Origin of the sequence: Streptomyces fuscichromogenes, assembly GCF_014645815.1 — a bacterium.
GTDB lineage: Bacteria > Actinomycetota > Actinomycetes > Streptomycetales > Streptomycetaceae > Streptomyces > Streptomyces fuscichromogenes.
The window spans coordinates 55,603-113,273 of the sequence record NZ_BMML01000020.1 but is presented as its reverse complement, the minus strand read 5'-3'; the positions used below and the strand labels follow the sequence as shown (position 1 = coordinate 113,273).

46 protein-coding genes and 3 pseudogenes (2 of these 49 only partly in view) are annotated in these 57,671 nt (G+C 71.6%); 25 read left to right on the top strand and 24 right to left on the bottom strand.

Annotation, left to right across the window (positions count from 1 at the left end):
* The 3 genes in view from IEZ11_RS34905 to IEZ11_RS34895 are tightly spaced (each overlapping or abutting the next) and all read left to right on the top strand, a layout consistent with a single transcriptional unit that may run on beyond the window.
* Positions 1-91, top strand: the 3' end of a protein-coding gene (locus tag IEZ11_RS34905) for a DnaJ domain-containing protein (RefSeq protein ID WP_189266970.1). Its footprint begins 653 nt before the window's first position; the window shows 91 of its 744 coding nt (coding positions 654-744); its start codon lies off the left edge, out of view; it ends in the stop codon at positions 89-91.
* Complete coding sequence (locus IEZ11_RS34900; protein WP_189266969.1) at positions 88-759, top strand: DUF6338 family protein; 672 nt, start codon at positions 88-90, stop codon at positions 757-759. The genes IEZ11_RS34905 and IEZ11_RS34900 overlap by 4 nt, the downstream gene beginning before the upstream one ends.
* Positions 746-964 carry a hypothetical protein gene (locus IEZ11_RS34895; protein ID WP_189266968.1) on the top strand — a complete coding sequence of 73 codons (219 nt, stop codon included), beginning with the start codon at positions 746-748 and terminating at the stop codon, positions 962-964. The genes IEZ11_RS34900 and IEZ11_RS34895 overlap by 14 nt, the downstream gene beginning before the upstream one ends.
* A 7-nt stretch (positions 965-971) precedes the next feature.
* Here IEZ11_RS34895 and IEZ11_RS34890 read toward each other — a convergent pair whose 3' ends face one another.
* The 3 genes from IEZ11_RS34890 to IEZ11_RS34880 all read right to left on the bottom strand — a co-directional run bounded on the left by IEZ11_RS34890 (position 972) and on the right by IEZ11_RS34880 (position 5,628).
* Complete coding sequence (locus tag IEZ11_RS34890) at positions 972-3,542, bottom strand: CHAT domain-containing protein (RefSeq protein ID WP_189266967.1); 2,571 nt, start codon at positions 3,540-3,542, stop codon at positions 972-974.
* A 31-nt stretch (positions 3,543-3,573) separates the two neighbouring features.
* The gene (locus tag IEZ11_RS34885; protein ID WP_189266966.1) at positions 3,574-4,155 is read right to left on the bottom strand and encodes a hypothetical protein; all 582 of its coding nucleotides are present in this window, start codon (positions 4,153-4,155) and stop codon (positions 3,574-3,576) included.
* A 129-nt stretch (positions 4,156-4,284) separates the two neighbouring features.
* On the bottom strand, positions 4,285-5,628 hold the full coding sequence (locus IEZ11_RS34880) for a hypothetical protein (protein WP_189266965.1): 1,344 nt from the start codon (positions 5,626-5,628) through the stop codon (positions 4,285-4,287).
* Positions 5,629-5,741: 113 nt separating this feature from the next.
* On the opposite strand from IEZ11_RS34880, the gene IEZ11_RS34875 reads away from it, so the two are divergent.
* Positions 5,742-6,980 (top strand): molybdopterin-dependent oxidoreductase, encoded by a 1,239-nt coding sequence (locus IEZ11_RS34875; RefSeq protein WP_229713540.1) that lies wholly within the window; start codon positions 5,742-5,744, stop codon positions 6,978-6,980.
* 313 nt (positions 6,981-7,293) lie between these two features.
* Here the strand turns inward: IEZ11_RS34875 and IEZ11_RS34870 are convergent, their stop codons facing one another.
* From IEZ11_RS34870 to IEZ11_RS34860, 3 genes are all read right to left on the bottom strand, one after another.
* Positions 7,294-8,037, bottom strand: a complete 744-nt coding sequence (locus IEZ11_RS34870; protein ID WP_189266963.1) for a class I SAM-dependent methyltransferase — start codon at positions 8,035-8,037, stop codon at positions 7,294-7,296.
* Positions 8,034-8,660: a TIGR04282 family arsenosugar biosynthesis glycosyltransferase gene (locus IEZ11_RS34865; RefSeq protein ID WP_189266962.1), complete on the bottom strand. Its 627-nt coding sequence runs from the start codon at positions 8,658-8,660 to the stop codon at positions 8,034-8,036. The genes IEZ11_RS34870 and IEZ11_RS34865 overlap by 4 nt, the downstream gene beginning before the upstream one ends.
* A 71-nt stretch (positions 8,661-8,731) precedes the next feature.
* Positions 8,732-9,445 carry a glycosyltransferase family 2 protein gene (locus IEZ11_RS34860; RefSeq protein WP_189266961.1) on the bottom strand — a complete coding sequence of 238 codons (714 nt, stop codon included), beginning with the start codon at positions 9,443-9,445 and terminating at the stop codon, positions 8,732-8,734.
* 161 nt (positions 9,446-9,606) lie between these two features.
* Between IEZ11_RS34860 and IEZ11_RS34855 the strand changes: the two genes are divergently transcribed.
* Both IEZ11_RS34855 and IEZ11_RS34850 read left to right on the top strand, forming a co-directional pair.
* On the top strand, positions 9,607-10,431 hold the full coding sequence (locus tag IEZ11_RS34855) for a response regulator transcription factor (RefSeq protein ID WP_229713539.1): 825 nt from the start codon (positions 9,607-9,609) through the stop codon (positions 10,429-10,431).
* Position 10,432: 1 nt separating this feature from the next.
* Positions 10,433-11,545, top strand: a complete 1,113-nt coding sequence (locus IEZ11_RS34850; protein WP_189266960.1) for a sensor histidine kinase — start codon at positions 10,433-10,435, stop codon at positions 11,543-11,545.
* A gap of 75 nt (positions 11,546-11,620) precedes the next feature.
* Here the strand turns inward: IEZ11_RS34850 and IEZ11_RS34845 are convergent, their stop codons facing one another.
* Together IEZ11_RS34845 and IEZ11_RS34840 are read right to left on the bottom strand one after the other, a co-directional pair.
* Positions 11,621-12,610 (bottom strand): NAD-dependent epimerase/dehydratase family protein, encoded by a 990-nt coding sequence (locus tag IEZ11_RS34845; protein WP_189266959.1) that lies wholly within the window; start codon positions 12,608-12,610, stop codon positions 11,621-11,623.
* A gap of 93 nt (positions 12,611-12,703) precedes the next feature.
* Positions 12,704-13,279 (bottom strand): hypothetical protein, encoded by a 576-nt coding sequence (locus IEZ11_RS34840; RefSeq protein WP_189266958.1) that lies wholly within the window; start codon positions 13,277-13,279, stop codon positions 12,704-12,706.
* A gap of 218 nt (positions 13,280-13,497) precedes the next feature.
* Between IEZ11_RS34840 and IEZ11_RS34835 the strand changes: the two genes are divergently transcribed.
* Positions 13,498-14,724, top strand: a complete 1,227-nt coding sequence (locus IEZ11_RS34835) for an acyltransferase family protein (RefSeq protein WP_229713538.1) — start codon at positions 13,498-13,500, stop codon at positions 14,722-14,724.
* On the opposite strand, the gene IEZ11_RS34830 is transcribed toward IEZ11_RS34835, so the two are convergent.
* Positions 14,687-15,268: a hypothetical protein gene (locus IEZ11_RS34830; protein WP_189266957.1), complete on the bottom strand. Its 582-nt coding sequence runs from the start codon at positions 15,266-15,268 to the stop codon at positions 14,687-14,689. The genes IEZ11_RS34835 and IEZ11_RS34830 overlap by 38 nt on opposite strands.
* A 382-nt stretch (positions 15,269-15,650) precedes the next feature.
* On the opposite strand from IEZ11_RS34830, the gene IEZ11_RS34825 reads away from it, so the two are divergent.
* Positions 15,651-17,144, top strand: coding sequence for a subtype B tannase (locus IEZ11_RS34825; RefSeq protein ID WP_229713537.1), 1,494 nt, complete (start codon positions 15,651-15,653; stop codon positions 17,142-17,144).
* A gap of 188 nt (positions 17,145-17,332) precedes the next feature.
* Here the strand turns inward: IEZ11_RS34825 and IEZ11_RS34820 are convergent, their stop codons facing one another.
* Complete coding sequence (locus IEZ11_RS34820) at positions 17,333-17,938, bottom strand: phosphatase PAP2 family protein (protein WP_189266956.1); 606 nt, start codon at positions 17,936-17,938, stop codon at positions 17,333-17,335.
* Between the two features lie 400 nt (positions 17,939-18,338).
* Between IEZ11_RS34820 and IEZ11_RS34815 the strand changes: the two genes are divergently transcribed.
* From IEZ11_RS34815 to IEZ11_RS34795, 5 genes are all read left to right on the top strand, one after another.
* On the top strand, positions 18,339-19,277 hold the full coding sequence (locus tag IEZ11_RS34815) for an ABC transporter ATP-binding protein (protein ID WP_189266955.1): 939 nt from the start codon (positions 18,339-18,341) through the stop codon (positions 19,275-19,277).
* A complete protein-coding gene (locus IEZ11_RS34810; RefSeq protein WP_189266954.1) occupies positions 19,274-20,122 on the top strand; it encodes an ABC transporter permease in 849 nt (282 codons plus the stop codon). Before IEZ11_RS34815 ends, IEZ11_RS34810 begins: the two co-directional genes overlap by 4 nt.
* 18 nt (positions 20,123-20,140) lie before the next feature.
* Entirely contained in the window at positions 20,141-21,442 is a 1,302-nt protein-coding gene (locus tag IEZ11_RS34805; RefSeq protein WP_229713536.1) for a sensor histidine kinase, read from the top strand.
* Positions 21,439-22,110, top strand: coding sequence for a response regulator (locus IEZ11_RS34800; protein WP_189266953.1), 672 nt, complete (start codon positions 21,439-21,441; stop codon positions 22,108-22,110). Before IEZ11_RS34805 ends, IEZ11_RS34800 begins: the two co-directional genes overlap by 4 nt.
* Positions 22,111-22,357: 247 nt before the next feature.
* Entirely contained in the window at positions 22,358-24,109 is a 1,752-nt protein-coding gene (locus tag IEZ11_RS34795; protein ID WP_373295014.1) for a hypothetical protein, read from the top strand.
* Positions 24,110-24,154: 45 nt separating this feature from the next.
* Here IEZ11_RS34795 and IEZ11_RS34790 read toward each other — a convergent pair whose 3' ends face one another.
* Positions 24,155-26,809 (bottom strand): beta propeller repeat protein, encoded by a 2,655-nt coding sequence (locus IEZ11_RS34790; RefSeq protein ID WP_189266952.1) that lies wholly within the window; start codon positions 26,807-26,809, stop codon positions 24,155-24,157.
* A gap of 851 nt (positions 26,810-27,660) precedes the next feature.
* On the opposite strand from IEZ11_RS34790, the gene IEZ11_RS52855 reads away from it, so the two are divergent.
* Together IEZ11_RS52855 and IEZ11_RS52850 are read left to right on the top strand one after the other, a co-directional pair.
* Positions 27,661-28,734, top strand: coding sequence for a TnsA-like heteromeric transposase endonuclease subunit (locus IEZ11_RS52855; protein ID WP_505996737.1), 1,074 nt, complete (start codon positions 27,661-27,663; stop codon positions 28,732-28,734).
* Positions 28,659-31,172 (top strand): LysR family transcriptional regulator, encoded by a 2,514-nt coding sequence (locus tag IEZ11_RS52850; RefSeq protein ID WP_505996735.1) that lies wholly within the window; start codon positions 28,659-28,661, stop codon positions 31,170-31,172. Before IEZ11_RS52855 ends, IEZ11_RS52850 begins: the two co-directional genes overlap by 76 nt.
* Positions 31,173-31,539: 367 nt before the next feature.
* On the opposite strand, the gene IEZ11_RS34775 is transcribed toward IEZ11_RS52850, so the two are convergent.
* The 4 genes and pseudogenes from IEZ11_RS34775 to IEZ11_RS34760 all read right to left on the bottom strand — a co-directional run bounded on the left by IEZ11_RS34775 (position 31,540) and on the right by IEZ11_RS34760 (position 39,937).
* Positions 31,540-31,977: a hypothetical protein gene (locus tag IEZ11_RS34775; RefSeq protein WP_189266951.1), complete on the bottom strand. Its 438-nt coding sequence runs from the start codon at positions 31,975-31,977 to the stop codon at positions 31,540-31,542.
* Positions 31,952-37,129 carry a DUF6531 domain-containing protein gene (locus IEZ11_RS34770; RefSeq protein ID WP_189267059.1) on the bottom strand — a complete coding sequence of 1,726 codons (5,178 nt, stop codon included), beginning with the start codon at positions 37,127-37,129 and terminating at the stop codon, positions 31,952-31,954. Before IEZ11_RS34770 ends, IEZ11_RS34775 begins: the two co-directional genes overlap by 26 nt.
* A 559-nt stretch (positions 37,130-37,688) precedes the next feature.
* Positions 37,689-38,331: pseudogene (locus tag IEZ11_RS34765) on the bottom strand (helix-turn-helix domain-containing protein).
* A gap of 589 nt (positions 38,332-38,920) precedes the next feature.
* Entirely contained in the window at positions 38,921-39,937 is a 1,017-nt protein-coding gene (locus IEZ11_RS34760; protein ID WP_189266950.1) for a zinc-dependent alcohol dehydrogenase family protein, read from the bottom strand.
* A 171-nt stretch (positions 39,938-40,108) separates the two neighbouring features.
* Here IEZ11_RS34760 and IEZ11_RS34755 point away from each other — a divergent pair, with 171 nt between their 5' ends.
* The 3 genes from IEZ11_RS34755 to IEZ11_RS34745 all read left to right on the top strand — a co-directional run bounded on the left by IEZ11_RS34755 (position 40,109) and on the right by IEZ11_RS34745 (position 42,432).
* Positions 40,109-40,990, top strand: coding sequence for a helix-turn-helix domain-containing protein (locus IEZ11_RS34755; protein ID WP_189267058.1), 882 nt, complete (start codon positions 40,109-40,111; stop codon positions 40,988-40,990).
* A gap of 64 nt (positions 40,991-41,054) precedes the next feature.
* Positions 41,055-41,468 carry a (R)-mandelonitrile lyase gene (locus IEZ11_RS34750; protein WP_189266949.1) on the top strand — a complete coding sequence of 138 codons (414 nt, stop codon included), beginning with the start codon at positions 41,055-41,057 and terminating at the stop codon, positions 41,466-41,468.
* Positions 41,469-41,820: 352 nt separating this feature from the next.
* Positions 41,821-42,432 (top strand): RICIN domain-containing protein, encoded by a 612-nt coding sequence (locus IEZ11_RS34745; protein WP_189266948.1) that lies wholly within the window; start codon positions 41,821-41,823, stop codon positions 42,430-42,432.
* Positions 42,433-42,603: 171 nt separating this feature from the next.
* Here IEZ11_RS34745 and IEZ11_RS34740 read toward each other — a convergent pair whose 3' ends face one another.
* The 5 genes from IEZ11_RS34740 to IEZ11_RS52285 all read right to left on the bottom strand — a co-directional run bounded on the left by IEZ11_RS34740 (position 42,604) and on the right by IEZ11_RS52285 (position 47,274).
* The gene (locus IEZ11_RS34740) at positions 42,604-44,373 is read right to left on the bottom strand and encodes an ABC transporter permease subunit (protein WP_229713547.1); all 1,770 of its coding nucleotides are present in this window, start codon (positions 44,371-44,373) and stop codon (positions 42,604-42,606) included.
* A 14-nt stretch (positions 44,374-44,387) separates the two neighbouring features.
* Positions 44,388-45,893, bottom strand: coding sequence for an ABC transporter substrate-binding protein (locus IEZ11_RS34735; RefSeq protein WP_189266947.1), 1,506 nt, complete (start codon positions 45,891-45,893; stop codon positions 44,388-44,390).
* An 81-nt stretch (positions 45,894-45,974) separates the two neighbouring features.
* The gene (locus IEZ11_RS34730; protein WP_189266946.1) at positions 45,975-46,523 is read right to left on the bottom strand and encodes a GNAT family N-acetyltransferase; all 549 of its coding nucleotides are present in this window, start codon (positions 46,521-46,523) and stop codon (positions 45,975-45,977) included.
* Between the two features lie 92 nt (positions 46,524-46,615).
* On the bottom strand, positions 46,616-46,789 hold the full coding sequence (locus IEZ11_RS34725) for a hypothetical protein (protein WP_189266945.1): 174 nt from the start codon (positions 46,787-46,789) through the stop codon (positions 46,616-46,618).
* Positions 46,790-46,917: 128 nt separating this feature from the next.
* A complete protein-coding gene (locus IEZ11_RS52285; protein WP_308426553.1) occupies positions 46,918-47,274 on the bottom strand; it encodes a CAP domain-containing protein in 357 nt (118 codons plus the stop codon).
* Here IEZ11_RS52285 and IEZ11_RS52280 point away from each other — a divergent pair.
* Both IEZ11_RS52280 and IEZ11_RS52275 read left to right on the top strand, forming a co-directional pair.
* On the top strand, positions 47,261-47,479 hold the full coding sequence (locus IEZ11_RS52280; protein ID WP_308426552.1) for a hypothetical protein: 219 nt from the start codon (positions 47,261-47,263) through the stop codon (positions 47,477-47,479). The genes IEZ11_RS52285 and IEZ11_RS52280 overlap by 14 nt on opposite strands.
* A gap of 9 nt (positions 47,480-47,488) precedes the next feature.
* Positions 47,489-48,022 carry a hypothetical protein gene (locus IEZ11_RS52275; RefSeq protein ID WP_308426551.1) on the top strand — a complete coding sequence of 178 codons (534 nt, stop codon included), beginning with the start codon at positions 47,489-47,491 and terminating at the stop codon, positions 48,020-48,022.
* Positions 48,023-48,308: 286 nt separating this feature from the next.
* On the opposite strand, the pseudogene IEZ11_RS34715 reads toward IEZ11_RS52275, so the two are convergent.
* Positions 48,309-49,283, bottom strand: a pseudogene (locus tag IEZ11_RS34715) (cytochrome P450); the annotation flags it as partial.
* A gap of 351 nt (positions 49,284-49,634) precedes the next feature.
* A pseudogene (locus IEZ11_RS34710) lies at positions 49,635-51,008 on the bottom strand (NAD(P)/FAD-dependent oxidoreductase); the annotation flags it as partial.
* A gap of 287 nt (positions 51,009-51,295) precedes the next feature.
* On the opposite strand from IEZ11_RS34710, the gene IEZ11_RS34705 reads away from it, so the two are divergent.
* On the top strand, positions 51,296-51,853 hold the full coding sequence (locus tag IEZ11_RS34705; protein ID WP_189266943.1) for a GNAT family N-acetyltransferase: 558 nt from the start codon (positions 51,296-51,298) through the stop codon (positions 51,851-51,853).
* A 23-nt stretch (positions 51,854-51,876) separates the two neighbouring features.
* Here the strand turns inward: IEZ11_RS34705 and IEZ11_RS34700 are convergent, their stop codons facing one another.
* Entirely contained in the window at positions 51,877-53,178 is a 1,302-nt protein-coding gene (locus IEZ11_RS34700; protein ID WP_229713535.1) for a cytochrome P450, read from the bottom strand.
* Positions 53,179-53,530: 352 nt separating this feature from the next.
* On the opposite strand from IEZ11_RS34700, the gene IEZ11_RS34695 reads away from it, so the two are divergent.
* Both IEZ11_RS34695 and IEZ11_RS34690 read left to right on the top strand, forming a co-directional pair.
* Positions 53,531-53,845: an RraA family protein gene (locus IEZ11_RS34695; RefSeq protein ID WP_189266942.1), complete on the top strand. Its 315-nt coding sequence runs from the start codon at positions 53,531-53,533 to the stop codon at positions 53,843-53,845.
* A complete protein-coding gene (locus IEZ11_RS34690; protein WP_189266941.1) occupies positions 53,842-54,366 on the top strand; it encodes an RraA family protein in 525 nt (174 codons plus the stop codon). The genes IEZ11_RS34695 and IEZ11_RS34690 overlap by 4 nt, the downstream gene beginning before the upstream one ends.
* A gap of 40 nt (positions 54,367-54,406) precedes the next feature.
* Here the strand turns inward: IEZ11_RS34690 and eno are convergent, their stop codons facing one another.
* Positions 54,407-55,690, bottom strand: a complete 1,284-nt coding sequence (eno, locus tag IEZ11_RS34685) for a phosphopyruvate hydratase (RefSeq protein ID WP_189266940.1) — start codon at positions 55,688-55,690, stop codon at positions 54,407-54,409.
* 101 nt (positions 55,691-55,791) lie between these two features.
* Between eno and IEZ11_RS34680 the strand changes: the two genes are divergently transcribed.
* Positions 55,792-56,673 (top strand): winged helix-turn-helix transcriptional regulator, encoded by an 882-nt coding sequence (locus IEZ11_RS34680; protein ID WP_189266939.1) that lies wholly within the window; start codon positions 55,792-55,794, stop codon positions 56,671-56,673.
* Between the two features lie 30 nt (positions 56,674-56,703).
* Positions 56,704-57,671: the 5' portion of a pyridoxal 5'-phosphate synthase gene (locus tag IEZ11_RS52070; RefSeq protein WP_189266938.1), read on the top strand. It continues 73 nt past the right edge of the window; only the first 968 of its 1,041 coding nucleotides appear in the window; its start codon is at positions 56,704-56,706; its stop codon lies off the right edge, out of view.

Genomic DNA, 57,671 nt, shown 5'->3' with positions numbered 1-57,671 from the left:
GCAGGCGTTGCGCCGGTGTCTGTACGCCTACGCGGTGCTCCTGGTGTACGTCGTGGTCCTGCTGGCGGCCACGCGGAGCGGTACGCCGTGAGCACCTTCGAGATGCTGGCCGTGACCGTCGTGGCGCTGCTGCCGGGGGCCCTCTACGTCTTCGCGACGGAGCGTCAGACGGGCATCGTGCGGGCCGGCCTCGCCGACCGCACCCTGCGTCTGACGGCGGTGTCCGCCCTGTGCCACTGGGCACTCGCGCCGCTGACCTGCTGGATCGTCACGGATCTCTGGCGCACCGGACGGCTGACCCGGCAACCGGTGCCCTGGACCCTGTGGTGGCTGCCCGCTCCGTACCTGCTGCTGCCGCTGCTGCTGGGCACGGCGGTCGGCGTCGGTTTCCGGCGCAGGCGCCGCTGGGCCCTCGTGCTGTACGGGCGCACCCCCGAGCCGAGGGCGTGGGACGCGTTCTTCAGCCACGCGCCGAGCGCCTGGCTGCGGATCAGACTCAAGGACACCTCCGCGGGCAACCACGGCTGGATCCTCGGCGTGTACGGCCGGGACCGGCACGGGCGGCTGGACTCCCGGGCCTCGGGCTATCCCGAGGCCCAGGACCTCTATCTGGCCGACACCGTGGAGAGCGACGAACAGGGCCGGTTCGTGCTCGGGCCGGACCACCGTCCCAAGCTGCGGCACACCGGTCTGCTGGTGTCCTGGCAGGAGATCAGTCATATCGAAGTCATCAGGGGGGAGCCCCATGCCGGACCATGAGAACGACCCGGACCACACCGACGAGACCGATCCCACCGAGTCGGTGGCGGTGGGCGACGGCCGAGGTTACGGCGGGTCGAAGTACACCGCCGACCAGTTGTCCATGCCGCCCGCGTGGGCGATCGCCCCGGCGCCGCCCCAGCCGCCGGCCGAGCCGGGAGACCCGGGCGGCGAACCGGCTCCCGCCACCGGCGACGACGCCTGACGCGTCCTCAGGCCCCGGTGTGGACGAAGGCCCCCCAGTCCCAGGGGTTCGCCATCACCGGGCCGCCGAGGCCTCGAAGCACCGCGCGCTGGGCCCCGGTGAGCGCCTCCGCCAGGTCCTGACCGGCGTCCCAGCGGCCGTACAGGTGCTTCAGCAGCGGGCCCGTGGTGTTGTCGAACACCGTCCACTGCGTGGAGACCACGGAGCCGAAGCCCGCCTGCAGCAGAGCGCTGGGCAGGCCGACCGCCTCGTCCGGCAGTTCCGTGCCGACCCGGGCGGTGGAACAGGCGCACAGCAGCGCGGTCCTGGCCCGGCCGGGCCCGCGGGCCAGCAGGTCCCGGACCGACAGCCGGCCGCCCGCACAGCGCAGACCGCTCTCCAGAGGCGCGTCCGGCACCGACTCCGCGTGCCCCGCGAAGTGCAGGACGTCGCACTCGTCGAGGCCGCGCAGCAGCCGTTCGGGGGTGGCCTCCCGCCCGGCGAGCACCCGCGGGCGGACGCGGGTCAGGCTCCGTACCGCCGCGAGTTCGGCGCGGGCGTCGGGCGTGCCGCCCGGACCGTCCGACGGCGGTGGTTCGGTGGCCAGCAGGAGGGAGGGAGCGGTTGCCGCCGCCCGCCGGGCGGCCGTCAGCACGCCCACGCCGGGTGCGTAGGACAGCACGGTCTCCTCCATGAGGAACCACCAGTCGTCGACACGCGGCGCGGCGCACAGGCCCGCGGCGTGCAGCGGGAGCATGCCCAGCAGTCCGCCGGGCAGCAGGACCGCCCGCCCGCAGCCGCGCAGTTCGGCGGCGACCGGCCGCATCACGCGGTGCCACAGCTCTTCGACCAGGCGACGGGCCAGCCTGCTGTTGGTCTCGCCCGTCCGCGGGGACCGTTCCCCCGGCCGCAGGGCGTCCGCCTCCGCCAGTACCGCCAGCAGGTTCCGGACCGTCCGCCGGTCCAGGTCCGGCAGGTCCACCCCGACCGGGGCGTCGTGGGCCGCCGCGCCGGCGGGCACGACCAGCGCCGCCCCGCCGCCTGCCGCGGCCACCAGGTAGACCAGTGCGGCCGATCCGGCCGCCGAGCACACGTCCGGCCAGACCGCGGGCAGCGACCGCGCGATGCCGTCCCGGCGGCGCAGCCGCTCGGCCAGGAAGGCGTACTCCCGGTGCGCCGCCTCCGCCCGTGCCAGGGCGTCCGGGGCCGCCGAGGTCAGCGCGGCCCGGCGCAGCGCGTCGAGCTCTGCGGCGAGCCGGGCGAGGCGTACCGCGTCCTGGTCGTCGTCCGCGGCGGCGGTGCCGCCCGGCCCGGCCAGCGCCTCCGAGAGCAGCACGGCGCGTGCGCTCTCCAGGACCAGTACGGCGTCGGCGCGGTCCTCCGGGTCGGTGGACAGGGCCAGTTCCCGTACGCAGTCGGCCGAGACGTCGGCGGCCTGCACGAGCACCTGCTCCTTGTGCCCGCGGTCCCGTTGCAACCGGCTCAGGGCGGGCAGTACCCGAAACGCCTCGCCGTATCTGCGGGCCGAGTCCAGGCGCCTGCCCCGCAGCCGCAACCAGCCCGCGTGCTGGGTCGCCGCGTCCCAGGACGCGCGCAGGTTGCCCTGGAGCCCGGCCCGGTACGCCGCTTCGTAGGCGCGGGCCGCGGCGGCCGCCGCGGCGGCGTCCGTGCGGTCGAGTTCGGCGCGCAGCATGTGCGCCGTCGCGAGGGTCTGGAGGATCCCCGCGCGGACCAACGGCTCCTGGCTCTCCGGCCGGTCCAGGATCTCGGTGACCAGCTGCTCCGCGCGCCGCAGGTCCTCGCGGCGGCCGCGGGCGATCAGCGCGTTGGCGAGCAGGCTGCGCGATCCCCACCAGGCCAGACCTGACGCGAGGTCACCGGTGGGCGTCGGCGCGCCCTCCAGCAGGCGCACCGCCTCGTCGATGTCGTCGCTCCGGCGTTCCGCGGGGGCGTCCTGCCAGCGGTAGGCGAGCAGCTGCGCGCGGACGCCGGCCCACTCGGTCGGCAGGGGGCGCGAGCCGCCGGAAGCCCGGGAGCCTTCGCCCACCTGCTCGGTGAGGGCGATCGCCTCCGCGAGATCATCCCGGATCGCGGCCCGCTCCCGCTGCCGCTGCGGCAGGAGCAGGATCTCGCGGTCCTGGTTGTAGCGCATGCCCAGCAGGGCGGCCAGCCGGCAGCGGACCTGGTCGAGATGGTCCGTCAGCCCGGCCCGCTCGGCGGCGGGCAGTTCCCCGGCGACGGCGAGACAGGACCGGAAGGCCTGCACGGCCGAGTCGAGGAGCGCACGGTCGGTCCCGGCGTAGGCCATGAACCGGACGGTGCCCAGGTAGTCCCAGACCCGCATCCGGCGACGGGGTCCCGGCCCGGTGTCCAGCACCCCTCGGGCGAACATCTCGCGGCGCAGGAAGTGGGTGACGGAAGCGGACCCGTCGGCCGGGGGCAGCCGGGGCAGGATCCACCGGCGCAGGGCCGCGGCCTCGGCGGGCGGACGGTCGCAGGGCGGGTCCTCCAGCTCGTCGTGCAGCCAGACGGCCTCCTCCAGCAGGTCCGGGCCGACCGGGCCGGCCAGGGCGAGCAGCTCCCGGGCCCTGGCGCGCACGGCGCCCCGGTCCCCGGTGGCTTGCGGCGGCTCAGCCACCCGAGCCGCCGGGCCCGATCGCGGGCGGCTGTCCGGCGTGCACGATCTGGCCGTGGGCCAGCCAGCGGTAGAGGGTGAAGTGGTACGGGGCGGGCCACACGCGCAGCGCGACCGGGGGTATGTGACCCATGGTCAGGTACACGCAGGCCGCGTCACAGCTGGACATCCGGATGTCCTCGAACCACAGGTCGATCCACTGATGCTGCCCCTGTAACGCGAACCGGTGATTCGTCAGATACATCCGTCCGCCGTCGACCGGTCGAAAGCGGGCCGCGGCTTCCTCCATCGCGCGTCGTTTACGGGACTGGTTCCCGATCACGGTGCCCACGGTCATGGCGAGGCCGACAAAACCGAATCCGATGGAGGTCTTGTGCGCGTATGTTCCGTCCCCTTCCAGGTACTGGAGCACCTGGGCGTTCTCCTGGGCGAAACAGCCCTCCCCCGACGGCAGATGCACCGGCACCTGCATGGCCTCGGGCCGCCATCCCGACGTCAGCCCCTGGGCCAGCCGGTCGGCCGCGGCCATCGCGGTGTGCGCCTGTTCCGCCGACTGCCGCCACATCCAGTCGTTCATGCTCTCCCCCCGATTCCGTGCCACGTTACACCCGGAATAGGCCATTAGAGGGGAATAAGATTAAAGTCGTAAATATGTGCGAAATGCCAGTCCTTTCGCGGCTCGTGGACCCCTCGGACGCCGGGCGGGTCACCAGCCGGTGAACAGGAGGTGGTTCAGGAGCAGGGCGAGCAGTGCCTGCGCCGTGAGCCAGGGGCGTGGCCGCGGCAGGTACCCGCAGGCCGGCAGCAGCCACATCGCGAACGGCAGCCAGATGCGCTCCGTCTCCGCCTTGCTCATCCCGGACAGATCGGCGATCAGCAGGGCCAGCAGGGCGGAGCCCATGAGGAGGGCGAGCCGGGTCTGCCCGGCGGGCGCGGTACGGCGGTGGAGCAGTACGGCACCCGCCCGCCGCAGCCCGGCCACCGTGGCGGGGCCCGTGACGATCACCGTGCAGGCCAGGTTGGCCCACACCCAGTAGCCGTACGGCCGGGTCCCGCCGATGCCCTGGTAGTAGCGGGTGACCAGCAGCCGGTACCCCTGCCACCAGTCGAACCCGGCGAACGTGAACACGAGCGGGACCACCGCCGCCCCGGCGAGCAGCAGGGCGAGCACGGCCGGCCGGGCACGCACCCGGCGCCGGCCGAGCAGCAGTACGGCCGCCCCGGTCAGCGCGAAGAGCGTCAGGCCGTAGGAGAGGTAGCAGGTCAGGCCGTACAGCAGTCCCGCACCCGCCGCCCAGCCCACGGAGCGTCCGGTCACCGCGAGCGCCAGCAGGGCCACCGACCAGGCGGCGACCGCCGCGAAGCAGCCGTCGGCCGAGGCGCCCACCCACACCGCGGCCGGGGCCATGACCAGGAACGGCGCGGACCGCCGGGCGAGCCGTTCGTCGGCCAGGGCCCGCACCGCGATCAGCACCGCGACACCGGCCGTCGACCCGACGGTGATGCACCAGGCGCCCGCCCAGCCGCCGCCGCGCAGCCCGATCCGGTCCAGCAGGACGAAGGTGAGGGTCGCCGCCGGAGGGTGCCCGGCGATGTGGGCGGGCCAGGGCGCCGGGCTGCCGCTGACGATGTGGTGGGTGAAGCCGCGCAGGGCCGCCGGGATGTCGTGGAAGCGGCCGATGACCGTGAGGTACTCGTTCGGACTGGTCAGCCGGCCCGCCACGCCCCGCCGCCAGCCGTCGACCAGCGCCAGCGACCACGTCCACGCCAGACAGGCACCCCAGGCCGCGCCCAGCAGCCCGCGCCAGGGCAGCCGTACGGCGAGGACCGGCCCGTACGCCACCACCGCGGCCGCCACCAGCACGGCGGCCGGGGTACCCGGGCCCACGTGCGGCTGCCAGTCGGCGAACAGCGGCGGCCAGTGCACGAACAGCACGTGGTAGGTGTCCTGGAGGTGCCGGCCGACCAGGACGGCGACGAGCACGAGCAGGGCGGCGCCGAGGACGGCGAGCAGATCGGCGCGGCGATCACGGAGCGGGGCGCGGGTCACACCGGAACGCTAGGTCGGCGACCCCGCGAGCGTGTGGATCAACCGGCTGACGTCAGACTTTCGTCATGGGTCGGGCACCCTTGCGCGGGGTTCCCCCGGCCTACGGTCGGACCATGCGACACGACGACCCACGGCTGCCCACCTCACCCGGCTTCTGGCGCAGCCCGCTGCGCGGCACCTGGTTCACCTCGGTGCTCGGCCTGGTCCTGCTCGTCGGCATCACCGTGCTGTTCGTGACGGGACTGCTGTCGTACGCCGCGTACAACCCGGACCTGGCGCCGGTGAACGACCAGACCCCGGACAAGGGCGCCCTCGGCTTCTACCTCTTCTCCTGGCCGACGGACCCGTACTGGCTCTACCGGGTCACCCAGGGCCTGCACGTCACCCTCGGCATCGCGCTGGTCCCGGTACTGCTCGCCAAGCTGTGGTCGGTGGTGCCGAAGCTGTTCACGCTGCCCCCGGCCCGCTCGCTCGCCCACGCCCTGGAGCGGGTCTCCCTGCTGTTGCTGGTCGGCGGCGGCCTCTTCGAGTTCACGACCGGCGTCCTCAACGTCCAGCTCGACTACCTCTTCCCCGGCTCCTTCTACCCCCTGCACTTCTACGGCGCCTGGGTGTTCTTCGCCGCGTTCCTCGCGCATGCCGCGCTGAAGACCCCGGCGGCTCTCCGGGCCGTTCGCGGGCGGCGCCCGGACGAAGAGGAGTCGGTGGCACCCCGGCCGGACCCGCCCACCGTCTCGCGGCGCGGGGCGCTGCGGTTCGTGGGCGGCGCGTCCCTGCTGCTGCTCGTCACGACGGCCGGGCAGAGCATCGGGGGCGTGTGGCGCCGCACCGCCCTGCTCGCCCCGCACGGCGGAGCCGACCCCGGCAGCGGGCCGAACGGCTTCCAGATCAACAAGACGGCCGCCTACGCCGGGATCGACACCCAGGAGACCGGGGAGGAGGCATGGCGGCTGGTCGTCACGGGCCTCGGCGGCAGAACGGTCCGGCTCAGCCGCACCCAACTCCTCCAACTGCCCCAGCACAGCGCCGCGTTGCCGATCGCCTGCGTCGAGGGCTGGTCGACCGCCGACCAGTGGTGGCGCGGCGTGCGGCTGCGCGACCTCGCCGCGCTCGTCGGCTACGACGGCGACCCGCCGGACGTGCTCGTCGAGTCCCTGCAGCGGCACGGCGCCTTCCGCCGCGCGGCACTGCGCGCCAACCAGGTCGCCGACCCGCGCTCCCTGCTCGCCCTCCAGGTGAACGGCGAGGACCTGTCCCCCGACCACGGCTACCCGGCCCGGGTGATCGTGCCCGCCGCACCCGGTGTCCTCAACACCAAGTGGGTGGCCCGGATGACCTTCGGAGACCTGTGATGCGACCCCGCCTCGTCGTCGGCAGCCCCTTCCAGATCCTCCTCCTGGCCTGCTCGTTCGCGCTCGCCGCCTATGCCGGCGTCCGGCTGCTGTCCGGTGACTGGCTCGGTGTGGCGCTGTGGGTGGTGGGTGCGGCCCTGCTGCACGACCTCGTGCTGCTGCCGCTGTACTCGCTGGCCGACCGGGCGGTGGTACGGGGGCTGGACGCCGCCGGGCGCCGGCAGTGGGCGATGTACGTCAGGGTCCCGGCCGCCCTCTCCGCGCTGCTCCTGCTCGTGTGGTTCCCGCTGATCAGCGGGACGGTGGCGGCACGCTACCGGTCGGCGACCGGCCTCTCCGCGGACGGCTTCCTCGCCCGCTGGCTGCTGATCACCGCCGTGCTCTTCGGCGGCTCGGCCCTGCTGCTGGCGCACCGGCTGCGCAGGGCGACGAAGCGGCGCCCGCCGGCCGTCCACTGAGCCTCCGGCTGCCAGCCCCGCGCGTACCGCAGCAGGGCCGGGGTGCCGAGCCGGGCCCAGAGGAAGGGCGCGCCGACGGCCCGGCGGGCGTCGGTGAGGTGCACGCGGGTCCGTTCGTCCACGTCCACCGGAGCCGTCTCGGCGACCAGCAGCCCGCCGGGGGTGAGGAGTCGGGCCACCCGGTCGAGCAGGGCGCGCGGGTCGCCGCCGATGCCGACGTTGCCGTCCATGAGCAGGGCGGTGCCCCAGCGGCCCTCGCCGGGCAGTGGCTCGAAGACGGAGCGGCACAGGGCCTGGCCGCCGAGCCGCATGGCGTGCCCGACGGCGGCCGCGCTCACGTCGATACCGAGGACGGTACGGCCCCGGGCGGCGAGTTCGGCGACCAGCCGGCCGGGGCCGCAGCCGACGTCCAGGACCGCGCCCTCGCAGCGGTCCAGGACCATCCGGTCGACCGGGTCGGCCCGTGCGCACCAGCGTTCGACGTCCAGGGGCAGCAGCCAGCCGTCGGGGCGGCGCAGGAACAGCGGGCCGTGCCCGGCGTCCAGCGCGGCGGCGTAGGGGTCGGAGCCGGTCCAGGGGACGGCCGGTGAGGTCGTCATCGGCGGCCCGTCCCGCTGTGCGCCGTGCACCGGGCCAGCAGCGCGGCGAAACGGCCGTGCGGGACGAGGGCGGCGACGGCCGCCGCGTCGGCCGCGGTGTCCACGTCCCGCAGCCGGGGCAGGTCACCCACCCGCAGCCCGGCGGCGACGAGCCGCCGTCGCTGGACTGCGCCGGTCTCCGGCGTGGACATCGGCACCCCGCGCAGCAGGGCCGGGTCCGGGGCGGCCAGCCCCAGTGCCCAGAACCCGCCGTCCTCGGCGGCCCCGAAGTACGCGTCGCACTCCGCGAAGTCCACGGTGAGCAGGGCCGGGGTGACCTGGGGGGTGTCCATGCCGATGAGGAGGGCGGGACCGGAGCAGTGCGCGAAGGCGTCGGCGAGCCGCTCGTCCAGCCCGCCCGCACACTGCGGTACGACGTCGAAGCCGGGCGGCAGCCAGGGGCCGGGGTCTCCGTCGAGGACCAGGACCCGGCGGGCGGCGGGGGCCGCGGCCACCGCGTCCAGGGTGTCGGCGAGCGACGCCTCGGCGAGGGCGGCGGCCTGCGCGGGGGAGAAGGGCGGGGTGAGCCTGGTCTTGACCCGGCCGGGCCTCGGCTCCTTGGCGATGACGAGGAGAGTGGTCATGCGGGGGTCCTTCGAAGAGTGCGGCTGAGTGGCTGGGCAGCGCCCCGAAAGGGGTGTGGGGAACTGCGCGATCAGCCCCCACCGGCCCGCACCCGCGGCGGTTCGTGCAGCACCCGGCTCATGTCCCGCACCGCCTGCCACGTGCCGCGCCAGGTGCCCGTCACCTTGGACCTGCCGGTACGCGGCCGGTACGGCACCTCGTGCTCGGCGATGCGCCACCCCGCGTCCGCCGCCCGCACCACCATCTGGAGCGGATAGCCGCTGCGCCGGTCGTCCAGGTCCAGCCCGAGCAGCGCCTCGCGGCGGGCCGCCCGCAGCGGGCCGAGGTCGTGCAGCCGCAGCCCCGTACGACGCCGCAGCATCCGCGCCAGCGCCAGGTTCCCCGCACGGGCGTGCGCGGGCCACGCGCCCCGCCCCTGCGGACGCCGGCGGCCCAGTACCAGGTCCGCCTCGCCGTCCAGGACCTCCCGTACGAACGGCACCAGGAGTGCCGGATCCAGCGAGGCGTCGCAGTCGCAGAAGCAGACGATGCCGGCGGACGCGGCGGTCAGCCCCGCGTGGCACGCCGCGCCGAAGCCGCGCCGCGCCTCGTGGACGACGGTCGCCCCGTACGCTCGGGCGAGGTCCGCCGAGCCGTCGGTGGAGCCGTTGTCCACCACGAGGGCCCGCCAGCCCGCCGGGATCCGGCCGAGCACCCAGGGCAGGGCCGCCGCCTCGTTCAGGCAGGGGAGGACGACGTCCACGTCCGTCGCCGGGGAAGAGGATGAGGTGGTCACGGCCCTCACCCTACGAACGCGGACCGGACATACCGGGCCCCGGATGCTTACGAAACGCGGACGTCGGCGCCCCGGCGCCCGCCTCCCGGTTTCTTACGAAACACGAACGCCGCACCCCGGGTCCGGCCTCGGCCGCGACACCCGCGACGGCCCGGTGCGAGGGTGGAGACATGCAGCAGCCGTACGAGCCCACCGAGGCCGGTGCCGACACCGATGCCGGTGATGCCGAGGCCAGGACCACCGCCGGTACCGCCCGGGTCCTGGTCGTGGACGACGATCCGACCGTCGCCGAGGTCGTCTCCGGATACCTGGACCGCGCCGGATACCTGGTCGACCACGCCGGCGACGGCCCCACCGCCCTGGCCCGCGCCGCCGCCCACTGGCCGGACCTGGTCGTGCTCGACCTGATGCTGCCCGGCATGGACGGCCTGGAGGTCTGCCGGCGGCTGCGCGGCCACGCCCCCGTCCCGGTCATCATGCTCACCGCACGCGGTGACGAGGACGACCGCATCCTCGGCCTGGAGGTCGGCGCCGACGACTACGTCACCAAGCCCTTCAGCCCCCGGGAACTGGTCCTGCGGGTGGAGTCGGTGCTGCGCCGCAGCCGTCCCGCCCCCGCCGCCACGTCCTTCTCGTCCGCCGGACTCACCCTCGACCCCGGCGCCCGTCGCGCCACCAAGGACGGCACCGAACTCGCGCTCACCCTGCGCGAGTTCGACCTCCTCGCCTTCTTCCTGCGGCACCCGGAACGGGCGTTCGGCCGGGAGGACCTGATGCGCGCGGTGTGGGGCTGGGACTTCGGCGACCTGTCCACCGTCACGGTCCATGTCCGCCGGCTGCGCGCCAAGGTTGAGGACGACCCGGCCCGGCCGCGGCTGATCCAGACGGTGTGGGGCGTCGGCTACCGCTTCGAGCCGGGCGGGCACGGCGGACCGGCCGATCAGGCAGGTCAGGCCGGTCAGGCTGGTCGGGCTGGTCGGGAAGGAGCGGCCTGACATGAGCGACACCGCCCTCATCGCCCTGTACGCCTTCGCCGGCGCCGCCGGTACCGGGCTGCTCGGCGCGGCCGCGCTGCGCCTGCTGCGGCGCCGTTCGCTGACCGCGTCCCTCGCCGTGGTCGCCACCGTCGGCGTGGTCGCGATGCTCGCCGGCACCCTGGCCGTGGCCTGGGCGATGTTCCTCTCCTCGCACGACCTGTCGGTGGTGACGACGGTCGTCGCGATGGCGGCCGTGGTGTCCCTCGCGACCGCGCTGGTACTGGGCCGCTGGGTCGTCGCCCGCAGCCGTGAACTCGCCCTCGCCGCACGCTCGTTCGGCGAGGACGGCGACTTCGCCGCACCCCCGGTCCCGGCCACCGCCGAACTGGCCGAGGTGAGCCGCGAGCTGGCCGCGACGAGTGCGAAGCTCGCCGAGTCCCGTGAACGGGAACGTGCGTTGGAGGCCTCGCGGCGGGAACTCGTCGCCTGGATCTCGCACGACCTGCGGACCCCGCTGGCGGGTCTGCGTGCCATGTCGGAGGCGCTGGAGGACGGTGTCGCCACCGACCCCGGCCGCTATCACAAGCAGATCCGCACCGAGGTCGAGCGCCTCAACGACATGGTCGGCGACCTCTTCGAACTCTCCCGCATACACGCCGGCGCGCTCGCGCTGAGCCCGAGCCGGATGTCGTTGTACGACCTCGTCGGCGACGCCCTCGCGGGGGCCGACCCGCTGGCCCGCGAGTACGGCGTACGGCTGGTCGGCGACCGGGTGGAGCCGGTGCCGGTGCAGGTGGACGGCAAGGAGATGAGCCGGGTGCTGGGCAACCTGCTGGTGAACGCCATCCGCCGGACGCCCCCCGACGGCACGGTCGCGGTCGCCGCCGAGCGGTCCGCCGAGGGCGCCGTCGTGCTGTCCGTCACGGACGGCTGCGGAGGCATCCCCGAGGAGGACCTGCCCCGGGTCTTCGACACCGGCTGGCGCGGCAGCCACGCCCGGACCCCACCGGCCGGAGCCGGGCTCGGCCTCGCCATCGTGCGCGGGATCGTCGAGGCCCACCAGGGCCGGGCCACCGTCCACAACATCCCCGGCGGCTGCCGCTTCGAGGTCACCCTGCCGACAGCCCCGTGACCACTCGTGCTGTCGGTGGCGTCCGGCGTCGGAACGGCGGGCCCCCGGCAGCCGCGGGTCGTTCCCCGCGCGGACTCACTCCCCGCTCGCGAACTCCCGCATCCCCTCCCCGAATCCGACCTCGGGCTTCCAGCCCAGTTCGGCCCGCAGCCGTGCGGAGTCGGCCGTGATGTGCCGTACGTCGCCCAGCCGGTACTCGCCGGTGACCACCGGCAGCGGACCGCCGTGTGCCCGGGCCAGTGCGCGGGCCATCTCGCCGACGGTGTGCGGCTCGCCGCTTCCGGTGTTGTACGCGGTCAGCGCACCCGGGGCCGGCCGTGCCTCCAGCGCCACCACGTTGGCGGCGGCCACGTCCCGGACGTGCACGAAGTCCCGGCGCTGCCGCCCGTCCTCGTACACCCGGGGCGCCTCGCCCCGGGCGAGAGCGGAACGGAAGAAGGAGGCGACGCCCGCGTAGGGGGTGTCGCGGGGCATCCGGGGCCCGTACACGTTGTGGTAGCGCAGCGACACCGCCGATCCGCCCGTGGACCGGGCCCACGCGGCGGCCAGATGCTCCTGGGCCAGCTTGGTGGTGGCGTACACGTTGCGCGGATCGACGGGCGCGTCCTCGCCGACCAGTCCGGGCGTCAACTCGGCCCCGCACACAGGGCAGTTCGGCTCGAACCGGCCCGCGTCCAGATCGGCGACCGCGCGCGGGCCGGGCCGTACGACGCCGTGCCGCGGGCACCCGTACCGCCCCTCCCCGTACACGACCATCGACCCGGCCAGCACCAGGTGCCGTACCCCCGTCTCGGCCATCGCGGTGAGCAGTACGGCCGTGCCGAGGTCGTTGCGCGAGACGTACTCCGCCGCGTCGCCGAACCCGACGCCGAGGCCGACCATCGCGGCCTGGTGGCAGACCGCGTCCACGCCCGCGAGGGCCCGCCCGACCGCCGTCGGATCGCGTACGTCGGCGCCCGGTCCGGCACGGACGTCGAGCACGACCGCTTCGTGTCCGCGCGCCGTCAGCGCCTCGACGACATGGGACCCGATGAACCCGGCACCGCCGGTGACCAGTACACGCATACGGCCACGCTAGGCGCGCCCGGCCGCCGGACCACGCGCCCACGCCCGCACGTCACGACTCCGTAAGGCGCCCCGGCGTACGCGCGCACCCGTTCACTTCATGTCGAGCGCGTACTCGCAGTGCATCTCCTGGGTGTACCGGTTGCCGCCCTGCGTGTAGTTCACGCGGCAGCCGCTGAGATGCTCCCGGATGCGGCCGACGACCCTGACCCTGACCATGGCGTAGTAGTCGCCGCTGTCGGCATGGCCGCGTATCACCAGGGGGCGGCCGGAGTAGTCCGGCATCGTCGTCATGTCCCGGGAGCCAGGGACGTTCTTGTCCCCCTCCATGCTGTCCAGGATGTATCCGTCGGTGTCCTTCGCGGAGTAGACCGAGTACCCCTCGACCCGCGCCCCGGACGGCACGTGGTCCAGCCGCACCGAGGTGATCCGGACCGTCGTCCTCGATCTGTTGACGAACAGCGGGAAGGCGAATCTCCAGACCATTCCGACCTTGGCGTGCGGATACCCCAGGATCCCGAACGCGGGCGGACCCGCCGCCGTGAGGGCGTCCCCGGTCGCGGGCGGGGTGCTCATCGAGGCCGTCGAGGACGCCGAACCCGGGCAGAAGCCGAGCACGGTGATGACGAAGGCCACCGGCAGCAGGACCCTGCTCCGTGTGAGACGCACAGGTCCTGCCACGGTTCCCGCCCCCCTGAGCCCGCTCCCCGGTCGCAGGATCGTAAGGATCACTTACTCAAATAATCAACGACTTTTGGTTCAAGAGCGCATCAAGCCCTGCGAGTCGGCATCATGCGGGCTCGCCTGTTGAACGGCCCGGCCGGAGGTCACGTACCTGTCGCTGTGGGCGGCGCGGTGCCGCCCGGAGGAAGGGCTGAACGATTTCAGTGGATGCGAGTCGCCCGGCCGGAAGCACCCTCGACCTGGCCGCGCCCGTGCGGCAGGAGCAGCGGGGGGACGGGAACGGCGACGGGGGGCAGGCCGCCCGTCGGCAGGTGCGGGGACTGGACGGTCTCCGGGGCCTCGCGGCACTGTACGTGGTCCTGTTCCACTGCTGGTTGTACACCTTCCCGGGCTATCCCCGCAGTTCCGCGCCGGACTGGCTGGGCGGGCTGATGTTCGGGCGCCTCGCCGTCGTCTTCTTCCTGGTGCTGTCCGGGTTCTCCCTGGCGATCTCCCCGGCCCGGCACGGCTGGCGGTCGGCCGGCATCGGTGAGTTCCTGCGCCGGCGCGCCTGGCGCATCCTTCCCCCGTACTGGGCGGCACTGGCCCTCAGCCTGGTCGTCTCGTGGTACGTGGTGCCGGCTTCGCACTTCGGGCCGCCGACCGGCGCGACGGTTCTGGTGTACGGCCTCGTCGCCCAGGACGTGGTCACCGCCCCGACGCCGAACGGCGCGTTCTGGTCGATAGGGGTGGAGGCCGAGCTCTATCTCCTCTTCCCCCTGCTCCTGTTCGTCCGCCGGCGCTGGGGCGCGGTGATCCTGGCCGCGTGCGTGACGATCCCGGTGGTCGCCGGTGGTCTGACGGCGGCCGGCGCCACCCCGGTCGAGGGCGACAACTGGCTCGCCCCCCATCTCGCTCCGGTGTTCGCCGCGGGCGTCATCGGTGCGGGAGTCGTCGCCGCGCCGGACCGGGTGCGCCGCCTGCCGTGGGGATGGTTCGCCGTCCTGGCCGCCCTGCCGGTCCTGGCGCTCGGTGTCGTCCGGGGCTCGGTGTGGACGGTGCACCACTACTTCTGGATAGACCTCGCCATCGCCCCGGCCATGGCGATGCTGCTTGCCGCCGTGGCCACCGGGAAACCCGCCGTCCTCGTACGGCTCCTGACGGCACGCCCCGTCCAGGGCCTCGGCAACTTCTCCTACAGCCTCTACCTGATCCATCTTCCGATCGTCCTGGCCGTGATCCGCCGAATCGCCCCGCATTTCGTGTCGCCGGGACTGCCCACGTTCTGGTTCACCCTGGCCGTGGGCCTGCCCGGCTCGATACTCGCGGCGTGGCTTTTCTCCAAGGTCTTCGAAATTCCGTTCAAGCGGAACAGGTCCTGGAAATCGATTGCCGGGCTCGGTGTCCGGGGATTCAGCCCGCCGCGGTGGACTTCTGGCCGGCAGGGGTGACGGCGAACCACTCCCCGTCCTTGCCCTGGCCGTTCGTCTGCCCGACCGTCGTGTCGCCCACGTACCGGTAGAGCGGCCAGCCGGCGAGGGTGAGCTGTGTCTCGCCGTTCCGGTGGACCGTGCCGAGAAGGCTCTTCTCCACCCCGTAGGTCTGTACGGACTCCGGCACGATCACCGGCAGCCAGGTCTTGGTGCACGTACCGGAGCACGTCCACTTGGAGGGGTTCGGCTGGTCCTTGTCGTAGCGGTACAGGGTCAGGCCCTTGTCGTCGGTGACGATGTTGCCCAGGCCGTCGACCGACCTGGTCAGCACGGCGGCGGTGGTGGCCGGCTGCCCGGCGCCGGGGCTGTCGCTCACGGCCGGCGTGGCGGCCGCCGGATCCGACGCGGCCGTGGCGGCGGACGTGGCCGGGGCGGCCGACGCGGCCGGGGTGGTCGGGGCGGCGTCGGCGGTGCCGCTGCCGTTCGAGGAGCCGCACGCCGTCAGCAGGACGGCGGAGACGAGCCCCGCGGCGAGGCTCGGACCGATGCGTCGCGGAATCAAGGAGTTGCCCTTCGTCGAGTCGCGTCTACCTGCCCCCTCAGTACGTCGGCGGGCTCCCGCCCGCTCAGTCGCCGGGATCATGTGACGCACTCTTGACCATCCCGTATCCGCCGGAATGTGCCCCCGATATCCCGGCCGGGCGGTGAATTTCAGGAATCTCAGGTTGCGGAGCGGTCGCTATGTGTTGACCGTGGAATCCCTGGAATTGTTGACGATATTGTCGGCAATGAATTACGTTCGCTGCCGAGATCGAGACAAGCGCCCCGTGAAGCAGTTTCAGAACTCTCCGGACACCCGCACTTGCGCTCCCATCGGCAAAGAAATCCCGTCATGCCGTCGCCCGCGGTTCGGAAACTGCTGCGCCTCGCGAAGGAGACATGAAATGACGCACCAAATGAACCGCAGGGCCCTGATCAAGGGAATCGCCGCGGCCGCCGTCGCCGTACCGGTGGTGGGAACGGCCGGTGCCGCGCCCGCCTTCGCCGCGTCCCCCGCGGCGGCCTCGGTGGCCTCGGCGGACTCCCTGGCCTTCGACCCCGACGGGTACACCGAGATCACGACGACGATCTCCACCGGTGACGGCGACAAGGAGGTCACGTACCACTTCTGGTCGGCCATCACCTACGTCACCGACCCGGTGGACGAGACCTACCAGAGCCTGACCGTCAGCGTTCCCGTGTCGATCGACGGCACCGCCGTGGACGCCACCGACGCCCCGATCCTCGTCTCCAACTCGATCGGCGGCTACCTCCCCTCCTCGGTGTCGACCAACACGGGCGTGAGCAGCAGCCGGGCGCAGCTGGCGATCGCGGCCGGGTACGTCGCGGTGGAGCCGGGCGCACGGGGCCGGACCCTGGTGGACTCCAGCGGCGACTACTACGGCACCGCACCGGCCGCGATCGTCGACCTCAAGGCCGCGATCCGGTACGTGCGCTACAACGCGGGCACGATTCCGGGCGACACCGACAAGATCGTCACCGCCGGGACCAGCGCCGGCGGCGCCCTGTCGGCCCTGCTGGGTGCCTCCGGCGGCAGCTCGCTGTACGACGACTACCTGAGCGAGCTGGGCGCGGCCGACGCCGACGACGTGATCTACGCGACCGGCGCCTGGTGCCCCATCACCGACCTGGAGAACGCCGACGGCGCCTACGAGTGGAACTGGGGCACCAACACGCTCAGCAGCGGAGAGGAGGTGGACCAGGACGTCTCCGCCGACCTCACAGCCCTGTTCGAGACGTACCAGTCCGGGCTCGGCCTGACGGCGGACGACTACGGCACCATCACGGCCGACAACCTCGACGACTACCTCCTGGCGACCTACCTGGAGCCGTCCGCCACCAGCTACCTGGCGGACCTGTCGGACGACGACCGGACCACCTACCTCTCCTCCAACACCTTCATCACCTGGGACGGTTCGGCGGCCACGTTCTCCTGGTCCGACTACCTCGACCACGTCGGACACCGCGGCAAGGACGCCCCGGCCTTCGACGCCTTCGACCTGTCGGCCGGTGAGAACAACGAGTTCGGCCTCGACACCACCGAGGCCCGGCACTTCACCGACTACAGCCTGGCCAACGACACCAGCGGCACCGGGGGTTCGTCCCTGGACAGCGACATCCCCGGCAAGCTCGACATGATGAACCCGATGTACTTCATCGGTGACGGCAACGACGACCGGGCCAAGTACTGGTGGATCCGCACCGGCACCAAGGACACCGACACCGCGCTGACGATCGTCGGCAACCTCGCCCTGAGCCTGGAGAACCTCGGGGACGACGTCAACGCCGCCCTGTACTGGGACGCCGCCCACGGTGCCGACGAGGACCCGGACGACTTCATCACCTGGATCGGTGACGTGACCGGCTACACCGGCTGACGTCGCCGGCCGGGCGGGAAGCGCCGCACCACGCCGCTTCCCGCCCGTTCCCCGTGGTCAACCCCCGTATGCCCGGCGGAACTCACTGCTCGTGCCGGCCGCGATGTGGCGCCCGCCCGCCGGGAGGGCGAGGCTCTCCGGCTCGTCGGGGTCGCTGGCCGGCCCTGTCGTGCCGATGCCGTCGCGACTCAGGGCGTCGCCAGCAACGGACGCAGACGGGTGGCCGTCAGCCGGCCGGCCAGGGAGGCCGCGTGCCTGCGCAGTACCCGCATGACGAGCAGGGCGGTGAGGGCGCCCACCGCGATCCCCGCCAGCACGTCGTGAGGGTAGTGCGCGCCGACCCAGACCCGTGAGACCGCCATCGCGACGGCCGCCACGGCGGCCACGGCGCCGAGCCGGCGGGAGACGAAGAACAGGGCGACGGCCGCCGCGGCGGCGATGGCGGCGTGGTTGCTGGGGAAGGACCAGTCGCCGGGCGCCGGGCACGTCTCCAGCACGGCCACCCGCAGGCTCCGGCACGGCCGGTCCTCGCGGACCAGGAGCTTGAGCACCGTGTCCACCCCGAAGGCGGCCAGGACGGCGAACGGGACGGCGAGCGCCGTCAACGAGGCGCCGGCGCTCTCCCGCCGGGCACGCCACCAGCCGACGGCCATGAGCAGCGCGAAGAGGGCCAGCCCGTACGTCGACCAGGCCGACACCGTGTCGTCCAGCCAGGCGGGGGCATGCCGGGCGAGGCGCACCGTGTCGAGGTAGGCCGGACCGTCGAGCGAGGAGCCGTCGAGAGCGAGGATCACGTGGGGACCTCCTTCGTGGTCGCCCCCGGCCGCGAGCGACACACCCCGGGGGAGCCCGGAGGGTGGCCGGGCAGGACGAACCGTCGGACGCGCCGCGGCGGAGGCGTCCGACGAATAACTACATTTCTGTAGACGGTCTACTCGACTGTAGTCGATGACGGCGGATCGGCATTCCGTGTCCGGCGCAAGGGCGTGCGTGCGGCCGGAAGGTGAATTCGAGGGGGCCGCCCCGGCTGCCCCACCGGCTGCAGGCACGGAGAGCCGACCGCGTAGTACCGCGGTACGACGCCTCCGGTGCAGGTCAGCCTCCCGGTACCACGGGACCGGGAGATCCGGCGCCTAGCGTTGCCGTACGGCGTCGCGGACGCAGGGCGCCGGAGGCCGACAGGAAGACACGCGCATGATCGACGCACGGCAGCTGACCAAGAGATACGGCGACAAGACGGCCGTCGACGGCCTGGACTTCGTCGTCAAGCCAGGCACGGTGACCGGCTTTCTCGGGCCCAACGGCGCGGGAAAGTCCACGACCATGCGCATGATCGTCGGACTCGACGCGCCGACGAGCGGCTCCGTCACCGTGAACGGCCGGCCGTACGCCCGTCACCAGGCGCCGCTCCAGGAGGTCGGGGCGCTGCTGGAGGCGAAGTCGATCCACCCGGGCCGCTCGGCCGCCAACCACCTGCGGGCCCTCGCCCTGACCCACGGCATTCCGCGCCGCCGGGTCGACGAGGTCATCGAGCTGGCCGGGCTCGGCAGCGTGGCGAGGAAGCGGGCCGGTGCCTTCTCCCTCGGGATGGGGCAGCGGCTGGGCATAGCGGCGGCGCTGCTGGGCGATCCGCAGACGGTGATGCTGGACGAGCCGGTCAACGGTCTGGACCCGGAGGGCGTCCTCTGGATCCGCAACCTGCTCAAGACGCTCGCCGACGAGGGCCGGACCGTGTTCGTGTCCTCGCACCTGATGAGCGAGATGGCCCTGGTGGCGGACCACCTGATCATCGTGGGGCGCGGCCGGCTGCTGGCCGACACCACCGTGGGGGACCTGATCCGCGAGGCCGGCGGTGACACCGTGACGGTGGTGACGCAGGACCCGGCGCGGCTGCGGGACGTCCTGGCGGGTCCGGGCGTCGACGTCACCGGCCGGATCGGCTCCGAGGAGCTGCAGGTCACCGGGGCGACCGCCCGTGAGATAGGGCTGAAGGCGGCCGAGCACGGCATCGCGCTGTTCGAGCTGACGTCCCGGAGCGTGTCGCTGGAGGAGGCGTTCATGGACCTGACCAGGGATGCCGTGGAGTACCACGGCTCCACGACCGCCGTCGAGACCCTCGGGAGGCCGGCATGAGCACCCTCACCGCAACCACCGAGGAGCCGAGGACCACCGCCCCGGACCGCCCCGCCTACCGGGTGACCGGCCGGCGCGTGCTCTCCTCCGAGTGGGCCAAGCTGTGGTCGCTGCGCTCGACCTGGATCACCCTGGGCCTCGGCCTGCTCTTCCTGGTGGCCTTCGGCCTGATCGCCGCGAGCCACTACAAGTCGGAGATCGACTCCGGTCACGTGGGCCGCGACCGTGACTTCGCCACCGCCACGGCCGTCAGCCTGTCCCTCTTCGGCACGAACTTCGCCCAGCTCGCCCTGGGTGTGCTCGGGGTGCTGGTCACGGCCGGCGAGTACTCGACCGGCATGATCCGCTCGACCCTCGCCGCGGTGCCCCGCAGGCTGCCCGTGCTGTGGTCCAAGGCGACCGTGTTCGGACTGGTCGCGCTGGTGGTCGCCACGCTGGGCGCGTTCGTCGCCTTCCTGTTCGGCAGCGGGATCGTCTCGGGCACCCCCGCGGCCATGGGCCTCTCCCACGCGGGCGTCCTGCGCAGCCTGCTGGGCGCCGGGCTCTACCTCGGCCTGGTCGGGGTGATCGGCGTCGCCCTGGGCTCGCTGCTGCGGTCGGTGGCCGGCGGTATCTCGGTCCTGGTGGCCTCCCTGATGCTGGTCCCGGGCCTGATCTCGCTGCTGCCGAGCTCCTGGCAGGACAACATCAGCCCCTATCTGCCGTCCAACGCGGGCGAGTCGATGTTCGCCCTGACCCACGACTCCACCACCCTGTCGCCGGGCGCCGGACTGCTGGTCTTCCTCGGCTGGACGGCGCTGGCGCTGGCCGGCGCGGCGTACCGGCTCGTGCGCAGCGACGTCTGACGCCCGCACCATGGCAACGTGACGTCCGTGACCATCGACGACAGCAGCGGAACGGGACCGCTGGTCGCCCGGCTCTCCCGGGGCGGCCAGCGGTTGCGGCAGGCCGACCGGGCCCACCCCTGGGTGCTGGACACCGGGGTCGTGGTCCTGGTCTTCCTGATGTTCTGCCTGCCCGACCTGTTCCACCACGGTGACGGGGACGGCGACGGCGACCGCGCCCGCCACTTCCGGCTCGCCTTCACCCAGCTCCCCGTCGCGGGAATGCTGGCGGTACAGGTCGGCCTGGTGCTGCCCCTGCTGTGGCGGCGGCGCAGGCCGGAGGTGGCCTTCGGCGTGATCGCCGCGGTGTTCGTCGTCCAGTGGGCCCTGGGCGCCGCGCTGCGCGCGGACGTCGCGCTGTTCATCGCCCTGTACAGCCTGACCCTGCACGGGCGGCTGCGGCGGCTGCCGTGGGCGTGCGGGGTCATGGCGGGCGCCATGACCCTGGTGGCGGTGCGGGTCTCCCCGGTGGTGTCGGTCTGGGACGCGCTGTTCTTCCTGCTGAGCACGTCCACCGCGGCCCTCGCGCTCGGCCTGATGGTACGGATCCGGCGGGCCCAGCTCGCCGGACTGCGGGAACGGGCCGCCCAGCTGGAGATCGAACGCGACCAGCGCAGCCGACTGGCCACCGCCACCGAACGCACCCGCGTCGCCCGCGAGATGCACGACATCGTCGGCCACAACCTCTCCGTGATCATCACGCTCGCCGACGCCGGCGCCTACGCCACCGACGCCGCCCCCGAACGGGGCAAGGAGGCCCTCCGGCTCATCGGTGACACCGGCCGCCAGGCCCTCGGCGAGCTCCGGCGCGTCCTCGGCGTGCTGCGCGAGCCGGCGGACGGCCCCACGGGCGGGCCCGAGCTCAGCCCGCAGCCCGGCATCGCCGACCTGGACGCGCTGTGCGCGAAGGTGCGGGCCGCCGGACTGGAGGTCGTCTACCGTACCTCCGGCGACGTGGACGCCCTGGACGGCGGGGTGCAGCTGACCGTGTACCGCATCGTCCAGGAAGCGCTGACCAACACCCTGAAGCACGCCGACACGGACGCCGGCACCCGGGTCCACCTGGCGGTCCTCGCCGAGGACGGCAGACTGACCGTCCGGGTCCAGGACACGGGCCGGTCCGCACCGGCCGGACCGCCAAACGAGGAAGGCCACGGACTGGTGGGCATGAGGGAACGAGCGGCTCTGTACGGCGGCACCGTCACCGCGGGTCCGGCGCGCGGCGGAGGATGGTGTGTCGAGGCCGTCCTCGACCTCACCCCCGAGGACGGTGCCCGATGACCACCGTGCTCATCGTCGACGACCAGCCGCTGCAGCGCTACGGCTTCCGCATGCTGCTGGACTCGGTCGCGGAGACCGAGGTCGTGGGCGAGGCGGGGCACGGCGCCGAGGCCGTCCGCAAGGCCGCCGAACTGCGCCCGGACGTCGTCCTGATGGACGTCCGGATGCCCGGTATGGACGGCATCGAGGCCACCCGTCAGATCGTCGCGGCGGGCGAGCGCTCCCGGGTCCTCGTCCTCACCACCTTCGACCTGGACGAGTACGTCCACGCCGCCCTGCGCGCCGGTGCCAGCGGCTTCCTGCTCAAGGACGCGCACGCCGAGGAACTCCTCGCCGGGATCCGGGCGGTCGCCGCCGGGGACGCGGTCATCGCGCCGGCCCTCACCCGCCGCATCCTGGACGAGTTCACCCGCTACGTGCCCGCCCACCGCGGGGACCGCGAGCGCGAGGACCCGCGGCTGGGCTCCCTCACCGACCGCGAGCGCGAGATCCTCGTCGCCATCGGCAAGGGCTGGAGCAACGGCGAGATCGCCACCCGGTTCGTCGTGACCGAGTCCACCGTCAAGACCCACGTCGGCCGCGTCCTGGCCAAGATCGGCGCCCGGGACCGCGTCCAGGCCGTGATCTTCGCCTACGACCAGGGCCTGGCCCGCCCCAACGCGGACTGACCCGGCCGGGTGCCTTGCCTCCCGGCGGGCGAATTCACGCAAACCGCTTACCGCCTACAACCTTGTAGACGCCAAATGAACTGGAGATGATCGAACCGGGGCGTCCGTTCGTCCCCGTCCTGAACAGTGGATGCGCGAATCCCGCGGACGGGACGGCCGGACGAGCCTCCGGCGCGGCGGAACCCCGCCGCCCGAGCCCGAGGCGAGACACAGGAGGCAGTCCTTGACTGACACCCATCGTGGCGGAATGGGCGTCGATATCCGTCGTCGTACCGGGACGCACCTCGCGGCACCGCCACCGACCCGGGCCCCGGTCCTCGACGCCCCGGACTCCGGGCCCCGGCAGTGGCACCGGGGCATGACGCTGATGGCCACGATCAGCCTGTTCATCGGTACGCGCGCCGCCTGGACCACCGCGATGGCGTCGAGCCCGCCGGTCGCCGCCGTCATCTCCGTCTGCTACGCCGCGATCCTCGGCTGCGCCGTTCTCGGCCTGCTCGTACGCACCCGCCGGTCGCTGGTCCGGGTCGACGCGGCCGTACTGGTCACCGCCGTCGCCCTGGTGACCTGCGGCTACCTCCTCGACCACGCCGGCAGCGACGAAGGCGTGCTGACCGCCCAGGCCGCGAGCCAGATACTGCACGGGCATCCGGTGTACGGCCAGTCCTGGCCCTGGCTGTTCACCACGCACGGCGTCGGGATCACCAAGACCATGTCCGGCGGCGCCGACTACACCTACGGCTATCCGCCGCTGACCGCCCTGCTCGCCGCGCCGCTGTACGCCGTCCTCCACTCCACGGCGGCCGCCACCCTGGTCCCCACCGTCGCGCTCCTCGCCTCCTCGGTGCTGCTCTGGTTCCTGCTGCCGGCGCCCTGGCGGTCCGCGGCCACGGCCGTCTGCCTCGGTTTCGGCCTCCTGCCCCACTACGCCTACGCGGGCTACCCGGCCATCACGGCCCTCGCCCTGCTCGTGCCCGCCGTGGTCCGCTGGCCCGGCACCGGCGAGGGCGGCCGGCTCGGGCCGGCGGGCGTCCTGCGGGCGGCCTGTCTCGGCGCCGCCTGCGCCGCCCAGCAACTCGCCTGGTTCCTCGCCCCGTTCCTGCTGATCGGCCTGTACGCCGTCCGGCGCGGCGAGCTGGGCCCCCGGCGCGCCCTTGCGGTCACCGCCCGCTACACGGCCACCGCCGCCCTCACCTGGGCCGCGGCCAACGCCTACTTCGCCGTCCAGGAATTCCCGGCCTGGCTGCACGGAATCCTGCTGCCCCTGGAGCAGAAGGCGATCCTGCACGGGCAGGGCGTGATGGGCATCTCCTACTACTTCACCGCCGGCAGCAGCCGACTCGACTACTACTCCTACGGCAGCCAGCTGCTCCTGCTCGGCCTGCTCGCGGTCACGCTGCTGTTCGTCCGGCGGCTGGGCCCGGCTCTCACCGTCCTCCCGTGGGTGCCGTTCTACCTGGCCACGCGCTCCCAGGACGGCTACTTCCTGATGATGACCCCGCTGTGGCTGGCGGCCGCCGCCACCGTCCCGGCCGCCGCGTTCGCCACCGCCTGGCAGCCGCGTCTGCCCCGCCTCACCGGCCGCCGCGCCAAGGCCGTCCTCGCCGCCGGGCTGCTCGTCCCCGCCCTCGGGTGCGTCGTGATCGCCGCCGCGAGCCCGCCGCCGCTGCGCATGAGCCTCGCGCCGCACTTCGCCAGGCACGGGTCCCGTGTCGGTGTCACCCTCATCGACGTCCGGGCCGTCAACACCACCGGTACGGCACTCTCGCCGCACTTCGCGAGCCGTACCGGCCAGGGCGCCTCCGACTGGTGGACGATCGCCTCGGGTCCCACCGTGCTGGCCGCGCACGCCTCCGCGGACTATCGGGTGAGGCCCGAGGGGGGCTTCCGGGTGATGTCCGGCGGCCAGGCGCCCGGGAGTTATCTCATCGCCGTCACCGGCACGCCGATGACGATCACCTCGGCCCGCATCCCGGCCGCCGCCTCCGCCCTCCGGTAGAGGGGTGACCCCGGGAGCCGGAGTCACCCCTCCCGGCCCGCCGCGTCAGCGCATGTCACGCACCTTGATCGTGTAGATGCCGCGGCCGTGGGTGGCCGCGTACAGGGTGCTGCCGTCGGGGCCCAGCTTCAGCTGGAGCACGGCGACCGCCGGGAGCGAGCCGACGCGCTCCCACCGGGTGCGGCCCGGGGCGCGGTAGACGACACCGAGGTCGGTGGCGACGGCGAGGCCGCCGTTCGGTGTGACGACCGCGGAGTTGGCGGGCACGTCGGGGAGGTTCCTGGAGATGTCCTTCCAGGTGGTCCCGCCGTCGGTGGATTCGAAGACGTGGCCGACGCCCGCGCCGGGACCCTCGGTCCAGTGCCGGGAGAAACCGTTGACGGCGAGGAAGACGTGGTCGGCGTTCTTCGGGTCGACGGCGAAGCCGCTCAGGTAGCGGTTGGGTACGGTCCCGTCCGCGCCCGTGCCGGGCAGGGTGATGTCGTGCCAGCCGCTTCCGTCCGCGTTGCCGACGGAGATGCCGCGGGCGAAGCCCTGGTTGTTGCAGGGGCCGCACCAGGCCGCGTAGACCTTCCCGCCCGATACCGCGACGGCGGTCGCGGTGCGACCGACGCCCAGGTCGTACACGCTGTTCCACTCGTCGCCGCTGCGGATGGCGTAGCCGTGGGTCTGCACCCAGATGTGCCGGCCGCCCGCGACCCAGGTCGCGGGGTTCTTCGCGTCGGCCGCGAGCGGGGCGATGAACCGGGCCTCGCCGGTGGCGTTGTCGGCCGGGGCCACCGCGAAGGAGGTGGCCTTGGCCGGGTCGGTGACCCAACTGCCGTCGTTGACCGCGCAGTTCTGGGTCACCTGGATCGCGAGGTAGACGTATTCCTCCGCGATGTCGCAGCCGTCGGCGGGGTCGGTGAGCGTGTCGCCGCCGTCACCGCCGAAGTCGGAGCCCATCACGGTGTCGTCGCTGCGCAGGACGGACTGGCCGTTGTCCTGGAGGCCGCCGGTGACGGAGACGCCGCCGTAGGCCGGGTCCTTGCCCACGCCCACCGAGTAGTACTGGAGGGTGTCGATCGTCCCGTCGTTCAGCGAGGTCCAGTCGGTGGCGTGTCCCGAGGCGTCCTGGGCGCCGTCGACCGGGCGCCGGTAGACGCCGCCGTCGTTGCCGACGTACACGAAACTCCTGCCGTGGTAGCTGCCGATCGCCACGCCGTGCTGGTCGGAGTGGGTGGTCTGGTTGCAGTCGCCGGTCTGCTCGGCCGGGTCGATGGACCAGCAGGGGAAGGAGAAGTTCCAGTACGGGCCGACCGTCGACCAGGTGCTGCCGCCGTCCTTGGTCTCGTAGACCTCCTCCAGGCCCGCGTAGACGTGGTCCGGGTTCGCCGGGTCGACGCTGAGGAACTGGTTGTACCAGGCCTGTACGCCCGGCATGTAGCCGCTCGTCGTCAGCGCCGAGCCGTCGGCGGCCAGGCCCTGGTAGTCGGCGATCTTCGACCAGGGTCCGGTGGGGGAACCGGACCTGGACACGTAGATGCCCTCCAGCCCGCTGTCCGGGTTGGTGTTCAGCTGCTCCGGCGACTGGTCGATGGCGTAGTAGCGGGAGCCGTCGGCGGACCGGGCGAAGGTGACGTTGCCGACGTCGTCCGCGTCGGCCGGCAGGTCGCCCAGGCCGCTGGTGATCCGCGTCCAGGTGCCGTCCGCGCCCTTGGTGTAGAAGCCGTTGTAGTCGTCACCGCTGCGCCAGCCGACCGCGAGGACGACCCGGCTCGGGTCCTTCGGGTCGATCGCGATGTCGTTGGCGATGTTCTTGTACGCGGCCGAGGGGTCGCTCGCCAGTGAACCGCCCGGCAGATAGTCGGGGTTGGGCGCGAACTCCAGTTTCCAGGCGCCGCCGAGCTTCTTCGTGGAGTGGCTCCACACGCCCTCGCTGGTCGCCGCCCACACCTTGCCGCCGCCGAAGCGCAGTTCGTGGATGGTGGTGGACTCCAACTCGTCGCCGCCGACCCGGCTGCGGGCGGAGAAGGTGCCGTGGTGCGGGTCGGACAGGAGGTAGACGCCGCTGCCGAGGTAGGCGTCCGCGTTGGTGGTGGCCTCGCCGGTGCCCAGCCACAGCCGGCCGGTACCGTCCAGCGCGAGCGCGCCGGTGGACTGCGAGGACAGCCGGTCGCTGATCGGCTGCCAGTGCCCGCCGCCGGACCGGGACCGCCATACGCCGCCGCCGGCGCTGCCGGCGTAGACATATCCGTCGTCGTCCGCGGCCATGGCTGCCATCCGGCCCGTGACATCGCCCGAGCCGCCGCTGGAGTTGGAGTCGATGTCGCGGTAGCGGGCATCGTCGGAGTCGTAGGGCAGGTCGGTGATGTTGCGCCAACTGCCGCCCGTGCTGCGCAGGTTGTTCAGACCGGACCAGGCGGCGCCGTAGGCGCCGGGGGCGACGACGCCGGGTGAGGTGCGGGCCTCGGCGTACTGGTCCGCGCCCTCGGCTATCTCGTCCGCCTCGTTGCCGCCGTCGTCGTCCTGGGCCGTCGCCCTGGGGGCGACGGCGCCTTCCGACTGCGCGCGTTCCGCGGCGAGTCGGGCGAGGGTGCGGGCGCCGAACGGGCTGTTGTTCCCGCTGGGCGCCGCGCTTGCGGGCAGTGCGACGAGTGCGACGGTTGCGGTGATGGCACAGGTCGCGAGCCATCGTCTGCTACGGGTTGATGCTGACACCGGATCCTCCCAAACGGGCTTTCGTAAGGCCGTCGCTGGGACCCGATCACGGACGGGAGGGCGGGTCCGGGAACTTGGGCCGACTTTGACCGGGACCTGCCATTTCGAGTCCTGACCGCGCGCTGCGGGCAGGCCGCCGGCCGCGCGGCCGGGGCTGACCGCGCCGTCCCGATGCGGGAGTTCGCCTGTGACGTCACGGTGGAGTCCGCACCGTGGGGCGGTCGCCGGTCCGGTGCCGCCGCGGCAACGGGCGCTGGCCCGCGGCGTCCTCGCAGGGGCGGCCGGCGGGGCGAGCCTGGCGGGCGGTGCGCCGGGCGGGGGTGGCGGGCGCGTGGGCGGGTGGTGGGGCGAGGTGCGGGCCCCGCGGAGGCCCTCGCGGACGAGTCCGGGCAGGCGCCGGAACCCGACGCCGAAATACTCGAAGCCCTGCGGGCGGAGATAGGGAAGACGGTCCGGGCCGAGCTCGTGGAGATGCCGGATCACGGCCTCACCGGGGATGGCATCACCGCCATCGTCGCGGATCTGACCAGAGATGCGATCGGCCGCCCGCGGCGTGCGCCTGGTGGAGGAGGCGATAGCGAACCGCCGGGGACGGGGCGACATGTAGGTTCGCATTTCGCGTGTCCCTTTCCCGTTGACCGTGGCCTTTGTCCGGCCCAAGGGACAGCGCGGTGAGACGAACTGTCGTCTGATCGTTCACTCGTCGTAGTGCTGTTCCCGGTCTCGATCTATGCAGCGGTCCTCTCCAACCTGATCGTGGAGATGTCGCAGCTGATCGAGACCGGGATGTCCGTCTCCCCGCTGGCGCTGCTTGGGGGTGGGGTATGTCGTGTGTGGTCGGCGAAGTCTCGATGAGTCTCCGTCGCACAGACGGGGAGATCGACGAGGACCTGGTCTGGTCGGACACGGGCGTCGACGTGTTCGAGTCGTCGATGCCGTGGCGTACGTTCCGCTGGCGGTACGGGCAGAAGCACTATTCCGGCACGTATTGGTCGTCCACCATGCGCGGCCACGTCGTCTACGAGTCCCGGCTTGAGCTGACGCGGCTGCTCTACGCCGACTTCGACCAGGACGTGACGGCCGTGTTCGCCCAGCCGTTCCTGCTGTCCACCACCGTCGACGGTCGTCGGCGCCGCCACGTGCCCGACTTCCTGATGCTGCGCGAGAAGGACGTTCCGCTGGTTGTGGACGTCAAGCCACGGCACCTGCTCACCCGGCCGAAGGTGAACTTCGCGCTTGGCTGGGCCCGCGAGGTCGTCCTGTCGCGCGGCTGGGATTTCCAGGTGTGGTCCGAGCCGCCCGAAGCGGAGCTGGAGAACCTGCGGTTCCTCGCGGGCTATCGCCGCGAGTGGCTGTTCGACGAGGGCCTGCTCGCGGAGATCCGCGCGGCGGATCTGTACGGGGCGACGCTGGGGGATGCGTTTCGTGCCTTCCCCCAGCACCCGGACTGGCGGGTGCGGGCCGCAGTGCTGCGGCTGTTGTGGTGCCAGCACTTCGTGACGGACCTGACGGAACCGTTGTCCGAGCGCCATGTGCTGCGCCACGGCAGCGCCGCGGTGGTTGGCGTCGACCGACGCGACCTGCCCCGCCCCGTCGAGGAGCCCAAGTCCGGGTCGGCGCTCGACGACGAGCAGATCGAGCAGATCTGCCGGATCACGAAGTCGAGCACTGGTGGAGGAGGACATGTGACCGGAGCTGCCGTACGTGTCGGGGTGGGCACGAGGTTGAAGTACGACGGTGAAGTCGTCGTGGTGGAGGAGATGTTCGGCTCGGCGGTCGGCAACGAGGTGCTGGTCCGTGATGGGCCGGGCCGGGTCCGGAATCGGACGACGACCGCGAGACGGCCTCGGTGCTGCTCGCGCAGCTCAGCGATGAGGAACTTGCCGAGGTTCGGGAGCGAGCCGCCCATGTCAACGAGGTTCTGACCGGCTTCCGGTCGGGCAGCGACGAACTCGCGGAGCCGGGCGAGCCCCGGCCGCAGTACGCGGCCACGGTGCCCAAGCTGCAGCGATACGAGGCGAAGGCCATCGAGTTGGGCGTGAGCGTGCGCACCATCAAGCGGTGGGTGCGCGCCTTCCTCACCGACCGGGAGGCCGGGCTCGTGCGCGGCGGCCCGGAGCGCAGGAGCGGCGACATGGGAGGGCTGGGCCGGGCCGATCCGCGGTGGGTGGAGATGGCCCTGGAGATTCTGGCCGAGCATGGGAAGGACTCGAAGCCCACCCGTGGGAAGGTGATCCGCTCGGTCGGCCCGCGTCTGGAGGCCCGCCACGGCGAGGGCGAGGTGAAGCTGCCCGGTCGCGCGACGGCGTACCGGTGGCTTCAGGAGCTGGAGCGGCGGCTGCCGACCTTCCGGCTGAGTACGAAGCGCAACCGGGACATCGCTGCCCGGCCGCCGGGCGCGTACGGGAAGCTGCGGCCCACGAGGCCGGGCGAGTACCTGCTGATGGACACCACGCGCCTGGACGTCTTCGCGATGGACCCGATCACGATGAAGTGGGTCCAGGCCGAACTGACCGTCGCGATGGACTGGTACGACCGGTGCGTCACGGGACTTCGGGTGACCCCGGTGTCCACATCGTCCATCGATGTCGCGGCGGTGATGTTCCAGACCTTCCGCCCCCGCCCCGCCGGCAAGGACTGGCCCGCGCACGCCGTGTGGCCCGACCACGGCATTCCCCGCACGGTGTTCGTCGAGCGGAAGGCACTCGAACCGGGCGAGGAGGAGCCGGAGAAGGCCAAGAAGCACGGTGTCGCCTCTCCGGCTCTGGTGCCGGAGACGATCGTCGTCGACCACGGCAAGCCCTACATCTCCGAGCACATCACCTCCGTCTGCCAGCGGCTGGGCCTGTCCATTCAGCCGGCTCGCCTACGAACGGGCCGGGACAAGGGACCGCTGGAGAGATTCTTCAAAACCGTGCGCGAGGGGGTGCTGGAGGTCTTGCCCGGCTACAAGGGCCCGGACCTGTTCTCGCGGGGCGAGCGGCCGGAGGACCAGGCATTCTTCTTCCTCCACGAGTTGGAAGCGATCATCCGCGAGTGGGTGGCCTGCGTGTATCACTTGAGGCCCCATAGGGGACTCGTCGACGCCCACGTGCCGGGGCTGAACCTGTCGCCGGCGGCCATGTTCGAGCACGGCATCGCCCGCGCTGGCTACATCGAGGTCCCCCGCGACCCCGCGCTCGGCTTCGAGTTCCTGAAGACCGAGTGGAAGCCGACCCACCACTATGGCGTCGAGATCCGCAAGTGCCGCTACAACGGCCCCGGTCTGGGCGGCTACCGGGGCGAGACCAGCGAGTACACCGGGCCGAAGGCCAAGGGTCTGTGGCCCGTGCAGGTCGACCCCGACAACATCAACTACATCTACTTCCGCCGCCCCGACACCCGTCGCTGGCACACCCTTCAGTGGGAGCACACCCCGGCACAGAAGTTCCCGATCAGCCAGCGCCACGGCACACGGCTTCGCCGGGCCGACGGCACATCCTGCCCCGCAGAACTCCTCGACCGTGACTGGCTACACGCGCAGTACGTCGACCGGCACCGGTCCTTCAAGGACATCGGCCAGGAACTGGGCGTGACACCGGGGACGGTGGCGCGCTGGGCCCGGCACCATCACATCCCACGGCAGAGCAACCGGCACCTCAGCCGCCCCGCCCTCGGCATCGAGTACATCCCGGCCGTCCTGCAACCGGCCCTCAACAACAACTACCAGCTGCGCAGGCTGCGAACCTTCTTCCAGATCGCCGGCTACCGCTCGCTCGGCGACGCGTGCGCGGCGCTCGGCCTGTCCTCGCACAGCGTCACCAATCACCTCGCTCGTCTCGAAGAGGACATGGGCGGCCCGCTGCTGGTGCGCACCCAGAGGAGCCGACCAATGGAGCCCACCGCACTCGGCCACCAGGTCCTCGACGCAGCCCGGCCGCTGTCCGACCAGCTCGGCGTCCCGACGACGGCCGTGCCGGCCAAGCCGATCCCGCCCTCCCGCCGCGGGCGACCTCGCACCACGGCCGCCGCAGCCACGAGGCTGGCCCACCTTCCGGCCCTCCTGCGGCCAGCGGCCGGCAGCTACGGCGGACGCCTCCGACTGCGCCGGTTCCTGGAGGCCGTCCAGTACCCCAACCTCGCGGCCTTCGCCCGTGCCGAAGGGCTTGACCCGTCCACGGTCACACTGCAGATCAGCCGACTGGAACGGGACTTCGACGGGCGGCTCCTGGACCGCGGCGGGCCGGGACACGCGATGCGGCTGACCGGCCTCGGCAAGAGAGTCGTGGCCGCCGCGCAGCCGTACAGAGACCAGCTGGGCGACCTTCACGGTCCACGGCACCGGCCCAAGCCCCCGCAGCAGCTCACCGACGACCTTACGTAGGCGGATTCGTGAGTTGCCCTCATCACGGCCTCATGGACAGACGGTGCCCTCCATGGTGCGGAGAGGACAGTGCGCCATGGGCCGAATCCTCTCCACCAGAGGGGCGGTGGCTCCCACCAATAGAGGGACTGGCGTCTCGCTCACGCTGATCGTAGACAACTCCTGCAGGCGACAGCCAGTCCCGGCTATGTGCGCAGGCTCACCGCGTCCCGGAGTTCGGTGGGGTCACGGTCCAGCGTCTCCAGGGTCCACTGACGACCGCCCTCGCCACATAGCTCTCGAGCCAGGGTCCAGTTCGCAGGGAGGTGGGCGAACGGTCGCACGCACCTTGTGCGATCCGTGCGACCGCGTGGCACTCATGCGCGGACTAGGAGCTTCGCCGACGCATGAAGGAAACCGCCCTCGCCGTGTTCTGGTCGACCGGGCGACCGGGAAAATCAACTTCTCCCTTGACCACCTCGGACGTGCCGCTTGTGCCAGTTGTCACGCCAGCCGAGAAGGCGACCGCGAGAATCTCGGCCAGCATGCTGTTGGTACCGGCTTCCGGGAACGGCAGGATCGCCTGAAACGCGTCGCGCTCAAAGGGTTTCAGCCAGTCTCGATCTGCAGTCACGGTCAGCCAGTCCCCGTCGGACTGGATGCGGATGTTCTCCGCACCCAGGATCAGAGCCTCGGTGGCGATCATTCCCGCAAGCTCGACAGCGTCGTAGGTGCCCGAGCGGAAGAACTTGCCCTCATTCCTGCGCAGGTAACCCATCACGTCGAGCTCGGCAATGTCGTCAGGGCCGTATGTCAATTTCGCCATCCCGCCTGAGCTTATTGAAGAGATTGAAGGCAGATGCGGGGATATGGAACTCGTAGCCTTCGAATTTTGGCGACTTGGGAGATTCGGGAATCTTCCGAGTCGCTGCCCCTGCCTCCTCCAGCTTACTCATCGCACTGTCCGTGATCTTGACCTTGATGATTCCAGGCCCCTTCCCCTTCCGAATGGCGAAGAATTCCGCATCGGCGTAATGGGTGGCGATGAAGAAGCCCCCCGGTCCATCCGTGTGACCTGCAGCAGCCGCAGTCGCGTCCAAGCCCTTGTTGAGGATATCGACCAACGACTGCACGTCGGATCCGTGGTAGAACAAGCCGCCACTAGTGGGCTTACCCGGCAGCCCTTCGGATCCCAGGACCGATGTCTCGGACTCATACGCCTCTCGGCGCCATCCGCTCAGGCCGCCGATGCCGGTTACCGCCAGTTGCTGGGCGAGTTCGTCCGCCGCAGCCTCATACTGGTCGGCGAGTGCGTCGCAGCCTTGTTGGCGGAGCATGTCCGCGGTGCGGTAGAGGCGGTAGGCGGGGCGGACGGGGAGGTATTTGTCGAGGAAGGCTCCGGCGCCGCCGTTGGCTCCGGTGAGGGCGTCGTGGGCGTCGTTCAGGAAATCGAAGGGTGCCTTCAGGCCCTGCAGGAAGCCGTCGCCGAAGATCTTCAGGCCTTCGCCGAGGCTGTCGACCTTGCCGTTGCCGTTGTCGCCAGGGACGGGTGTCCGGCCGCTGGGGTCGGTGTAGAGGGTGGGTGCGTCGTTGGCGTAGGCGTAGGCCGAGGTGTAGGCGTTGTTGTGGTCGGGGGCGGCGGGGTCGGGGCGGTTGAAGCGGCCTGTTGTGGTGGTGTACTGGCGGGCGTGGAGGTCGAGGTTGCCGGTGGTGGTCTCGTAGCGGGCGCCGGTGTAGGCCGGGGTGCTGGCGGGGGCGCCGCTGGTGACGGTGTTGAGGGTGCGGGTGCCGTAGGGGTCGTAGGTCCAGCGCTGGTAGAGGGTGCCGGTGCTGCCGGTGACGTCGACCGGGGAGCCCTGGGTGTCGTGGTGGTAGTAGAAGAGCGCGCCCGACGTGGTCTCGGTGGCGGCGGGCTGGCCCAGGGGGTCGTAACGGTAGGACTGCTTGATCGCTCCGGTGCTGTCGTACTCGGTGGCCAGCTGCGGGGTCGAGGCGTTGAGGTCCCAGTCGGGGCGGCCCTGGACGGTGCCTGATTTGCTGGTGGTGAGTTGGTTGCCGCCGCCGTCGTGGGTGTAGGTGTAGTTGGTGCCGGCGATGGTGGCGGCGGAGATCTGTCCGGCGAGGTCGTAGGTGTAGGTGTTGGCGCCGGCCTTGGTCTGGTTGCCCTCGCCGTCATAGGAGTAGGCGGTGGTGGTGGAGCCGGTGGTGGTGGACATCAGCTCATCGGCGTCGTCGTAGCCGTAGCTGGTACTGGTCGTGCCGAGCGTCGAGGTGAGACGGTTGCCGACCTCGTCGTAGGTGTAGGTGGTGGCGCGGGCGGCCGGGCAGCCCACGTCGGTGGGTTGCGGGGCGCAGCCGGAGGTCAGGCGGCCGGCGTCGTCGTAGGTCAGGTCCCAGCCGCCGGTGCCGACGCCCGCGCGCGAGATGTTCACGTGGTTCGGGAGGCCGCCAGGGGACAGACTGAGGGAGGTGCTGGTGACGGTGGCGCCGGCTTTGGCGGAGGTGACCCCGGTCAGGTGTCCGCCGTAGTCGTAGGCGCGGGTCTCGGTCTCTGTGTTGGGCAGGGTGGTGGTGGTGAGGTTGCCCGCCGGGTCGTAGGCGTAGCTGGTGGTCTTGGAGTCGGCCGTCATGGTCTTGGTGCGGCCGTCGTCGTCGTAGGTGTAGCCGATGGTGTTTCCGTCGCCGAGGGTGCGGCTGAGCATGTGGCCGGCGGCGTCGTAGGCGTAGGAGAAGCCGCGGTTCTTGGTGAGCCGGCCGACGAAGTTGTAGCCGAAGTCCTCGGTGAGGGAGCTGTTGACGCGGGAGGTGAGCCGGCCGGCGGCGTCGTAGCCGTAGCTGACGTCAGGGGTGGAGTCGGAGTAGTCGGTCTTGCTGAGCAGGTTGCGGGCGTCGTAGGTGAGAGTGGTGGTGCCGCGCGGGGTGGTTGTGCCGTTCTGGTTTCCGTCGGGGTCGTAGGAGTAGGTGGTCGTCCGGTTCAGCGGATCGGTGACCGAGTTGAGGCGGTGGTCGTCGTCATAGCCGTAGGCGTTGACGTGGTTGTTCGCGTCGGTGCGCGTCTTGAGGTCGCCGACCTCGTCGTACTCGTACAGCGTGGTGCCCTGGGCGATGGCGTCCAGCCGGTGCAGCCGGTCGAGGTCGTCGTAGTAGTAGGAAGCGGTGGCGCCGTCCGGGTCACGCTGCCATACGAGGTTCCCGTTCGCGTCGTAGGTGGTGTCGGTCTCGCCGGATATGTTCCAGACGGTCTTCGGGTTGCCGTTGGCGTCGTAGTCGTACCAGGTCGTGTAGTTGTCTGCTGTGGCACCGGCGACGTTACCGCGGGGTTCGGTGGTCGAGGCGAGGCGGCCGTCGGTGTCGTAGGTCCAGCTCTGCTTGTTGCCCAGCGGCGAGGTGGTGCTGAGCATGTTGCCGTCGGCGTCGTAGTCGTAGGTGGTGGTCTTGGTCAGCTGGTCGGTGGTGGTGTGGAGCCGGTTGTTCTTGTCGTAGGCCGAGATGACGGTCTTGGTGTACGGGTCGGTGACCTTCGTGACGTTGTCGTCGGCGTCGTACTCGTAGAGGGTCGACTTCTTCAGCGCGTCGGTGACCTTGACGGGCCGGTTCACGGCGTCGTACTCGGTGGTCACGTAGGCGCCGGTCGGGTCCGTGACCTTGGTGAGGTTGCCGGCGTCGTCGTACTCGTAACTCGTCGTGTAAAGCGCCGGGTTGGCGCCGGGCAGGTTGCCGCGTGCGGAGACGGTGCTGCTCAGCCGGCCGAGCTTGTCGTAGTTCCAGACAGTCTTGTTCTGGAGCGGGTCGGTCTCCGAGGTGACGTTGCCGTACGTGTCATAGGTCCGGATGATCGACTTTTTGAGCGCGTCCGTGGTCTTGGTGAGGTTGCCGGCGTCGTCGTACTCGTAGCGGGTGACGTTGTCCTGGTTGTCCTTGATGGACGTGAGCTGCTCGGCGCCGTTGTATTCGTAGCCGGTGGTGTGGCCCAGCGGGTCCGTGACGGATTTCAGCAGACCGCGTCCGTCGTAGGCGTAGTGGGTGGTGTACCAGTCCGGATGACCGCCGGCGACGTTGCCGCGCGGGCTGGTCATGGTCAGGACGCGGCCCGCGGCGTCGTAGGTGAAGGTGGTCTTCTCACCCAGCGGAGTGGTCACCGACGTCCGGTTGCCGGCGCTGTCGTAGTCGTACGTCGTCTGGTTCCCGCGCGGGGAGGTGACGGTGTGCAGGGCGCCCTGCGCCGTGTACGTGTACGACGTCGTGCCATTCAGCGGATCAGTGCTGGAGGTCAGCTGGTTGGACGCGTTGTAGCCGTACGACGTCGTGTAGGTGCGGCCGTCGGTGTGGCTCTTGACGTTGCCCGCGCTGTCGTAGGTCCAGCTCTCGGAGTAGCCGAGTGAGCTGGGTGCACTTCGGGAGAGCATGTGCCCGGCGCTGTCGTACGTCATCGACGTGGTGTTGCCGCGCTGGTCGGTGATGTCGACCGGGTGCAGCTTCTGGTCGTAGTCGTACGAGACGGTCTTGCCGTACGGGTCGATGCTCTCCAGCAGCACGTTGCCGGAGTACAAGTCGGTCCACACGCCCCCGTCGGGCGCGGTGGTGTACGACTCGCGACTGCTGTCGTCCGTGTCGTCCCAGGTGAAGTTGGTGGTCTTGTTGTTCTGGTCGGTCTGGGTCTTGATCCGCCCGTCCGGGTAGTACGTGTTGGAGACCGTGCCGCCCGCCGGGTCGGTGTACGAGGACAGCCTCTTGTCCCCGTAGTAGGCGTAGTGGGAGGTCCTGCCCGCCGGATCCGTGACCGAGGTCAGCAGGCCGCCGTCGTAGCCGTAGGAGACCGACGTGGTGTCGGGGAGGTCCATTTCGCTCAGCAGGCCGTCGGCGTTGAACGTGAAGCCGGTGGTGCGGCCCGCCGCGTCCTTGACCGAGGACAGCTTGCCGGAGCTGTAGGTCAGGGCCAGGCCCTGGCCGGCCTTGTCAACCACGGATGTCAGCTGACCGGAACCGCTGAACGTGCGTTTGGTCTGGTCCGGGGTGGTGAGTGTGTAGGTGCTACCGCTCTTGGCGAGCTTCGCCGTCGACGCAGCCGGTGTGGTGTACGTGCCGTCACTGGCCTGTGCGAAGACGAAGCTGGCCCCGTCGTCGGCCTGGTAGGTCACCGAGCCGGAGGAGACCGTCAGCTTCGAGTCGAACGGTGTCGCCCAGCCGGGGCCGAGCAGTCCGCTCGTGGCGGAGTCGGAGCGGTAGGTGCGGTCCAGTGACACCTGGGTGCCGACGCCGGTCATCTTCGCGTCGGTGAGCTGCTCGTAGAACATGCCGGTCGCCGTGTTGACCGGGTCGGCCCGGTGGGCCTGCCCGTAGCAGGAGCAGATGCCCGCCTGCGCGCCGGGAATGCCCGGTGTGTAGAAGGCCGTCACCAGCGGGGAGGTGGTCCCCCTCGGACTGTAGGTGCCGTCCGCGCCTGTCATGAAGATATAGGCGTAGTACTTCTTGCCGTCCTGGAGAAGACCGCCGAGTTTGTTGGATATCCACCAGAAGCACTGGTCGGCCGGGTGGGAGTCGGCCGGCCACCAGCCGTAGCACCAGGCGCCGTTGTCCGGGGTGTTGCCCACCGGATTGTCGGTGGCCTTCTTGACCTCGTGCTGGTAGACGTAGTTGCCGTTCTCGTCCAGGAGGTACAACCACAGCCCTGAGTACGAGGAGGCGGTGGTGCCGGCGGCGAACTGCAGATATCCGCCGATCGACAGGTAATCCGGATAGGCGATGGCGGTGGAGGACACCCAGGCCGGGTCGGCGGTGGTCGCGGCGGCGAGGGCCGACGCTCCGCTCCCGGCCGAGGGCTTGGCAGTGGGCCCCTGCTTCGGGAGCTTCTGCGGCCTGCTGTGCGGCTTCTGGGTCGGCTTCCCCAGACCCTTGCCGCGAGAATTCCGGAACTTTCCCATCGGCGACAGGTCGTCCCAGGACTGCTTCACCTGCTTGCGCCGCTCGACCAGCGTCATGGCCTTGGGCGGCTTGGGCAGGTCCGCGGCCGTCCGGACCTTGGCCGGAGCAACCGCGGACACGGCGGCGGGACGGGCCGGGAGAGCCCAGGCGGGAACCACGCCCGCGATGGCGATCAGAACCAGAGTCAGGACCACTATGAGTGGTCTTCGTGCCTGTGTGCGCACAGTGCATCCCTTGTGTGGCGACAGTGAACGTAGTGCAGGGATGATCCTTGATCGGCGCACACATGAACTAACTTACGGCTTACTTATATGGCTGAATCAAATAAACTTACCAAGCCCCCAACCGCGTAATCCCTGTTCAAGCACAGTACGCGAACTTGCCGCCCCCGTAGATGACTTGAATCCTTCGGTCGAGTTAAGTGAACGAGATGCCGAGATTCAATAAACAACAGGTGTTATTTCGGTTGCTTGATACTCCAAACCCATGCAGTGGCGGGAGGTCGGCGATGAGCGTCATGACGGCCGCCACTCCTGAGTTTCTTGCAAGCCTTGCCTCGGTCCTCGTTCTCGCTCTGCCCCGAAAGGCATTCACGACACTGAGCCGTTCCCAACCTCAGCGTGAGGCGTTGAGGTGAAGGGTGAGGACGGCTTGGACGAGTGCGGTGATACGGGTGGTGCTGCATCGGAGTTTGCGCAGGAGTCGCCAGGTCTTGAGGGCGGCCATGGCCTGTTCACCGAGCGCGAGGATCTTGGCGTGTGAGAGCTGTTGACGGCCTGCTGACCGGCGGACAGCTTCTCCCAGCGGCCACGGTAGGGAACCCGCACCGTACCGCCGGCTCCCTGACACGCCTTGCCGGCCCAGCAGGTGATGTCCGCCTGGGCCAGGGCGTCGATGATGCCGCGGGTGCGGGCGGTCGGCGGCGATGCGGTCGATCGGCAGCAGCGTCCCGTCGAGGACCACGAACGCCTTGCGCGCTGCAGCCCCGACGGCCGTGGCGAGGCCGGGCGCGAGAGCGGCCAGGATCTCGACGGCCTCGGCCACGTACCGGTGGACCGTGCTGGTTCCGACGCCGAAGCCGGCGGCGAGCTGGGCGTAGGTGTGTCCGCACCGCAGGTGGGTCAGAACCAGCAGGGCTTGGGTCTGCCGGGAGCCGACGCCATCGGGTACCGAGCTCACGTCGTCGGGCGGTCAGCAGATGAGACAGGAAGCGAAGGGCCGAGCTGGACAGACCGATCCCCGATGGGTAGACAAGCACATGAAGCTCCGGGCGGACAGGTTGATCTTGGTCGACAACCCATCTACCAGGAGCTTCACCTCTACCCGCACGCGGCCCGCACACCAACCCACGCCGTTATCAGCCAGGTTGGGAAAGGCTCACTGCGCCGACGGGCCGTTCCGGCTCGCAAGGACGAGGTCCACGATGAGGGACCCGTGGGGGAGTCTTGACCCGCTCTGCCTCTGAGCAGGTCTCGCCGCGCCGTAGAGATTCCAGGCCACAGCCGACCACGCTGCAGCCCATTCGTATCCCGAACCGCCGCGCGTACTTGTTGGACGAGGAGCTCGACAACATTGGCCTCCTGCCCGCCGGATGCACTGGGACAGAACAGGAGACCTTTGGCCTGTCCCAACCGCCGGACGGCGCAGAAAAGGACATGACAGTGAGACGAACAGGCAGGGACACCGTGCGAGACAAGCCATACCAGGGCTGGTCAGGCCCTGTCAGAGGACATCGGAAGCGCGAACCTACACGACACGTACGACTGTCTGGCCCCCGACAAGTTCCTCGATCGAGAAGAGCCAGGAGAACAAGGGCCGGGGCAACCCCATGGTGGTGGCCGTGGCGGTCAGGGCTTGAGCAGGGCCTTGATCGAGCGGCGCTCGTCCATCGCCTTGTAGCCCTCGGCGACCTGGTCCAGGGGCAGGGTCAGGTCGAAGACCTTGCCCGGGTTGATCCGGCCGGACAGGACCCGGTCGATCAGGTCGGGCAGGTACCGGCGGACGGGGGCGGGACCGCCGCGCAGGCCGACGTGGGAGAAGAACAGCTCCACGCCGTCGACCGCCACCTCGTGCGGGACGCCGACGAAGCCGACGTTGCCGCCGGGACGGGCCGAGTGCAGGGCCTGCCGCATGGACTCGGCGGTGCCGACGCACTCCAGGACGCTGTCGGCGCCGATACCGCCGGTCAGCTCCTTGATCCGGGCGACACCGTCCTCGCCGCGCTCGCTGACGATGTCGGTGGCGCCGAACTCCAGGGCCAGCTTCTGCCGGGCCTCGTGGCGGCTCATCGCGATGATCCGCTCGGCGCCGAGCTCCTTGGCGGCGATGACCCCGCACAGGCCGACCGCCCCGTCACCGACCACGACAGCCGTGGCGCCCGGCTTCACCTCGGCGGCGAGGGCGGCGTACCAGCCGGTGCCCATCACGTCGGAGACGGCCAGCAGGCTGGGCACGAGGTCGCCCGAGGGGTGCTCGTCGGTGGCGACCAGGGTGCCGTGGGCGTTGGGGATGCGGACGTAGTCGGCCTGGCAGGTGCTCATGAACTCCCGGTGCAGACAGCTCGACTGCCAGCCGTTGCGGCAGTTCACGCAGGTGTTGTCCGAGGTGGCGAAGGAACCGACCACGAACTGGCCCGGCCTGACGTGGGTGACCTCGGCGCCGACCTCCTCGACGATGCCGACGTACTCGTGTCCCATCGGGTGCGGGTCGCCGACGGGCTCCAGGCCGCGGTACGGCCACAGGTCCGAGCCGCAGACGCAGGTGGCGACCGTGCGGATGACCGCGTCGGTGGGCCGGCTGATCTCCGGGTCGTCCAGGGTCTCGAAGCGCACGTCGCCGGGGGCGTGGATGACTGCTCCGCGCATGATCGTGTTTCCTTCGCTGTGGGGGCCGGGATGCCGTGGCCGACGTCGGCCACGGCTGGTCACGATCGAGGCTCACACGGGTGGCCGGGCGCGAAAAGCGGAGGAATCCATCCGGGGAGGGAAACATCCTGGGAGGAAATCCTCCCCCCTTCCTCTCCCGTGATCGGTGTCATGCTGGGCGGCATGACCAGCAACGTCCCCCTCAACGAGCTGGGAGAGTTCCTCAGGAAGCGTCGCTCGGAGCTGAGCCCCCACGCGGTCGGGCTGCCCGAGACCGGCAGGCCCCGCCGGGTGGCCGGGCTGCGCCGTGAAGAGGTCGCCCAGCTCGCCGCCATCAGCACCGACTACTACACCCGCCTCGAACAGGGCCGCATGCAGGCGTCCGCACCCGTGCTCGACATCCTCGCCCGGGTGCTCCACCTCGACGACGACGAACGCGGCTACCTCTTCCAGCTCGCCGGCAGGACCACCACCCGCACCCGGCGGCGCGGTCGGCAGACGGTCCAGCCGCAGCTGCAGCGGGTGCTGGACGACCTGACCGCGACCCCGGCCATCGTGCAGGGCCGCCGCGGCGACGTCCTCGCCTGGAACGCCCTGGCCGCCGCGCTGGTCACCGACTTCTCCCGGCTCCCGGAGAGGCACCGCAACTACCCCCGCATCCAGTTCACCGACCCGGCCATGCGCACCCTCTACGCCGACTGGGAGAACTCCGCGAAGACCTCCGTGGCGCAGCTGCGCATGGAGGCCGCGAAATACCCGGAGGATCCCCGCCTGATCGAGCTGGTCGGTGAACTCTCCCTGCGGGACAAGCAGTTCGCCCAGTGGTGGGGCGACCATCGGGTCGCCGCCCGCACCGTGGGCACCAAGACCCTCAACCACCCGGTCGTCGGCGAACTCGTCCTGGACTGGGACACGCTGACCGCGAACACCGACCCCGACCAGCATCTCACCGTCTGGACCGCGGCCCCCGGCTCCGCCACCCACGACCGTCTGCGCATCCTCGCCTCCTGGGCGGCCGACCGGCACCTGCCCGCGTCGCAGCCGCCGAGCTGACGGCGCCGGGGCCGCCAGGTCCCGTCCCCATGCCCTGACCCGCACGAAGACCAAGGAATCGACCATGGAACTGCTGCCGAAGCCGCCGACCATGAAGCTGCCCGAGAAGTGGTTCACGGGCGACGCCTGGGCGGATGTGATCTACCGCGGCGAGGAGCCGTCCCGGGCCCGTGCCAACGCGGTGCGCTTCGCGCCCGGTGCCCGCACCGCCTGGCACTCCCACGGCCTGGGCCAGGCCCTGTACATCGTCGAGGGCATCGCCCTGATCCAGTCCCGTGGCGGGGACATCCTCGAAGCCCGTCCCGGTGACGTGGTCTGGACCCCGCCGGGCGAGGAGCACTGGCACGGCGCCGCCCCGGACCACTTCATGGTCCACATCGCACTGTGGGAGACCGACGAGGTCGACTGGCTCGACCATGTCACCGAGGCCGAGTACACCGGCCCCCGGCGCAGCGGCCGCGGCACCCGCAACGCCTGAGCCGGCGCTGCCGGACGCCGGCAGGTTCTGGTCGGCGGCCGAGGTCCGACACCGGAAAAGCCCGCCGCTGTGCAGCCCTTCGTGGACCCTGAGGCAAGCAGCCGGATGCCGCCGGGAAATTCCGGGAACTTCGCGGAACAATCCGGGATCCCGCCGGTGAAACGGTGTCCGGTCCACTGGGCGGAACAGAGGGCGACACGGGGCTGCCGGCCGGGCACGCTCTCCATGAGCAGGGCGATATCAGCACGGGAGTCGATATGCCCCGGCCGGGCCGTCCGACTCGAACCTGGAATTGGTTTCGAGGGCGGCCGTATGCCTCCGCTCTGCCGGATCCCTGATTCGGGGCGGGCTGTTGGAGTTCTCCGACCAAAATGACCTGGAGGTCGCGACGATGAAGATCCGAAGCAGGACGTCTGTCCTGGCGGGGGCGTTACTGGCCAGTGCCGGCATGATGGCCCTGGCGACCGGGGCAAGCGCCGCCACGCCGGCTGCGGACTCCACAGCGGTCACCTCGGCCCGCATTACGGCCGCCGCGGCCGCGAGCAGCTACCACACGATCAAGAACCTGGCGTACGGCCAATGTGTCGACGCGCCGGGCGGGGTACTCAACGTCAGACTTCAGCTGGCCGGCTGCAACGGTTCCAGTACCCAGAATTGGGCGTTCGTGTCGACCGGCGCGTCGAATACCTACTACCTGGTGAACCAGTCGAGTGGGTACTGCGCCGAAGTCAACAACGGCACCAGTATTCCGGGAGAAACCGTCGACGAATACTTCTGCGACGGGCTGGCGTCGGAGCAGTGGACGGAAACGGCCGTGATCGTCAACCAGGCGGCCGGTGTGAAGTTCACCCACGTCGGCACCACCATGTGTCTCGACACGGTGGGCGGCGCCGGCAGCCAGCTCATGCAGTGGAACTGCGACGACGCCCACCCGGCAGAGGCCCAGGTGTGGATCGTCGGCTGAGCGCGCCTCCGGCCAGGCGGCCGTAGACGGCGGGCAGACGCCCGACCGGTCGCTCAGTCGGTCTCCGGGAACGGCACGCCGCTGCCCCGTCGCCGTGCCGTGTCCCCGGACGCAGAGCGGTGCGGCGGTCGGGGGGCGAGGCCGAGAAGGGCGCCGGTGGGCATGGTCCCGTCACCCGGGTCCTGGCTCTGTTCGCTGTCTCCGGGGCAGGCGTATGCCTCCCGCCGCCGTCACGGCGAGCGCGCCGAGGAGTGCCAGGACCGCGGCGGGGACCAGGACGGCCCACGGGGCGCGTTCGGCGTAGGGCCGGTTCTCCGCCAGCAGCAGGCCCCACTCGGGGGACGGCGGCTGGGCGCCCAGGCCGAGGAAGCCGAGCGCGGCCAGGCTCAGGGCGATGCCGGGCAGCCGGAGCAGGGCGTGCCGGGCCACGGGCGGCAGGACCGCGGGGAGCAGTTCGTGCCGGAGCAGGTACCCGCGGCCGGCGCCGAGGGCCCGGGTCGCCGTCAGATGGAGGGTGGCACGTTCCTGCCGCAGCAGTGCCGAGGCGTGGGCGGCCAGCGGCGACCACGCCACCACGGTCACCGCCAGGGCGGGTGTCGAGGGGCCGCTGCCCGCGACGCCGGTGACGAGGAGGGCGGCCAGGGTGGGCGGTACGGCGTTGACGGTGTCGACCAGCGGTCCGGACAGCCGGGGCAGCAGCCCCAGCAGGACGCCGGTCAGCAGGGCGGCGGCGGTGACCGCGAGGGCGGTGCCGAGGGTGGTGAGCGCGCCGTGCGCGATCCGCGCCAGCAGGTCCCGGCCGAGCGGGTCGGTGCCGAACGGGTGGGCCCAGGAAGGGGCTTGGAGGCGGGCGGTGGTGTCGAGGGCGAGTGGGTCACGGGGCAGACCGAGCGCGATGACGGCGGCGAGCAGCAGGCCGTGGACGAGCGGTCCGACACGTCGTGCGGGCGCGGCGGGGCGGTGCAGCGAGTGCAGGGCGCCGTCGCGCAGCGCGGGCCCGGTCAGCCGGCGTACGCAGAGCCTGGCCAGTGCGGCCGCGACGGCCGCGAGGGCGACGAGGGCGAGGGTGCCGGTCTGCAGGACGGGCAGGTCCTGGGCGAGGGCGGCGCGCAGGGTGAGGCGGCCCAGGCCGGGGATGTCGTAGATCTGCTCGACGGCGACCGAGCCGCCGGTCAGGCCGACCACGAACAGGCCCAGATTGGGCAGGAGTCCGGGCACGCAGCGGCGCAGCGCCTGCCGGGCGATCGAGGCCGGTGCCACTCCGCGCGCGGCGGCCGCCAGCGCCCAGGGTTCGGCGAACGCGGCGGGCAGCAGGTCGTCCAGCATCCGGCCCAGGACCGCTCCGGCGGGCAGGCCGAGGGCGAGGCAGGGCAGGATCATCCACCGCGGGCCGTACCAGCCGAGCGCGGGCAGCCAACCCCACTGCACGCCGACGACCGAGGCCAGCACGGAGGCGACGAGGAACTCGGGCAGCGCGGCTGTCACCGCCGACCCGGTGCCGCCGGGGCCGCGGGCGCCGAGGCGGCGACGGGAGCCGAGCCACAGGGTGCGGGCGCATACGGCCGTGACAGTGACCAGGGCGACGGCTATGGCCCCGGTCATCAGCAGCAGGGATGTTCCCAGGGCCTGGGTCACAGCGGGCAGCACCTCGGTGTCGGACACCCAGGACCGGCCCGCGTCACCGCGCAGCAGGCCGCCGAGCCAGCGCCCGAGGAGTGCCGACGGCCCGTCGTCCAGGCCGAGTTGGTCGCGGATGGCGCGCAGGGTCCCAGGGGTCGGGGTCCGTTCGGCCGAGCGGGCCTTGAGCACGGTGAGCGCGGGGTCGGTGCGGGAGAGCCAGGGCAGCAGGCCGACGGCGGCGACGAGGGCGGCCGTGAGCAGGGCCCGCCACAGGAGGGTGGGGCCGCCGCCCCGCGCGAGCGTGCGCAGGGCGACGGAAATCCTGGCCAAGGGCTTCAGCGCCGGGTCCCGGTGCCGACGAACTCCCGCTCGTAGGGGTCGAGTACGGCACCCTTGACGGACCTGCCGATGCCGGTGACGACCTTGAGGTGGACGAGGGGGATCACCGCGTCGGTGCGGAGGATCGCGGCCTCCGCCTTCATCGCCGCGTCCTGCCGCTCGGCGGGATCGGACTTCGTCCCGGCGGCGGCCACCAGCGCGTCGACGCCCTTGTCGCACAGGAACGACAGGTTGTAGGAGCCGTCGCAGGTGTAGTCGCCGGCCAGGACGGTGACCGGGTCGCCGGTGTCCAGCATCATGTTGCGGGAGGCGACGGTGGCGTCGAACTTCCCTGCCAGCAGGTCGCCTTCGAGCCGGGCGTAGGTCCGTACCTCCAGCCTCACCGTGAAGCCGGCCTGCTCCAGCTGCTGTTGGAGCACCTGGGCGGTCTCCGGCAGCTCGGGCCGGTCGCTGTAGGTGGCGACCGTGATGCTCCTGCCCTCGGCGTCGGTGGCCGCCGCCCGGCCGGCGGGCACCGTCCTCCTGCCCGCCGCCCAGGTCAAGGCCTGGCCGAACAGCCCCTGGGCGGGCTCGGCGTAGCCCTCGTACACACCCTTGACGACCGCGGTGGTGTCGATCGCCTCCCGCGCGGCGGTGCGCAGGCCCGCGTCCTTGAACACGCCCTTGCGGGTGTTGAGGTAAAGGCTGGTGTTCCGGGCGGTGTTGACCTCGTGGGCGGTGCCCTTGTCCAGAGCGGCGACCTGGGCGACGGGGATCGCCTCGGCGATGTCCACGTCACCGGTGCGCAGGGCGTTGGCACGGGCGGTGCCGTCGGAGACGTACTTCGCGTCGATCCCGGACGCCTGGGCGCGTCCGCCCCAGTAGTCGTCGAAGCGGTCCAGGGCGGCGGCCGTGTCACCGGTGATCCTGGTGAGTTCGAAGGGGCCGGTGGCGGTGCCGACCGGGTTCACCTTGCCGTTCTTTCCGTATGCCGTCGGGGAGAACACCGCCAGACCGGGGTTGCTCAGCCGCAGCGGCAGCACCGGGTCGGCGACGGTGGTGGCGACCCTGACCCGGTCCGCGCCGACGGCGGCCGCGGTGAGCCTCACCCCGGAGAGGGCGGCGGGGGCGGGCTCGGCCCCGGCGGCACGGGTGAGCGCGACGGCGACGGCCTCGGCGGTGACCTCGGTGCCGTCCTGGAACCTGGCGTCCCGCAGCGTGAACAGCCAGCTCCTGCCGCCCTGTTCGCTGCTCCAGGAGGTGGCGAGCGCGGGTACGGCGGTGCCGTTGGCGTCCAGCCGGGTCAGGCCCTCGACGACGCCCAGCCGGGACAGGTCGATGGCGTCCTGGCCGTAGGGGGAGTAGTTCTCGGCGGGCGGGAAGGCGAGCGCCACCCGCAGCCGGGCGCCGTCACCGGCACCGGAGGAGTCCGAGGACGAGTCGCCGCCGGAGGCGGAGAAACAGCCGGTGAGCAGCGGTGCGAGCAGCAGACCGGCCGTCAGCCGAAGGCGGGGAGATCTCATGGTCCTCGTTCTGTCGTTCAGGGCCCTTCCCAGGGCCGGGCGTCTCGGCGGACATCGATCCGCATCATATGAACATGATTTTCATTTAAGCAAGGGGGTGAGGGGGATCTCGAAGTGCACGACGCCGCTGCCGCCGTCCGGCAGTTCCTCCCGCTCGTCGCAGACGACCTCGCCGAGCGTCCGCCACAGCCCCATCGCCCCGGGCGAGTGCGGGTAGGCGTGCAGATACGCGGCCCGGTAACCGCCGTCCGTCCGGGCGAAGTCCAGCAACCCGTCCACCAGTCGCCGGGCCAGCCCGCGCCGCCGGTGCTCCGGGCGCACGTACACCCGCCGCAACTGGGCGGTCGTGCCCGACGGATAGCGCTCGGCCAGCCATCTGGGGTTCGGCGGATGAGCGGGGCCCCGCGCGTCCAGCGCCGCCGTGGCGGCCACCGTCCCGTCCGTCTCGTCCACCGCGACCAGCAGCGTGTGCCGGGGCGGGGTCAGGTAGAAGGACTCCGGATCGACGATGTCCGCGTGCCAGCGCGGCACGTAGCCGGTCCCGAAGTCCCGGTGGACGGTGTCGAGCATGACGGCCCGCGCCTGGTCGAGGTGGGCCGCACCGGCCGTTCTGATGCGATACTCAAGCACTTGCAAATGATACGCAATAGTTTGGGAGTGCGTCGGCCGGCGTGTCGCTCAGTCGCGGGGCCGGGCGTGCGGGAACCGGTGGAGGGAGGCCGTCAGGCCGGCCACGAAGGCGTCCCGGACCGGTCGGGGACCAGGTCGAGGGACAGGCAGGGGCTGAGGTCCTCCAACTCGACCAGGAGCAGTTCGATCCGGTCACGGAGAGGAGGCTGGGGCGGACGGACGCGGCGCGTCTCCTGTTCGGCGGCCGCCAGCGTAGACGCGTGCACGAGGCACGGCCGGGGCGGGCCGTGCCCCCCCGCGCGATCACCGGCCCCGCCCGCCGCCCTGGGCGACGAAGAACGCCGCCGCCACGCCCCGGGATCGCTCACTCCGCGTGGCGATGCGCCGTACCCGCTCAGCGGGCGGTGGCGAAGTCCTGGGTCCAGTAGTCGCCGGGCTCCGCGAGACCGACGCCGATCTCCTTGAACGCGCAGTTGAGGATGTTGGCCTTGTGACCGGGGCTGGCCATCCAGCCCGCCATGACCTGCTCGGGAGTGGCGTAACCGTAGGCCACGTTCTCGCCGTAGGCGCTCCAGGCGTACCCGGCGCCGGTGATGCGGTCTCCGGGGGAGGAGCCGTCGGACCCGGAGTGCGACATGTTCTGGTGAAGCGCCATGTCCTCACTGTGTGCCTGTGCGACCTTGGACAGGGTCGTGTTCAGGGTCAGGGCCGAACAGCCGACCTTGCCGCGCTCGGCATTGACGAGTTCCACGATCCGGGCCACGACTCCGGAGGCCGTGGCGGTGGGCTTCGGGGTGCTCGACGGCCTGGGGGCCGCGGAAGCGGTGGCGGTCGTGGTCCGGGTGCTGGGCGCCGCGGTGGCGCTGGGCTTGGGAGCGGTGGTCCGTGCGGTGTGCCGAGACGCCGTGGCCTTCGGCTTCGGCGCGGTGGTCCTCGCGGCGCTCGCAGGGGCGTGAGGAGTCTTCGTGGCGCTCGCGGACGGGCTCGGAGTGCTGGTGGCGCCGGCGGACGCGCTCGGGGACCTCGTGGCGCCCGGCGCCGCCGATGCCGTCCACGAGGGCCGGCCGGTCCGGTCGGCGTTCCAGGGGCGGCCCCAACTCGCGTCGTTCCACCACTCCTTCTGGTTCCACGAACTCTTCGTCGCGCTGTTCTCGGCGCTGTCGGACCGGCGTCCGCCGCTGTCGGGCCAGTTGGTACAGGCCATGGCGGCGGACGGTATGCCCACGGTGCCCACGGCGACGGCAGCGATGACCATCCGCCGGTACTGCGTGTTCTTGCGATGTCTACCCATGCGTAACCCGCTCCTGAGCTGCGGCGGCGTCCTGCGGCTCGTCATTCTTAGGAAGCCTTCACAAGGAGCGCAACGGGCCGCGGTACTAGCTCGCCTAGTAGGCTCGGCCGGCCTTTGTCATGTGCGCGGAGCCCGCTGGTCCGGGCTCCGGGGCGCCGAAAAATCCTGTCGACCCGTCAGAATCCCTGTGTGCGCGCAGAACGGATGAAGGTGGCTCGCGGGCGAAAAGCCGTGAATCCGGATGCGACGCATGCGAGCCCCAAGTCGGGCAAATCTCTCATGTCGCTTGAGTGGTCTCTACTATCGGGTACGGCGAGGTCCCGGATCCGCTGTGACGGATGTCACGGAACCATGCATTCCGGTTCCGGCCCGGCCTGGATGCCGGGGACCTCGCGCGCCAGGCACGTCCGAGAACACGGAACTCCGCCGCCGGCCGGTGCGGCAACGGCGCTCGTCCGGCCGCGAGTTCGGATTTCCCGGCAGAGGCTGCCCGATCACGACGACACGCCGTCACCCTGCTCGATGTCCAGATGGATCGGCCCCCGGAGGACGGGACTGCGCCGGTACGGCGGCGGGTCGGCGACCAGCCGGGGGTGGTCGAGGCGTCGTACCAGCTCGCCCAGGGCGATCTGGGTCTCCCGGCGGGCCAGCGGGGCGCCGAAGCACAGGTGTGTGCCGCTGCCGAACCCCAGGTGCGCGTTGTCACGCCGGTCCGGGTCGAAGCGGTCCGGATCGCGGAAGCGCTTCGGATCGCGGCTTCCGGAGGCGAGCATCAGCATGATCTGCGAGCCCTTGGGGATGACGGTGTCGGCGACGGTGATGTCGCTGTACGCGGCCCGCCAGGGAATGACGTGCACGGGCGGCTCGTAGCGCAGCAGTTCCTCGACCAGCAGGACGACCAGTTCGGGTTCGCCGCGCAGCCGTTCCAGGATCTGAGGGTGCCGCAGCAGCGTCAGCATCCCGTTGGCGATGAGGTTGGCGGTGGTCTCGTGACCGGCGACAAGGAGCAGTCTGGCGGTGGCGACGATGTCGGCGTCGGTCATCCGGCCGTCGGGCCCGTCGTCGTCGGCCAGCCGTGACAGCAGGCCGTGTCCCGGCCGGCCGTGGCGCTGTGCCACCAGCTCGCCCAGGCACCGGCGCAGGTCCTCGCGGGCCCGCACGCCCCTGTCCCGTCTCTCCTTCGGGTCGGTGGCGGGGTCGTAGTCGACCGAGTCCATGATGTCGTGCACCCAGCGGTGGAACCTCGGCTCGTCCTCGCGTGGCACGCCGAGCACGTGGCAGGTGACGGCCAAGGAGAGCGGGAGGGCGAGATCGTCGACGACGTCGATCCGCTCCTGGTCCGCGAAACCGTCGACCAGCCCCCCGACGGTGGCGGTCAGGAAGCCTTCGAGCCCGTTCACCAGCCCAGGGGTGTGCGGGGGGCCGAAGGGCCGCATCGCCATCCGCCGCAGCCGGTCGTGCTCGGGCGGGTCCATGTGGATGAACGACGAAGGGGCTTCGTCCGACGGCATCGGACCCGACAGGTTGCGTACGTCGGAACTCAGACGCGGGTCGTTCAGCACGTCCGTGATCTCGCGGTGGGTGCTGATGACGTAGCTGCCGTCCTCCTGCCGGGCCACCGGCGTCTCGCGCAGTTCGGCGTAGAGCGGGTAGGGGTCGGCTCGGGCGGAGCGGTCGTAGACCCGTCGCAGTGTGCCGGGGGTTCCGCTCGCGGTGGTCGGGCATTCCTGCGGCGGATGCGGCGGATGCGGCGGATGCGGCGGATGCGGCGGATGCGGCGGATGCGGCGGATGCGGCGGATGTGGCGGATGTGGCCGATGCCGGTGCACGGTCGGGACACGGCGGCGTTCGCCCGGATCGTGGCCTGTGGCGTCCGGCTCGGACCGGGCGGGGCCGGGGAAGCCGGCGGGCACCGGGTGCTGGTCCGCGGGCCGGTCGGGGGTGGGGCAGCGGGGCGGGAAGGGCGCGGCCGTCTCGATCAACCGCCGGTAGTGGTTCAGCGACCTGCCGTTGTCGAAGCTGACGGCAGCGGTGACCCGGCCCCGGAAGCCGTACGCGGCGACGAAGCGGTGGTCGGCGACCGATCCCTGGGTGACGACCACCTGGTCGGCGAAGGCCGGCACGCCGACGGACTTGATGTTGACGCCGAACTGGATCGACCAGAACAGCGGGACGGACAGGTGGGGCCGTTGCCCGGCCTCGGCGCTGACCATGTTGTGCGCCGCGACCTCGGCCTGCGCCACGGCGTTCGCCCAGTGCTCCAGCGCGACGAGCCGGTGCCCGTCGACGGGGTCCGGGCAGCGGGCCACGTCCCCCGCGGCGAAGACGTCACCGGTGACCTGGCCGTTGGTGTCCAGGGCGCGGCAGCCCGTGTCGCAGGTGACTCCCCACTCGCCCGCCGCCAGACCCGAACCCCGCAGCCACTCGGTGTTGCGGATGCTCCCGAGCGCCACCACCGCCACCTCGGCGTCGACCGTGGAGCCGTCGTCGAGACGAGCACGGCGGAACCGTCCCCGCGCGTCGCCCTCCAGCCGGACGACCTGGACACCGCACCGCAGGTCCACGCCATGAGCGCGCTGCAGGTCGGCCGCGACCTCGCCGATCACGGTTCCGAGCGCCCCGGCCAGCGGGGCGGACGCGAGTTCGGCGACCGTCACCGGGATGCCCCGCTCCCGGCAGACGGAGGCGATCTCGCAGCCGGTGAACCCCGCACCGACGACCAGTACCCGGGACGGCCCGGTGGCGAGGGCCCGCCGCAGGCCTTCGGCGTGCTCGCGCGTCCGCACGACGAAGACTCCGGCCAGGGCCGCCTCGGACTCGACGAACCACGGCCGGGCCCGTACCCCGGTGGCGATCAGCAGCCGGTCGAAGGGGATCTCGCGGCCGTCGGCGAGACGCACGTGGTGGGTGGCCAGGTCCAGCCCGTCGGCGGGCACGCCCAGCAGCCACTCCGCGTCGACGGCGCGACGCCGGGGCAACGTGGTGGCGTCGGCGGGCACCCACCCCGTCAGCACCTGCTTGGACAGCGGTGGACGGTCGTAGGGCTCGCACGGCTCGTCACCGACGATGGTCAACGATCCCGTGAACCCCTCGTCGCGCAGTGACTCCGCGGCCCGCAGCCCCGCCAGCGAGGCGCCCACCACCACGATGCGGCCGGCGCGCCTGAACGCCCGCGGACGAGCGGCGCCGGTCATGGTGTCGACGTCCCCGGGCGGTGTCGGGCGTCGTCGCGGTTTGGATGCCACATGGGCGCTTCCTCACCGTGCATCCGGAACGGAACTCCGTCACGCCGGAAAGTGTGGGGCACGGTGTGCCGGAACATCCTCAGAGAATCAGCCTAACAGCGGCCTCGACGGCGGCGATTCCAGCGCTGATCGATCAGATGACCGCAGGTCGGAGACCCGGTCACGAGCGTGGCGGCCACCACCTGTCCCGGTGAGCCTCGCGGCCTCGCGCGCACCGCGGCGCTATCAAGGAGGGCATGGAATCGACCTGGACCGGTCATCGGGTACGCCTGCGCGCCGTCGAGCCCGACGACTGGACGGCGCTCATGGGCCTGGCCGCCGACGACGGGCGGCGCGGAAGCCGGCCGGAGCTGCCGCGGTCCGCCGAGAGCCACCGTGTCCGGGCGCGGGAGCAGGCCGTCGCCCGGGGCGATGACGACCGCTTCCGGCTGGCGGTGGAGGCGACGGCCACGGGGGTGCTGGTCGGCACGGTCGGCTCGCACCGCACCGGCCGTCGTTCAGGCTGGTTCGAGGTCGATGTCACGATCGGATCCGACCACCGGCGCAAGGGCTACGCGCTGGAAGCGGTGGCGCTGCTGCTGCGCTTCATGTTCGCCGAGCGGCGCTATCACAAATGCCTGGCAGCGGTCCTCGCCTCCAACGAGGCGTCGCTGGCGCTCTTCCGTCGGCTCGGCTTCACCGAGGAGGGGCGGTTGCGGGAGCACGTCTTCCTCGCCGGCCGGCACCACGACCTCGTCATGATGGGCATCCTCGCCGACGAGTTCGACCGGCGGCACACGACGGCCGGACCATGAGCCGGTGGAGAGCGGGACCGTCCTCAGCCGCGCACGGTGGCGCGCAGGCGCAGGCCGACCGTCGCGAGGCCTTCGAGGGTGGTGACCTGGTAGCAGGGGTCCGGTCCGGGCGGCTCGCTCAGCTGGTAGCGGTGGGCGGTCTGCGCGGTGAGGAGCGTCAGCATCGCCATGGCCAGCGCGGCTCCCTCGCACCCGTGCGGTCCGGTACCGAAGGCGAGGAAGACCCCGGGTTTCGCCGGCGAGCCCGTGTCATCGAGCCAGCGTTCGGGCAGGAACCGGTCCGGCTCGGCGTACTCCCGTGCGTCGCGGTGGGCGGTGTAGGGGCAGACGAGGACGGTGGACCCGGCGTCGACGGTGTAGTCGGCGAGCCGAGTCCGCCGCGGGGCGTCCCGGGTCAGCAGCCAGCTCGGGGGGTACAGCCGGAGCACCTCACTCACCAGTGCCTCGGTGTACGGGAGGCCCCTGAGGTGGGTGCGGGTCGTCGCGGCCGGGTCCGTGGGGAGCGCGGCGGCTTCGGCCGCGACGCGGGCGGCCGCCCCCGGGTGCCGGGCCAGGTGGAGCAGGATCCATCCGGCGGCCCGGGACGGGGTCTCGAAGGTGGCGACGGTGATTCCGGGGAGGGTGTCGAGGACGGCCTCCTCCGGCAGCAGACCGTAACGGGGGGAGGGGCGGAGCATCTGTCCCAGCAGGTCGTCACCGAGCCGGCCCGATGAGCGGCGCCGCCGTACGACGGCCCGCAGCGCGTCGGTGAAGGCGACCTGCTGCCGGGTGCGGAACCGCCGTGCCGGGGTGGGCATCCAGCGCGGCCATACCCACCGCGAGGGGCGTACGAGCACCTCCCGGGCGAGGAAGAGCTGTGCCGCATGGGGCAGCAGGGCCGGCGCGTCCTCGGAGAAGAGGTAGTGCACACCGATCTCCGCCAGGGCGTGCCGGACCGGCGGCAGGATCTCGACGTCCCGGCCCGTGGGCCACTGCTCGGCGAACCGCGCGGTCCGGGGCGCGATCTCACCGATCCGGTCCGCGACCGCCTGCGCGCGGAGTCCGTGCATCCGGGCCGCGTGCGCGTGCGCACGCTCCTCGGGCGCCGGTGCTCCGCTCGACCGCTTCAACGGCGGGAAGAGGGGAGCGGACGCCTTGGGGAAGTCCCGTGCGCGGTGCAGCACCTCTTCACACGGCGCGGCCGCGGCGGCTACGTAGACGCCCGACTCCAGCTGCCAGACGTCCCCGCACTCCTCGGCGCCGCGGCGGGCCACGCCGAGCCGGTCGCGACTCCAGGTCGCGTAGCCGCCTCCGGGCAACCGCGGCGGCTCATCATCTCGGCCCATGAATTCGTCCCTGGCTCCGGTACCCGTCCAGGCGATGCCGTCGGCAGCGCGGCCGGGAACGGGCGCCCGCCCCAGGGCGCCCGCCGGCTCGTGGGTTCAGTCCTGCTCGGCGCCGGCGTACGCGTCCCATTCGTGGGCGCCGTACGCACCGTAGTGGCGTGTGAAGGACAGCTTGCGGAGTAGCTTGGCGATCATGAAGCACTCCTCTCGCCGGTCTGCGGCAGAAAGAGCCACTCCTCACATTTTGTCACACGCAGAATGTGTGCGGCATAGCGGGCATTGCTTTTGAACTGCGCATTCCCGGCGCACGGTGGACGGATGCCGGGGCGTCTTCTCACTCAGTTCTCACCCTGTGGGCCGGCCCTCTGCCCGCGAGATCGAGATCCGCCAGGTCGAGGGGGCCGGTGGCGTCGGCGGCAGGATGGCCGTCCAGACCCCTGTCGCGGTCGCCGGAGTGCTCGTCCACCCCGGCGACATCCTGGTGGCCGACGACGACGGAGCCGTGATCGTCCCGGCCGCCCGCTGGGACGAGGTCGCGGAGCTCGCCCGTCGTGTCGACCGCGTCGAGGACGACACCGTCCGGGCCGTCCGCGCCGGGGCCGCACTCGCCGCGGCCCGCGCCGCGCACGGCCACCACGCGCTGCAGACCCGGAAGGACCCCTCGTGACCGGCAACGACCTCGCCCGCGACCACTCCAGCGCGACCCTGTCGGAGGCCTCCGGGCTCTCCGTCGCGCTGTCCCCGGAGATCCGTTCGCTGTGGGCCGGAGCCCGGCTGTGCGGATCGGCGTTCACCGTGCAGGGCGCCGGCGGCGACAACCTCGCCCTGCACCACGCCGTCCTCCGGGCCCCGTCCGGCTCCGTCCTGGTCGCCGACCTCGGCGGCGCCCGCTTCGGCCACTGGGGGCGAGATCCTCACGGCGGCCGCCGCTGGTCGCCGCCGCCGTCACCGGCGACGCAGGGCTTCCCTGGTGTGCGCCGACGTCCAGCTCGCCGCGTACGGCGGTCGAACGACTTCTGCACAGCCTGGATCGTGGCTCAAGGGGAAGCGGTTGTCATCGTTGGCGTGGTCGACTCCTACGCCCCGAAAGGCGGGAGCGTAGAGATCGCGATGGCTCAGCGAAGGAGAAGCTCTGGCCCTGTCCCCTCTCCCCGCTCCCCGCTTGGGGCGGGACGCGGCTTTCTGTGATGACCCGCTCTGTGCGCCGGACCCGGCGGACGCCGCAGGGTCAGCGGCGCAGTCCCAGGGCTTCGGTGCCCGCGTAGCGGGCCTGGGGGCCCAGGTTCTGTTCGATGCGGACGAGTTGGTTGTACTTGGCGGTGCGGTCGGCGCGGGAGAGGGAGCCGGTCTTGATCTGGCCGCAGCCGGTGGCGACGGCGAGGTCGGCGATGGTGGTGTCCTCGGTCTCGCCGGAGCGGTGGGACATGACGACCGTGTAGCCGGCGCGGTGGGCGGTGGCGACGGTGGCCAGGGTCTCGGTGAGGGTGCCGATCTGGTTGACCTTCACCAGGACGGAGTTGGCGATGCCGTCGCGGATGCCGGCCCGCAGCAGGGTCTCGTTGGTACAGAAGACGTCGTCGCCGGTGAGCTGGCAGCGGTCGCCGAGCCGAGCGGTCAGGTCGCGCCAGCCGGCGTGGTCGTCCTCGGCCATCGGGTCCTCGATCGATGCGACGGGGTAGCGGTCGACGAGGTCGGTCAGGTAGCCGGCGTGTTCGGCGGGGGTGCGGCGGACGCCCTCGCCCGTGTAGTCGTACACCCCGTCGCGGAAGAACTCCGAGCTGGCCGGGTCCATGACGAGGGTGATGTCGGTGCCGGGCTTGTAGCCGGTCTGCTCGATGGCCCGTACGACGAAGTCGAGGGCCTCCTCGGCGGTGCGCAGGTCGGGGGCGAAGCCGCCCTCGTCGCCGACGTTGACGCTGTGGCCGGCGGCGAGCAGGTCGCCGCGCAGGGTGTGGAAGACCTCGGAGCCCATCCGGACGGCCTCGGCGAACGTGGCCGCGCCGATCGGGGCGATCATGAACTCCTGGAAGTCGAGCGGGTTGTCGGCGTGGGCGCCACCGTTGACGATGTTCATCATCGGCACGGGGAGGAGCCGGGCGTCGACCCCGCCGATGTAGCGGTAGAGCGGGAGGCGGTGGGCGGCGGCCGCGGCCTTGGCGGTGGCCAGGGAGACGCCGAGCAGGGCGTTGGCGCCGAGCCGGGCCTTGGTGTCGGTGCCGTCCAGCTCGATCATCGTGCGGTCGACGGTCGCCTGGTCCTCCGCGTCGAGGCCGACGACGGCGTCCGCGACGCTCTCGTTCACGGCGTCGACCGCGCGCAGCACCCCCTTGCCGTGGAAGCGGGCCGGGTCGCCGTCGCGGAGTTCCACGGCCTCCCTGGCTCCGGTGGAGGCCCCCGACGGCACGGCGGCCCGGCCGAGCGAACCGTCCCTGAGCTCGACGTCGACCTCGACCGTGGGGTTGCCCCGGCTGTCGATGATCTCCCGTGCGACGACCCGGCTGATGGCGGTCACGGTGCAACTCCTCACGCTGGGCCGACGGCTCTCGTCGCCGGCGGGCGGTAAGTTTCAAACTGAAACAAAGTGAGTCCCGAAAGGGAACTTACTATGGGCGCATGAGGATGCACAACGCCGACGAGACCTGTGGCATCGCGCAGGCCGCGCTGGTCCTGGGGGACTGGTGGAACGTACTGGTGCTGCGGGAGGTCGCCCGCGGGCATGTCCGTTTCGACGCGCTGGCCGCCGAGATCGGCCTGTCGCGGAAAGTGCTCACCGAGCGGCTCGGCGGACTGGTCGCCCAGGGGGTGCTGCGGCGCAGCCTCTACCAGCGGCGGCCGGTGCGTTACGAGTACTTGTTCACCGATGCCGGGGCGGCGCTGCTGCCGGTGCTCGTCGCCATGCAGGACTGGGGCGACCGGTGGGCGCTCGGCGACGGCACCCTCACCGCGACGGCGGCGGAGGACGGCGCCGAGCATGCCCGGGTGCACGCGCTCGTCGGCACCCGCCTGCCCGACGCCCTCGAACTCCCGGGCACGCCGGGGGACGTCCCTCTCACCTCGCCGGACGCCACCGCGACCGTGCTGTTCACCTACCCCGGCACAGGGGTCGAGTGGGGCCCGGTCCCGGGATCCGTCGGCTGCGCGCCGGAGCACGGGCTCTTCCGGGACGCCTGGCCCGACTTCCGCCGGGCGGGCGTGGACGTGCGCGGGATCAGCACCCAAACGGCCCACGAACAGGCCGAGTTCGCGCGGGCCGAGGGCATTCCGTACCCGCTGCTCTCCGACGCGGACCACCGGCTGGCGGCGGCCCTGCGACTGCCGGTCTTCCGCGGTACCGGCAGGCTGCGGCACAAGCGCCTGATCCTGGTCGTCGACGCCGGACGGACCGTACGGCACACCCTGTTCCCGGTCACCGACATCCCGCACGCCGTCGAGGAGAGCCTGCGCCTGGCCATGGACTGTGCCCGCGCCTCGCGATCGTCCACCGAAGCCCGATGAAAGAGAATCCAGTGAAGGAGACCGCGCACAGTGAGTGATCCGACCGCATCCCCTCGGACCGTCCACCACCTCTTCTCCTACGGCACCCTGCAACAGCCCGATGTACAGCTCTCCCGGTTCGGTCGCCTGCTCGACGGCCGCCCGGACGCCCTGCCGGGCCACTGTGTGACGACGATTCGGATCACCGACCTCGCGGTGGTCCGGGCCAGTGGTACCGACCGTCACCCCTTGGTCGTGCCCTCGTCGGACCCGGAGGACGCCGTCGAGGGGCAGGTTTTCGCGATCAGTGACGCCGAACTGGCCGCGGCCGACACCTACGAGGCTGACCACCACGCCCGTGTGGAGGTGACCCTGCGGTCGGGAAGCAGGGCGTGGGTGTTTCTGGACCGTGCGGCCAACGGCAGCGACGAGCCCGTGAACGTGCGCGAGTGGCTGCGCGGTTTGGAAGTGTTCGCGGGGCCGCTGGCGGACTTCGACCCGGCCGGTGCCCCGGTCGAACCGGTCGAACTGTTCCTCGACTGGCTACGGGAGGCGGTCGCGGCGGGTGTGCCCGACGCGCACGCGATGACTCTCTCGACGATCGGGGAGGACGGCGGCCCGGACGCCCGGGTGCTCATTCTCAAGAACGTGGACGGGGAGGGGTGGCAGTTCGCGGTACACGCCGGCAGCCCCAAGGGCCGTCAGCTGACCGAGCGGTCACGCGCGGCCCTCACCTTCTACTGGCCTCCCCTTGGACGGCAGGTTCGGGTGCGTGGCAGTGCCGAGCCCGCGTCTCCCGAGCAGAGCGTCGCCGATCTGCTGGCCCGAGCGCCGTCGGCCCGCGCCGAGGTCCTTCTGGGGCGCCAGAGCGCACACCTGGAAAGCCCCGAAGAGCGCGAAGGCGCCTTCCGCGCGGCACTGACCCGGATCGAGGGGGAACCCGACCTGGTCAGCCCCGAGTGGACCCTTTACACCCTCGTCCCCGTCCAGATCGAGTTCTGGCAGGCAGACAAGGGCCG

Excerpts from the sequence above, each read along its gene's own strand:
- IEZ11_RS52855 (WP_505996737.1), top strand. The coding sequence starts at position 27,661 with ATGAGTCTCCGTCGCACAGACGGGGAGATCGACGAGGACCTGGTCTGG.
- IEZ11_RS34800 (WP_189266953.1), top strand. The coding sequence starts at position 21,439 with ATGACCACCGTGCTCATCGTCGACGACCAGCCGCTGCAGCGCTACGGC.
- IEZ11_RS34815 (WP_189266955.1), top strand. The coding sequence starts at position 18,339 with ATGATCGACGCACGGCAGCTGACCAAGAGATACGGCGACAAGACGGCC.
- IEZ11_RS34770 (WP_189267059.1), bottom strand. The coding sequence starts at position 37,129 with ATGACGCTGGTCGAGCGGCGCAAGCAGGTGAAGCAGTCCTGGGACGAC.
- IEZ11_RS34700 (WP_229713535.1), bottom strand. The coding sequence starts at position 53,178 with ATGGGCCGAGATGATGAGCCGCCGCGGTTGCCCGGAGGCGGCTACGCG.
- IEZ11_RS34755 (WP_189267058.1), top strand. The coding sequence starts at position 40,109 with ATGCTGGGCGGCATGACCAGCAACGTCCCCCTCAACGAGCTGGGAGAG.
- IEZ11_RS34865 (WP_189266962.1), bottom strand. The coding sequence starts at position 8,660 with ATGACCACTCTCCTCGTCATCGCCAAGGAGCCGAGGCCCGGCCGGGTC.
- IEZ11_RS34795 (WP_373295014.1), top strand. The coding sequence starts at position 22,358 with ATGGGCGTCGATATCCGTCGTCGTACCGGGACGCACCTCGCGGCACCG.
- IEZ11_RS34775 (WP_189266951.1), bottom strand. The coding sequence starts at position 31,977 with ATGGCGAAATTGACATACGGCCCTGACGACATTGCCGAGCTCGACGTG.
- IEZ11_RS34735 (WP_189266947.1), bottom strand. The coding sequence starts at position 45,893 with ATGAGATCTCCCCGCCTTCGGCTGACGGCCGGTCTGCTGCTCGCACCG.
- IEZ11_RS34705 (WP_189266943.1), top strand. The coding sequence starts at position 51,296 with ATGGAATCGACCTGGACCGGTCATCGGGTACGCCTGCGCGCCGTCGAG.
- IEZ11_RS34810 (WP_189266954.1), top strand. The coding sequence starts at position 19,274 with ATGAGCACCCTCACCGCAACCACCGAGGAGCCGAGGACCACCGCCCCG.
- IEZ11_RS34845 (WP_189266959.1), bottom strand. The coding sequence starts at position 12,610 with ATGCGTGTACTGGTCACCGGCGGTGCCGGGTTCATCGGGTCCCATGTC.
- IEZ11_RS34870 (WP_189266963.1), bottom strand. The coding sequence starts at position 8,037 with ATGACGACCTCACCGGCCGTCCCCTGGACCGGCTCCGACCCCTACGCC.
- IEZ11_RS34750 (WP_189266949.1), top strand. The coding sequence starts at position 41,055 with ATGGAACTGCTGCCGAAGCCGCCGACCATGAAGCTGCCCGAGAAGTGG.
- IEZ11_RS34825 (WP_229713537.1), top strand. The coding sequence starts at position 15,651 with ATGACGCACCAAATGAACCGCAGGGCCCTGATCAAGGGAATCGCCGCG.
- IEZ11_RS34875 (WP_229713540.1), top strand. The coding sequence starts at position 5,742 with ATGCGACACGACGACCCACGGCTGCCCACCTCACCCGGCTTCTGGCGC.
- IEZ11_RS34895 (WP_189266968.1), top strand. The coding sequence starts at position 746 with ATGCCGGACCATGAGAACGACCCGGACCACACCGACGAGACCGATCCC.
- IEZ11_RS34855 (WP_229713539.1), top strand. The coding sequence starts at position 9,607 with ATGCAGCAGCCGTACGAGCCCACCGAGGCCGGTGCCGACACCGATGCC.
- IEZ11_RS34850 (WP_189266960.1), top strand. The coding sequence starts at position 10,433 with ATGAGCGACACCGCCCTCATCGCCCTGTACGCCTTCGCCGGCGCCGCC.
- IEZ11_RS34760 (WP_189266950.1), bottom strand. The coding sequence starts at position 39,937 with ATGCGCGGAGCAGTCATCCACGCCCCCGGCGACGTGCGCTTCGAGACC.
- IEZ11_RS34680 (WP_189266939.1), top strand. The coding sequence starts at position 55,792 with ATGAGGATGCACAACGCCGACGAGACCTGTGGCATCGCGCAGGCCGCG.
- IEZ11_RS34885 (WP_189266966.1), bottom strand. The coding sequence starts at position 4,155 with ATGAACGACTGGATGTGGCGGCAGTCGGCGGAACAGGCGCACACCGCG.